The sequence below is a fragment of the Pseudomonas nabeulensis genome, assembly GCF_004682045.1.
In the GTDB taxonomy this organism is placed as follows: Bacteria; Pseudomonadota; Gammaproteobacteria; order Pseudomonadales; family Pseudomonadaceae; genus Aquipseudomonas; species Aquipseudomonas nabeulensis.
Window position 1 is genome coordinate 1 of sequence record NZ_QUZT01000045.1, and the last position, 57,289, is coordinate 57,289.

Genomic DNA, 57,289 nt, shown 5'->3' on the forward strand with positions numbered 1-57,289 from the left:
AGCGCACCACCGTGGAAATGGGCAATGCCGCGCTCGATAAGTACGAAAGCAGCGGCGGGCTGAGTTGGGAAGAACGGCTGATTGTTCGAGGGTTCCTGGATAGCAATCAGGACGACACACGCCTGGCGGTGCAGAAGACGGTACAGGGGAACCATGCTGAGATGTTGAGCGTGCTGCCGGGGGTGGGGTTGGTTGGGGGGAAGGGAGGGGGTGGCGGAGCGAGTACCATTTCTCCAGTGAGAGTTAAGGGAGACAATGGATCAGGAAAACTGGCAGAAGGGCAAGTTTCTGGCCTGCTTCCTAAGCCAGGTGCGACATCAGTTCCTGCGAGTGGTGTTGGTGCTGGCGCTGAGTTTAAAGTCGACTCGAATCAGCTAGGGAAGAAGCTTGGTAAACATGTACAGGATTTCGGCGGAAACGCAGCGAATGCAATGGACCGCAAAGTCGTGATGGATAAGATCCATGATATTGGCCAAAGGGCTGAGAAAGTGATACCCGGGACGTTTGCCGGGCAAGGAGCGGGCGGTATACGCGGAGATGTCTTTTTTAGAATTAAGGGTAGTGATGTGGTTGTTACAAAGCCAGATGGGACATTTATAACCATCCTTAAAGATGGGGTTACCCTAAATCCATCCGTGCGGGCAGCATTGAGAGGAGAGATAAAGTGATTGGTGTCACAGAATCAATGTGCTCTTGGCTAGTTGGAAGATATGGAGAACGCCTTGTGTCAGTGAAAGCGCTTTTTCATGTTTTTGATTTGGCAGTCAATGGTCGCCCACAAGAGATAGAGCTTTCATTTGAACACACTGGATTGGTCAGAGTTTTCGGAGGTCCAGATGGAGCGTCAATTTGTTTCTCTCCGGTGCCGATGTCGAGTTGTGATTTAGGTGAATATGGTAGGCAGGGGATTTTTGATGTGTCGCATGAATCATCATTCAATGATGTCGTAGGCAGTGAGTTGAAAAGCGTTGCAGTCGTGAAATCATTTGCGATGGATGCTCCTGTTGGTATTGTTTTTAGTTTCTTGAACGGCTCGAGTGTTTCTGTGATTAATTTAGGGGATGAGTTGTTCATTTTTGATCAGCTCTCTGCGGATTTAATTTTCACTGAGGGCTTGAGATTTGTAAGCCTGGATGTAAAAGGGGGGTGAGGGTCTTCAGTAAAAGTGCAGAAGTTAAGTGAGAGCTTAGTGTGAACTTGCTTTCTTGGGGTTCTGGTCGGGAAGTTGGCTGATACTTGTTCTGAGTCGAAATTTTCTTCAAATGGCCACGCGGCAAGGTCGTCCTTTGTAAGGAGTGTCGATCCAAAAAAGTCACTGGGACTACTATTGCTGACATCGGAGTTATACAGCAAGCATTATAATGCTGGGAAAACCTTAGGGGCGGCTATGACTCTCAAAGTTGAGGAGCAGGCTGTTTGCGGTTGTTGCCGAGGGGATATTGCAGCAACGGCGGAAAAAGCTGGCTTAAAGTCTCTGGAGATCAGTGGAGTTGCAACGAGAAAAACTCTGTATTGGAAGCCCGGCATGCGTTCTATTAAAGAGATGGACTGATGAAAAATTATTCTTTGTCGTGGGTGGTTGGCGTCGGTGATCAGGCTAATGGTGGGAATAAAAAATCCCCGATTTGGCAAGATGTTGACTGCTATCTCAATAAAGTTAAGAGTGGGAAGGGTTCTCTGATCTTAAGTGTTGTAGGTGGCCCAGATACAGGTCCACAGTTCCTGCAAGTTTTTTCGGATGAAGGTAAGTGTGTTTTATCTTTGGGAGAAGATGATGGGGCGGATTATGTTGTGCGTTCCTATTTAAACCCAGAACTAAAAAATAGTGAATATGAAATTTTAGGTGATATTTGGAGTGGTGAGCTGGTCTGCTTAGATTTCTCCATTGTAAAAGAGGCGTTTGAGGAGTTTTTCCTGGTAGGTGATGTTAGATTAGAACTGTTGAGTTGAGCTATCTAGGTTTTTTGCCCCCCCCTCCATATGATTTTGCAATGCTTGATGGTGCAAAGGGGCAGGAGATTTAACAGAGCCCGTTACTGTTTTTACGCGACAATCAAAATCAATGTCCCCGGATGGTGGAATTCAGACTGCACTCCCGTATTAGTTAGGGCTGGTTATACAAATGGAATAATTCACTACTCTAAGGATGGTATCCACATTGTGCCAGCGAGGCCGTGAATGATGTGCTCTCTTGATAATGCGATCGTGATGTCCCGTCTAAGTATTCAGAGGGCATTGCTAGGGGAAGTTTCAGGAAAGCTTCGTGCTGTTGTTTTTTCAGTATCGGAATTTTTTTTGAGTGTTAGATTCTATTTCGACGGGGAAATTGATGACGATGATTTTGAATCTGCCTCCTGTGTTGAAACTGAGGTACTTGCTGATTACGAGGAAAACTGGACGGTTACAGTGAAATGTTTTCGGCTAGATGCCACGGAGCCGATATTTGATGATGGGGTTTGGGTATTCAGGCGACGTGAAGTTCAAGAGTGATTGAGTTGGTGCAAAAGCGACAGGCGAAGCTGCTACTCAGATCCCAGGCCGAGTACAGTCGCGTGTAAACATTGCCAATGGTCGCACGGAAACGACTCCTCTTCGTGATAACGGCAATCCCGTATCTGCGGGTTTCGATCACGTTATAGATGGGTATTTCAATAGAGAAATCTCCAACTCGCGCTCCGTGTTGCTCCGGATGAGCTGAAAGGCATCCTACAGAGCAGACATCCCCAAAACAGCCACAGGTACCACGTATAATCCAGAAATAAAATTCCTAATGGAGAAATTATAATGGTTGTAAAGTTCTTTGATGAAGTAGTGCGTGACTCATTTGGTCTAGGGTTGTCGACCCTTTTTAGTGCGATTGGCTCATGGAACCCTGAGTTTACATTTGAACAGCGAAAATATGCTTTTTTCTACATGATTGAATATCTGCTGGTGAACGGTAGAATCAAATTTATTAAGCCGGGGGCAGATTGCTATATTTCCCCGGATAACCCCCATCCTAAGCTCTCTATTTTTAATGATGAGGCCCATTGGGATCTAGGAATGAAGGATATTGTGTTTTACCTAAAGGAACGCTGGCCAGAAAGTGTAAGGTCCGAAAGTGACGAAGAATTAATAGTTTATTTTTATGAAGTTCCGGGGATGATTTGGGTCGATGAACGTGGGTGTTTTTTTGCGTCGTAGTACTTTGGTAATTATATAGGTTGCTTTTATAGATTTTTGAAGGGTTCCGGTGGCGACGAAACAGTCGCTACGCTATAGGTGGAGAGTTTGGAATAATGTACTCAAAAGTTGATCTTGCTATGGATCTCGAAAGAACATTGGCTAGAGGCTTCGATGTCTTCAGGATTTCTAAAGTGGTATTTGATATCTATCAAGATCATGGTTTAGAAATTACTGCTTCCATGGATCAAGTACTCCTCACATTGATGGCAATGGAGGAGGGTAAGGAATTTGAGTTAACTGAATCAGAGTTTTTGGCTCTGATTTCAAAGGTTAAGGCGATGTAGGAGGTCCAAAAGGTGGAGAGCAGTGGCGGATGTTTTTTGAGTTAGATAAAGGTGCGAATCCAGTTGGGCGCGCTGTTATCGCTGCACTTGAGTTTTTGTCTATGTAGTGAATTTCTTCCTCGATTTTGAGAGGGGCGAGCTACGCAGTTAATTAGTTTGTTTGTTTAATGCTGGTCATTAATAAAGTTTGGTCCGTGTCAGAAGAGTATTTATTGGTTGTCTGGAGGCATGGGGGCAAGTGTCTCGGCTTTATGGAGCTATTTGTTTGGGGTAAGGAGTTGTTAAGTTGATTAAAAGGACGGGTATGCCTATGTGAAGAACGTATCGAAGAAGTCGAGCGAGAATCTCGAATTCTCTCGTTAACCCCTAACTCCAGTAAAAATAATAATGACCAAGGAAACACCATGCTAAAAACACTAATAAAAATAACCACCCTAATCGCCACCCTGTCCTTGACCGCCTGCGTCTCCTACACCGTGACCGGTCCAATAGGCACGCCGCTTCATCCCGCCACTGCCAGTAACCCCCGAACCGCACAAATCGCCGATGTCGTCGTGGCCATCCCCAGCGCTGACGATGCCACCCGCACCGCCATCAGCCGTTCACTCACCACTCAGCTGAACCAGTACGTCAAGGCCGGCGGCTATTTCAAGGATGTGACCGAATACCCGGTACGCCTGGGTGAGAATGATGTGGTGCTCAAGTTCAGCATGACTTCCCTGCAAGCGCGTCGTGCGCCGCATCCTGCGTATATCCCCGGTGCCTTGTTGACCCTGACGTTGTGGATCTGGGTCAACGGCCCGATTTATGTGGACAGCTTTGATGTCGCGGGAGATCTGGTGATCGTCGATCGCGAGGGCAAGGCGTTGGCGGCGGCGCAAGAGCAGATCAAGTTCGAGCACAACGTGGGTTTGTATGGGCGCGAATATTGGTCGCCTGTAATGGGGGCCAAGCAGTTGAATGAACTGGTGTCGAACCTGCTGCAAACCGCTACGGCGGGTTTGGCCGCACCGCAGTCCAAGGAGGAGTGAACATGAAAGGTTTGATTCTGGTTGCCGTACTGCTGACGGGCTGCGTGTCCTATTCACATCATGAGCTACCTCCGGTGCAGGTCTGGCCGCCGACCGCCGACGCGCCGGTGCAAAAACCAACGGTGTATGTGCGCACCACCGTCATGAGTCAGGTCAACGGCGGTCCGGCCAAGCCGGCAATGGGGGCGGCGGCAACGGTTGCACAAGGGGTTGTAGTGGACGGCTTTCGCGAGTCCGGGCGCTTTGCGCAGGTCAGTACGGACAAGGGCGAATCGGATATCTATGCCGAGGCCACCCTGTATAACGATGAACAGTTCAGCATGGCCTCAGCCATCATCACCGGTGCGACGTTTTTTGTTATCCCCACGACGGCGAAAAACACCTACACGCTGGAGACGGTGTTCAAGGACGATGCGGGCAAGGAATTGGGCCGTATCCGCAAGAGCGAGTCGGTGCGCACCTGGATGCAGCTGTTGTTGATCGTCGCCGTTCCCTTCCGTCAGGACATTCAGGAAGTGGTGCAGGCCTTGACTCGCAGCACGTTGGAGGAAGGGGTGCAACGCGGCTTGTTGTAGTGGTTGCGCCTGAACGGCGTGGGGCCGGGCCAAAGTGGGCTTGCTTGCGAAGGCGGCGTGTCAGTCGACACCAGTGCAAGCAGGCCCACCGCTATCGGGGGCAAGCCCCCTCCCACACCGACAGTGTTCACAAATCTAAATGTGTAAACACGGCAAATGTGGGAGGGGCGGTGCGACGATTCGACTTGCCCCCGATTGGGTCGCCACGGTCTTTCATTTAAAACTCAATAGCCATACCGCTTACTGGCCTCAATCGCCAAGCCACTGCCAATACTGCCAAAGATATTCCCTTCCACATGCCGCGCATTCGGCAGCATCGCCGCCACGCTCTGGCGCAGTGCCGGGATGCCGCTGGAACCGCCGGTAAAGAACACCGTGTCCACCTGGCCAACCCCCACCGACGCATCGCTGAGCAACTGGGTGACACTGCCGCGCACACGCTCCAGCAAGGCGTCGATGGAGGATTCGAACAACGCCCGGCTCAGGTCCACGCTCAGGCCTTTTTCGATGCGGTCCAGCGCCACGTGGCGGTTGTCTGCATGGGTCAGGTGGATCTTGGTTTCTTCCACTTCCATCGCCAACCAGTGGCCGGCGCGCTGTTCGATCAGTTTGAACAAGCGGTCGATGCCGCCGGTGTCTTCGATGTCGTAGCGCATGCTGCCCAGCGCCAACTGGGACTTTTGCGAATACACCGAGTTGATGGTGTGCCAGGTCGCCAGGTTCATGTGGTGGCTGGTGGGCATGTAGGCGCCGCTTTTCATGCGGCTGCCGTAGCCGAACAGCGGCATCAGGCCTTGCAGGCTCAGTTGTTTGTCGAAGTCGGTGCCGCCGATGTGCACGCCGCCGGTGGCGAGGATGTCGTCGTGGCGGTTGTCGACCGTGCGCCGCTCAGGGCTCAGGCGCACCAGTGAGAAGTCTGACGTACCACCGCCGATGTCGACGATCAGTACCAGCTCTTCTTTCTCGATGGTGGACTCGTAGTCGAACGCGGCGGCAATCGGTTCGTACTGGAACGACACTTCCTTGAAGCCCAGCTTGCGCGCCACGTCCACCAAGGTGTCTTCGGCTTCTTTGTCGGCCAGCGGGTCGTCATCGACAAAGAACACCGGACGGCCCAGTACAACTTCTTCGAACTCGCGGCCGGCAGTGGCTTCGGCGCGGCTCTTGAGTTGGCCGATAAACAGCCCCAGCAAGTCCTTGAACGGCATTGCCGTGCCGAGCACGCTGGTGTCGTGCTTGATCAGCTTGGAACCCAACAGGCTCTTGAGCGAGCGCATCAAGCGGCCTTCGTAGCCCTCGAGGTACTCGTGCAGGGCCAGGCGGCCGTACACCGGGCGGCGTTCTTCGATGTTGAAGAACACTACCGACGGCAGGGTGATCTTGTCGTCCTCCAGCGCAATAAGCGTCTCCTCGCCGGGGCGGATCCAGCCGACGGTGGAGTTGGACGTGCCAAAGTCGATGCCGCAGGCACGGGCTGGGGATGAGTTGTTCATGTCTATCGGGTTCCGGTCGAAAAACGGCCGCGCAGTGTACGCGGGTCGAAGGCGGATGCGTAGGCCGGCTATCTGTAAATACGCCTTGAAAGTATGAGATTCGCCCCCACATCTGCTGCATACGGCAAGCGCCGATAACACTTTGACGCACCCCCAGGCCACATCACTCAACAGGTGCAAAGCAGCGCACGTTGTGCCCCGGGCTGTGCGATCTCGATTAAGGATGGTGAACCGCCGATGGATTTCAAAGACTACTACAAGATATTGGGTGTCGAGCCGACGGCCGATGACAAGGAAATCAAGGCCGCGTACCGCAAGCTCGCGCGCAAATATCACCCTGATGTGAGCAAGGAAAAAGACGCCGAAGCCAAGTTCAAGGACGCGTCCGAAGCCTATGAAGCACTCAAAAGCGCCGACAAGCGCGCCGAATACGACGAGCTGCGCAAATACGGCCAGCATGGCCAACCGTTCCAGGGCCCGCCGGGCTGGCAGAGCCGTGGCGGTTTTGGTGGCGGCGGCGGCGAGGACTTCTCGGACTTCTTCAGCTCGATCTTCGGTTCCCGTGGCGATGCCTTCGGTGGCGGCCAACGCCGTCCCGCCGGGCGCAAAGGCCAGGACGTGGAGATGCAGTTGACGGTGTCTCTTGAAGAGACGCTGTCCACCGAGTCCAAGCAGATCAGCTTCCAGGTGCCGCAATATGACGGCTCGGGCCGGCATGTGAGCAACACCACCAAGAGCCTGAACGTGAAGATTCCCGCCGGCGTGGCCGACGGTGAGCGCATCCGTCTCAAAGCGCAGGGCGCACCGGGGATTGGCGGTGGGGCCAATGGCGACCTGTACCTGATCATCAAGTTTGCACCGCATCCTAAATTCGAGGTGGAAGGTCAGGACCTGGTAATCACTGTGCCCCTGGCACCGTGGGAGTTGGCGTTGGGTACGGAAGTAGCGGTGCCGACGCTGACCGGCAAGATCAACCTCAAGGTGCCCGCCGGCAGCCAGAACGGTCAACGCATGCGCGCCAAGGGCCATGGTTTGTTGAACAAGAGTGGAGAGCGGGGTTATCTGTTCATCCAGCTCAAGGTCGTGATGCCGAAAACGGCCGACGACGACACCAGGGCGTTGTGGGCGAAGTTGGCAGAACGCTGCGATTTCAACGCGCGGGAAGGCTGGAGCAATTGACTGCATAGTTAGGCCCAGGCCGCAGTGGGCCATGAATAAGCTCCTCATCTCTCGATGAGGTAATGATTCATGGCCCAACACACCGGATCGCTCGATAGGCTGAGGTCTCTACCTCACCTCAAGGACGACCCTTCATGTCACAACCCGACTCAACTGCCACGCTCGTCGGCGTGTTCAACGCCGACGCTCGCGGTGTTCATTACGACTTCCTGAAAGACCGCGTGCCCGACTGGTTCAAACAGGCGAGTACACAGCGGCAGGAAGAGCTTGCCAACCATGAAATGCATCAGTTGCCCAGTTGGTACCGGGCAGCCTCAACTGAAGCGAAAGGTGTCGTGGGAGACAGTCACACCCGCTATCGCGAGACGTTGAACATCATTGAGAAACGCCTCGGCAGCCTCACCGACATTGCGCAGTTTTCCGAAAAATTGCTGAAGGAGGCAATCAAACAAGCATTCAACCTGGACATCGATGTTCGCAACACCTACTTCGCACGTAAATACCGCGGGGTACGTGGGCGCTCGGACATGTTTGGTGCTTTCGCACTGGAGCAGCAGGACAACTCGACGCTCAACGACCAGTATCAGGGTATTTCCCTACTGGAAGCCGCACTGGCCAACTTCGAACCCGACGATGAGCAGCCTCTGAAGTGTGCCGATTGCCGCGTCATCACCACCTTCAGCGCATACGACGGCGAAATCATTCCAACGGTCTACGCGGTCACGTCCCAGGCCGTGGCTATCTCTGCACATGCATTTGCCAAGCTTTGCCGCACCTTGGACCTGGGCGCGCGTTATCAAGCACACCTCAAAGAAGTGCTGTATCCCGCTACGCAGGCCGAACGCAACGCCCTGGACCAACAACTGCAAGAACATCACCGTCAACAACTGGCGCTCAGTGTTGAGGTCGCCCGTCTACAGTACGCCGCAGACCATCGCAGTGGCCGTGTCTTGGCCGGTATCAGCGACACTGCCTACGAGATGCTCAAGCAAGTGCTGGCCGATACGCCGAACGTGAGTCTGGACGGCCAGCGGGTCACGTTTGCGGTATTAAAAGTCTTCGGGATCGAATTGGTCGGGCCCTTGCTGATAGGTCCGGATCGTGCTGGCAGTGCCCGGGTCGAACGGCTGCTGGTGTACATCCCGAATGACCCACAGCAACCGCTCAGGGAATATGCCTCAAGCGCCGATTTCATGGCTGATCTCAGGACCCGCCTGCACAGCGTCTCTTACCGGCGCTTTTTCAGTCGGTTTATCCCGAAGCGGAGCCAGGGCGAGTTCTTCAAACAATTCAACCGGTTGTATCAGCCTGCAGGTAATGACAATGCAATGGTGGATTACCCACTGCGGCCCAATCCAGGGCGCTTGATCCTGGATGAAAGAGACCTGCGGGGCAATCTGTGGGGCGGGCTGGCCAATGCGCATATCCATAAGATTTATGGCGATGCACGAGCGGTCGCCGTGCCGACAGGAGACGAGGATGCCAGGGCTCGAACCGAACGGTTGGAAAGCTACCTCGATGCGGTACTCAGTGTTCTGAACGTGGCTGCTTTTGTGGTGCCGGGCCTGGGGCCGATCATGCTGGTCGTCGGGGCCGCGCAGATGTGTTACGAGGTTTACGAAGGGATCGCAACGGCTGAGCAGGGTGATACGAAAGAGGCGTGGGCACACTTTTCCTCCGTGGCGCTCAATGCGGCGTTCTTTGCCGCCGGTGCCAAAGTATTACCCAACGTCAAATACGTGAACTCGCTGGATAATCTCAAGCCGGTCACGATGCCGTCGGGCAAACAGATGTTGTGGAAGGCGGACCTGGGTCCCTATGCGTCCAGGGTCGAACTGGCACCGCAGTCCAAGTCCGACACTTTGGGGCTGCACCAGGTCAACGACCAGAAGGTGTTGCTGCTGGAGGGCAAGCAATATCAGGTCAAACAGGACGCGGGCACCGGCCAATACCGCATCCAGCATCCGACACGGCCCGACGCCTATGCACCAAAACTGGAGCACAACCATCAGGGTGTCTGGAGCCATGAACTTGAAGAACCATTGACCTGGGACGACCCGACACTGCTCAAGCGCCTGGGGTTGGCCGCACACCCGGATCAAGTCCGTATCAGCGGTGTAGAGCTTGATACGTTGCGCGATACATTCGTCAATCATGAATCCTTACCGCTGGTGCTTGAGGAGACCATTAATCGTTTCCAGATCCATCAAGAACTCACCACGTTCGTCGAACAGATGAACAGTACCGATCCGCTGGTTTACGCGAAAGCCGAGCCAGCGTTGCAACTTGACCTCATGCAGCGCCGAGGCCTGCTGCCTGACACGCCATTGCTTCGGGTCATCGACAATAACGCCAAGATCCTTTGGGAAAGCGCCGGCCCGGCATCGACCCCAAGAAAAGTAGTGGCGCTGAGCCAAGGTAATATGGACCGAGGCGAGTTGCTCAACGAGGTGTTGTACACCTTGCAAGGGGATGACCCGGCGCTCACGGAAATGCCCGGCCGCCCCCAAGACTCATTACCTTCCCGGGCCTACCAACTGCGGCAGTTCATCGCCAGCACGGCGGCGTCCCTCAAAGGCGCGTTGGTGGAAGCGCGTTTCAAGGCGTCGACCCACCGCGATGATCCCGATGTGCAACGGGTCCTGGATGCTTATCCGAAACTGTCGCCAGCGGTGGCGGCGCGCGTGCTTGAAATCCTGGAGCCGGACGATTTGCAAGGTTTTCGCCGCACCGGTCGCCTGCCTGAAACCCAGGCCGCGCAAGCTCGATGGTTTGAGCAGGAAACCCGCGTATCCCGTGCCTATGAAGGACTGCACCTGGACGCCCTGACGGACATCGACAGCCAGCGCCTGGCGTTACGCACCCTTGAAACCCTGCCGGGGTGGCGGCGTGGAACGCGGGTCGAATTACGCCAGTATTCGTCGCAAGGGGCGACATTGGATGCCATCGGCTCCCCGGACATCACGACGGCCAGGACGCTGGTTCTCCAGGCGAACGGTGAGTTTTTGACCCAAGGCCCGGGGGATTTTTACACGGCGGCCTGGGAAGCGATGACGCCCCTGGAGCGACAGGCCATGAACCTGAGCGACAGTTCGCAGCTCAAGCAAGCCATCAGGCAATCGCCTTTGCCACGGCCTCAATTACGCACGGTTCTGCTGGAACATCCGATCCGCAAGCCACCCTATGATCCTACGATGCGCTTGTTGGGCGGCGGGCCCGGCTGCAGCCGATTGCACCGTGTGAGTGATCGTGCACTGCATTCTCCCGAGGCACGGGTGCGCAAGCTCTACCCTGCTTTAAGTGAAGCTCGGGCAATCGAGTTGATTCGCTCAAAGGGCGTCAACATTTCCCGAGTGCTCACGCGGTTGGAAGCTGAGTTCGAGACCTTGGACACCACGTTGAAAGCGTGGGTGACAGAGCATGCACCGCAACACATGTTTACCGAGTTTGATCGCCGCGGTGGTTATGCGGCCGTTCGGGCCAATGAAATCAGGCGTTGCTGGCGTCGGGAAACGGGGAATACGTTGCAGTTGTCGTTCGGGCACGGGGACGCCACGTTGCCAGCGTTGAACGCAGATTTCAGTCATGTCGAGACGCTTGAACTCCGAAACTTCAAGTGGTCGGAGAGCGGCGAAAGGTTTCTCAAGAACTTTACTCACGTCAAACACCTGGAGATCTCCAACGCAGGGCTTACGGAACTGCCTGCGGCCTGCACTGACATGGTTGGGCTGACCTCTTTGCGTCTACGTAATAATCAAGTCCGGTTAACCGCACGCAGTGCTGCAACGCTAAGCGGAATGATTGATCTGGAGGTACTTGAGTTGGCAGGCAACCCGCTGGGGGTGCCCCTGGACTTCAGCACCATGCCCCGGCTGAAAAGGCTGGACTTGGCTCTGACGCAAATGGACCAATGGCCCTCCGGTTTGCAGAACCTGACCTCCGTGGAGTACGTAAGCCTGAGGTTTAATAAACTTCGCCAGGTGCCAGAGGCCCACCTGAACCCACCACCTGAACAGCTCGAAGCGATGGCCAAGGTCAATCGCGTCACGATGGTGCAGGGCAACCCGTTTCCTGAGGATTATTGGCAAACATTTGATCGTTACTGGAGGCGCCTGGGCGAGAGCCGACCCGATTTGGTCTCGGAGGGGGAGCGTGACGCGTTTGACAGCGGTAATCCCAGGGTAAGGACAGTTCAGAAAATGTACCCGACCTACAACACGCAAAAGGCCAGGGAGTTTGTCTGGAACCTGGGCGACGCTGCCGAGGTGGAGTTGGCCCGTCTGGAACAGGCGTTTGATCGACTCCAGGCCCAGCTCGATGCCTGGGCATTCACGGGCGGTGGCGCGCATCAACGGTATGTCCGTCCGGGCCAGTTGAACATCGAGAGAACTGTTCATGCGGATCGACTCGAGGCTCAGCAACGCATTATGAGCTGCTGGAGACGGGAAACGCCGCAGATGCTGGCCGCCGACGGCAGCCCAATCGGCCTTGAACTGAACCTCAGTGGCTTGAACCTGCCGAGCCTGCCGGACCTGGATACCGACTTCAGCCATGTCGGCTCGCTCAAATTGAGCCGCATGAACCTGGCCACGTCCCCCGAGGGGTTTCTCGCAAGGTTCCAAGGTGTGCGTTGGTTGGATTTGTCTGCCAACCAGTTGCGCGAACTACCACCTGCGGTGGGTGAAATGCGAGGTTTGACGCGTTTGTTTCTACAGAACAACCGGATTCGCTTGAGCCCGGAAACGGCCAGGATATTGTCGGAACGTGTGACGCTCAGGGCGTTGCTCGTCAATGATAACGACCTGCGTATCTCTCCCGATTTCAGCCAGATAACCGATATGCGCACGCTCAACATGGCGCACGCAGGTCTGACTGCCTGGCCGACCGGTTTGGCCGAGCAACCGCTGCTGGATCGCATAGACCTCATCGGCAACCAGATGACCGCAATCCCGGCGTCAGTCATCTCACCGCCGCAGGCGCTACTGGCCCAGAGCGCACGGGTCAATAACGTCACTGATGCGAGCGGCAATCCCTGGTCAGAGGCCACATTGCAGCAGGTGCGAGAGTATGGTGAGCGCCTTGAGCAGGCCGGATTGGCCTCGCCCAATCAACCGAATCGGCTGGTCGCTTCTGTGCCTTTGAACGCAAGCCGTGTCGCCGCTCGTGCGGTGACTTACGATGCACCGTTCCAACGCTGGTCCGCAGGCTTGTCCACCGAGCAGGCGGCCACCAGAAAAGCCCAGTGGGATGATCTGCGTGAGAAGGCGGGCGCAGACGGCTTTTTCAATGTACTGCGAGACCTGCACGCGGCGGACGCAGGCCATGAAGACCTTCAACGGCGAGTGTGGGAGGTCATCGACAGCATCACCGAAAACTCCGCCGAGTCCGAGAGCCTGCGTGAGCAAATGTTCGAGTGGGCGGGACGGCCGGCGTGCTGTGATCGAGCTGCGCTGTCTTTCAGTAACCTGGAGATCATGACGATGGTTTACAGGGCCAGGCTCCAGGCTATGGATTCAACTCAGGGTGTCGCGCTGTCAACCTTGTCCAGAGGCCTGTTCCGACTGGACGAAGTCGAGAAGGTCGCCTTGAACGATATCGATCAGCGCAGAACCGCAATTAATAACGACCTGGACCTGACCGCTGCACAAAAAGCACAGCGGTTGAATGTGCTTGAAGAGGTTGAAATACGGTTGGCCTATCGATATGGGCTTAAAGACCGGCTCCAGTTACCTGGGCAGCCTTCACAGGTGAGATTTACCGCATTGGGGGATGTGACCCAGGCCATGCTGGACGCAGCTTATGACAAGATCGTCGCGCTGGATAACTCGCCCGAAGAGTTTCAGGCGCTGCTGTCCCGCGAGTTCTGGCAAGACCATATAACCCAGAAATACCGGCCGCGATTCGAGGCGCAGGGCAGGCCATACCAAGAGGCACTGGCCGCGTTGCATGAGCGCTTTTCCGAGGGCAGTCTTACGGCCACCGCGTATGACGCGCAGGCCAAGGATTTGCAAGCTCGCCTTGTGATTGAAGATGCCGCGTTGATCGATACGCTGACTCGCCAGGAGATCGCTGAGCGCCTGCTGCCTCGGGAGCCCCTTCAAACCCTGACTGATCCCGCTGAGCGACCGGCGTTTGCGGTGGCACTGTCAGAGGCACAAGCCATTGAGTTCAACGGCAAACAGTATTTTATAACGAGCATGCCAGATGCCGGTGATGGGCAGCATTACTTGCTACGGGTGCAGAGCCCGAGTAATCCGTTCGAACTGGTCAGCAGCGGGATTGTGGCCAAGCCGGATGTGAAAGGTGTTTGGCAGCGCAGAGGCCAGGTCGGGGGGATGCGCGCAGGTTCGTCCGACGATGAATTTGAACCTGCCTCGGAGTCCATGCCGGTGTCGCCCTATACCACGGCAGAGCTTAGGTTCATGCGTCAGGACGCTCACTTTGTGACGCTCCAAAACCAACTGGGCACTTACAACCGTGCCAATAACGGCAAGTACCCACTCAGGGATTACCAGGGCAGGCCAATTCGAATCAGACGCCTGCAGACACAGTTTAAAAAAGACTCGGGTGAGACCTATTCCTCGGCGCAAGTAAAGCCCTATATAAAGTTTGAAGGGTATGAACACGTCGCGGCGCTCTACGAAGAGAAACTACAGTGGCGAACCTTTACGGCTGACGATGTGAAAGTGCCGGGAGAGAAGGCTTTGATAGGGCAGTCCATGGTCGTGGCCAATCGACGCATTGTTAAAGGCGAAATTGTGGGGGTGTACGGAGGGGTCGTTATGCCTCACGGTTTTTCCGCGGGCGCGGTGAGTACGTTTGGCATGAAGGTCGGCTCCAGGGTCGTGTCGGACGCGGGTTCTTTGCGCAACGAGTCGATTAATCTCGTGGGCGACAACATTCTGTCCAGAATCAATACCCACTTTGAATATGACGCCAGCGGCAAACCCTTACGACAGGCGTCGGCGGGGTACAACGTTGAAGGTATTCCTTTCGACGTTGAAGCCGAACATGCGACCAGCCGCCCAGGGGTGAGGAGCGAGTATTTCTTGACTGCTGTGTACGCGACTGAAGATATCCCAGCGGGCGTCGAACTGCGGATGGACTACGGGTATGACGAGGAGATGATCAAAGCCAGGTTTCCTTGAACCGGGTATTCGAGCGTCCCCCTTGAGGACGAACATCGCCTTCAAGGGGGCGGGACGTCGTTAAAACAAAAAGTAGCGCTGTGCCATCGGCAGTACATCCGCCGGCTCACACCACAGCAGCACGCCGTCGGCCTTGACCTGATAGGTCTGCGGGTCCACCTCGATATCCGGCAGGTAATCGTTGTGGATCAGGTCGGTTTTCTGTACGTCGCGGCATCCCTTGACCACCGCGATCTGCTTCTTCAACCCCAGGGCTTCGGGCACGCCGGCGTCCTGGGCGGCCTGGCTGATAAAGGTCAGGCTGGTGGCGTGCAGCGAGCTGCCGAAGCTGGCGAACATCGGACGGTAATGCACCGGCTGCGGTGTGGGGATCGATGCGTTGGCGTCGCCCATGAGGCTTGAGGCAATCGCGCCGCCCTTGAGAATCAGGGTCGGCTTGATGCCGAAAAACGCCGGGCGCCACAGCACCAGGTCGGCCCATTTGCCCACCTCGATGGAGCCGACGACATGGCTCACACCGTGGGTGATCGCCGGGTTGATGGTGTATTTGGCGATGTAGCGTTTGGCGCGGAAGTTGTCGTTGCCGGGGCCGTCGCCAGGCAACGGTCCTCGCTGTTTCTTCATCTTGTCGGCGGTTTGCCAGGTGCGCGTGATCACCTCGCCCACACGGCCCATGGCCTGGCTGTCGGAACTGATCATCGAGAACGCGCCGAGGTCGTGCAGGATGTCTTCGGCGGCGATGGTCTCGCGGCGGATACGGCTTTCGGCGAAGGCCACGTCTTCGGCAATGCTCGGATCGAGGTGGTGGCAGACCATCAACATATCGAGGTGCTCGTCGATGGTATTGCGTGTGAACGGCCGCGTCGGGTTGGTCGAACTCGGTAATACGTTGGGGAAACCGCAGGCCTTGATGATATCCGGCGCGTGACCGCCACCGGCACCTTCGGTGTGATAGGTGTGGATGGTGCGGCCCTTGAGCGCGGCGAGGGTGGTTTCGACGAAACCGGATTCGTTCAGGGTGTCGCTGTGGATCGCCACCTGCACGTCGTATTCGTCGGCGACGCTCAGGCAGTTGTCGATGCTCGCCGGCGTGGTGCCCCAGTCTTCATGCAGCTTCAAACCGATGGCACCGGCCTTGACCTGTTCAATCAGCGGCCCCGGCAAACTGGCGTTGCCCTTACCGGTGAAACCGATGTTCATCGGGAACGAATCGCTGGCCTGGAGCATGCGCGCCAGGTGCCATGGGCCGGAGGTGCAGGTGGTCGCATTGGTGCCGGTGGCCGGGCCGGTGCCGCCGCCGATCATGGTGGTAACGCCGCTGGTCAGCGCTTCTTCGATCTGCTGCGGGCAGATGAAATGCACGTGGCTGTCGATGCCGCCGGCGGTGAGGATCATGCCTTCGCCGGCGATCACTTCGGTGCTGGCGCCGATGGCCATGGTCACGCCAGGCTGGATATCCGGGTTGCCGGCCTTGCCGATGGCGTGGATGCGGCCGTTCTTCAGGCCGACGTCGGCCTTGACGATGCCCCAGTGGTCGATGATCAGCGCGTTGGTGATCAGCGTGTCGACCACTTCATGGGCGAGCAATTGGCTCTGGCCCTGGCCGTCGCGGATGACTTTTCCGCCGCCGAATTTGACTTCTTCACCGTAGACGGTGAAGTCCTGTTCGACTTCGACGAACAGCTCGGTGTCAGCCAGGCGGACCTTGTCACCGACGGTGGGGCCGTACATGTCGGCGTAGGCTTGGCGGGTGATTTTCATGTGTGTGCCTCAAAATTTTGTGTTGAATGTGAGTCCGCCATCGGGGGCAAGCCCCCTCCCACAGGGGAATGTATTTCAAGTGTGGGAGGGGGCTTGCCCCCGATGAGGCCCTAAAGGTCACCCATGATTCTTCCGGCAAACCCAAACACCCGGCGACCGCCACTCAGATCCACCAACTCCACCTCCCGACTCTGCCCCGGCTCAAACCGCACTGCCGTCCCCGCCGGAATGTTCAAGCGCATGCCACGGCTCGCCACCCGATCAAAGGTCAGCGCGTCATTGGTCTCGAAAAAATGATAATGCGAACCCACCTGGATCGGCCGGTCGCCGCTGTTGGCCACGCTCAGGGTGACCGTGCGGCGACCCACGTTGAGTTCGATGTCGCCAGGCTGGATCTGATATTCACCAGGAATCATGCAGGTTGCCCCAGGGTCTTGAAGTAGATGGCGGTCGGGGTGTAACGCCCGTCCGGGCTTTGGCAGTAGTCGGGCAGTTCACCGATCCTGGTGTAGTGCAGCGACTGGTAGAAGGCTTCGGCCGGCGAACCGGCTTCGGTGTCCAGGTACAGCAGGCCGCGCTTGTGCTGGCGGGCGGCGAGTTCCAGGGCATTCATCAATTGTTGGCCCAGGCCATGGCGGCGCGCACTGGTATGCACCAACAGCTTTTGCACCTCGGCGCGGTTCAGGCCGTTGGCTTTCTGGCACAGCGCCAACTGCACGCTGGCGATCACGTGTTCATCGCGCACCACCACCCACAGCAACAGGCTGGCGTCTTCGATACTGGCCTGCACGCCACGCAAATATTCGCGGGCCTGGGCTTCGTCGAAGTCGGCCATAAAGCCGACAGAAGCACCGTGCTCGACCGCATCCAGCAATAGCTCAACCAACCCCAAACGGTAATGGGCAAAACTTTCCGCATTGACTCGACGCAGTTGCGCGGTGTTCATCAACGTCACTCCTTGGGCGGTTCGGCGCCCGGGTTCAAGGCCAACTGCATAAACGTCAGGTCCAGCCAGCGGCCGAACTTGATACCCACTTGGGGCATTTGCCCGGTGGTGATGAAGCCCTGGCGTTCATGCAGGCGGATCGAGGCCTGGTTGCCGCTTTCGATGGCGGCGACCATCACGTGTTTGCCACAGGCGCGGGCGCGTTCGATCAAGGCTTCCATCAAGCGCGGTCCTACGCCTTTGCCGCGCTGGTCGCTGCGCACGTACACCGAGTGTTCCACGCTGTAGCGAAAACCCTCGAACGGGCGCCAGTCGCCGAACGAGGCGTAGCCGGTAACCTCATCGTTCTCCACCGACACCAGGATCGGATAACCCTGGGCATGCCGTGCACTGAACCAGGCCTGGCGATTGCCCAGGTCCACCGGTTGTTCATTCCAGATGGCGGTGGTGTTGAGTACGGCGTCGTTGTAAATCCCACGGATCGCCGGCAGATCGTTCTGGGTTGCGTCACGAATCATCATGGGAACTCACGCAATCGGCTGGTGGACGGTGACGAGCTTGGTGCCGTCGGGAAAGGTGGCTTCCACCTGGATGTCCGGGATCATTTCCGGGATGCCCTCCATCACTTGTTCGCGACTGAGCAGGGTGGTGCCGAAGTGCATCAGGTCAGCCACGGTGCGGCCATCACGGGCACCTTCCATCAGCGCGGCGGAGATGTAGGCGATGGTTTCCGGGTAGTTGAGCTTCACACCGCGCGCCAGGCGACGCTCGGCCACCAGGCCTGCGGTGAAGATCAGCAGTTTGTCTTTTTCCCGTGGGGTCAGGTCCATGGTTCAAGGTCCTTCATAAATACATTCTCAAATACACCAGAGATCCAATGTGGGAGGGGGCTTGCCCCCGATTGCAGTGTGTCAGGCAACACAGATGGTGGCTGATCCACTGTCATCGGGGGGCAAGCCCCCTCCCACATTTTGATCTTCATGTGCTCCAGATTCGTGGTGAAACGGCTTCCCGGCCCAGCACGGCTGGGCGTAGCAATTTCCATAAGTCGATCAACCATGCCCTTGCCAACAACGCTTCGCTGGCCAGGCAACGGGCCACCAGCAAGCCCGGCAATTGGGTCAGATCACCGCGCACCGCATGGGGCAGGGCGCGGCATTGTTCGAGTAATTCGGGATCGATCTCGCCCGTGAGCAACAACGTGGCAAACACCGGTTGCCGGTCCAGGCCAATCGGCGAGTCGAGCAGACCGTCGCCGCCGTTGACGCGCTGGCGTTCGTGCCAGAGCGACTGGCCGTCGCGGCGAATATCCAGGTGCGATTGAAAGTGGCCCAGCTCAAAACGCTCACCACTGGCCGGGCGGCCCAGGGCAACCACATCCCAGTAAAACAAGCGTGCATCACCCTGCAATTCGATACGCGTGGTGAGTTCGGCTTGGGCGGCGCTGAAGACGATGGTTTCCTGAGGCAGCCATTCCAGCGTGGCGCCGGCTTCTACGGTGAGGTCCAGTTGCTGAAACGCAGGGCTCCCGGCGCGGTACCACTTGGCCGCGCCGGGGCTGGTCAACTGTGCCCAGGCACCGGCACTGACGTGGGCGCTGATATCCAGGCGATCACCACCGGCAATGCCGCCAGGCGGGTGCACGATGATGTGCTGACACACTTCGGGGCCTTCGGCGTACAGGTGTTTTTGCACCCGCAACGGGCCGAGGTGGCGGCGCATGACTGGCCGCGTGGTGTCACCGAAGCGCGCATAGCCGAGCTCCAGCTCGGCGTGCCAGCTGGGGGTGAACAGAGCAGGAGTAACGGGCAGGTTCATGAGCAGTGCTTATCAAAAGGAATGCCACAGATTAGTGCGCGGCGACAGCGCATGCGTTCTCGCCTTGCAGGTTCCATCTTGTACTGGCTTGGTTGCAAAGGCTGTGCCTGCTTTGAATGAAGGCATATCAGGCATGCGGGGCGAGCCATGTTCGTTTTGATTGCGCCATTCAGGTGCGAAGTGGTGTTGCGGCACCATTGTAGTGCGCGAAAAACAAGGGGGGGAGGAAGATATCCACATTGACCCGTTGGATTTAATGGAGTGAGTAATGGCACAGGACAAGCATCCCCCCCCGAATAAAGGGACACCCAAGGCACAAGAAGCGATGGCGCTGGAAGGGCCGTTCATAAACGCGGACGACGCGGCCTTTTGGGCTCATCAACACATTGGCAATAAGCGCGACGTTGAATATGGCGGCGTGATTCTTCGTAGACACGGGCGTTTTTTTGCTTCTGTGCCTAGACGAGGCGCAGCACGCGATTTCAAGATAAGCAATGCGGTTGACGTCGACGACGAGGGCAAGTTAGTGCTCCCTGACGGCTACGCGGCGTATGCGTTTTACCATTCCCACCCGACGCCCGACATGACGGCTCAGAGCGACTCTGTACCCGCCGAGGCTTACTCCGCATACATTGGCATGTTCTCGTATGCCGACATGCATCTAATCATCGAGTACGGCTCCGTCGTACCTGCCCATTATCTGTCTGGAACGCAGGACGCGCTGCTCAAGTATGTGACGAGCGGCTCGCTCAAGGAGCGTGAGCTGGTTGTTCGTATATCGCCTGAGCAGCGCGCGGCGCTCAACTTTTTCCTGGATTACATCCCCCTTGTTGCTGACGCCGGAGAGTTGCGCGTCGTGGTTGCCAACGCTGCATGGGGAGGAGCCCCCGGGCGTATTGGCAACAGGTGGAGGCTGGGTGTACCGCTGAGCAGGGGGACGCCGCCGCCAATTTTCAAACAGATCACCACCCATCCAGGTTTGAGCGACGTGTTAGCGTTGGGCACAGCCCCTTCATTCGGCTACCAGCTAAAAGCCATCGGCAAAGAGCACTATGTAGTGCCGGTTGAGGCTTGGGAGCGCAGGGTGCTGACGCCGCCGGAGCAACTATTCCCCCTGCGCCCGGACGGTGGTGTAAGGCTGCCGTCCAACTTCCGTATCAGTACCTTGTATTGTCGACAAGCCCCGCCCGAGGCCTGGCAGCACCCGCACTTCTTTACCCCCGCGCTCCTTGCTGCTGCGGCCGTGCAGTTGCGTAAAAGCCCCAAGCTGTATGACAGTGAGCGCGGACTCCAGTTAGTGACGCGTACCTCTGACGGAGCACTGCTGTCCTATCGCTTTTCCAAGACGGACGAGGAAGCCGGCTTCCTGGGGGCGGACGGCCTCGCTGTCGAGGCGCAATTGAAGGATAAAAGCCGGACCGGTCGCCAATTCGTCGAGAGTATGGCCGCCATCGGTGAAGTGAGGGTTCTGCAGGCTGGCCGTGCTTGGCGCATCACCGGGAACACATTGCCGTTGGAGCCTCTACTCGATGTGCTGAGCGCCTCCATGAGTCCTGCGTTTATCACTGCGGACGATGCCGCTCGTTATCTGCATGACCGAATCCGTGATCGACTTGATGACGTGCTTGGCTATGTTTTGCAGCGCAGCGACGGCACTTTCGTGTCGACGCCTCCTATCCGCGAGTCTGATTTTAGCGTGCAGTTGGGGTTGAGGTATGACGGTACTGTCGGGCCTGAGCCGCTCTTGCCGCCCGATTACCGGGTTGCTGGGTTTTTCATCGCGCTTACAGATCAATTCGACGTCGTGCGGCGCAATTTGCCAGCTGGCGCTGGACCGAATCGGCTTGCTCCGGACGATGAAGCCGCACTGTACATCTCGATTCCTGTTTATGCCCAAACAGCGAGCATGACGGCTCGCAATCAAAAAATTCCTGCACTGTATTACTCAGGTGCCTCCGGCTCCCTGGTCAAATATGTGCGCAGTGGATCGGAGCGTGAAGACGCCTTCAGTACCCTTGTAAACGAAATAATGCGTACCGGAATGTTGAAGCTACAGATGGATGGCTATGATGGCACCCCTGTTGAAACGGTGAGGAAGCTGGCGCGTATTGGTGAATTCTCTGTCTTGGTTTCAAGTGAGGTGTGGCGCGGTAGTCAAGGCAAGGTGCCTGAGGATTGGGTTCCTTTGCAGCCCTTCGTTGCCCCGTCGCCGGCCTCACCTGCCTTCAGCTGGGTATTTCAAGACGCGCTGACGGCAGCCCGATATGGGCAGGACCAGCTCGAAGCCCTCTCAGGTGATCCACGCCTGTGTTTCATGCTCAAAAACAAAGACGCTGAGCGATACGTAGTGGCCTGCGTCGACGCAAACTCAGCAGGTACTGCGTTACCGAAGTTTTCACCCCAGCGCGTGTTTTCCAGCGATGCCAATGGGCAGTTGATGCTGCCGGCCGGGTACGAGATACATGCGCTGCTGTACGTATCACGTCCACCCTTGGGCTCGAAACAGAAGCAGCATTGGTTGTACGAGAGTTTTGTGTCGCCGGCTGACTTGGCACTGGCGGTTGCCGCGTCCCGCGAGCCGGCCGCGACGATTAGACGGTTTTTCCTGAGCACCCGCGATGGTGCGCAACTCGAATATGAGTTTTCTGCGACCGGCCTGGAAGGCCAGTTGTATGGTGTCACGCCTACCGGGGCCGTCACCGATAACGGCCTTGAGGCAGCCTTGGTCGCCGGTAGATTGACCGCCATTGAATTTGTCCGGCGTGTCGCGGCAGCTGGCACGCTCTCGGTTCGACGGGCAGGCACGTTGTGGGACGTCGAGGGGCCGGTCGATGAGCGTTGGCAACCTTTTGCGCGTTATCCCGTACCGGTCTTCAGTGCGCCGTTTCTCTCTGCGGATGACGCCGCACGCTTTGCTCATGAGCAGATCGGTTCCGAGCGTGAAGCTGAGTACTGCGGGTTCATTCTCAAGACCCTCGATCAGCGCTTTGTCGCTACCCTGCCGATGCCTTGTCGAATGGGTGATAGGTTTGCAATAGAGGGCGTTTTTGCGACCGACCACACTGGCACGCTCATCTTGCCGCAGCCTTATGTGCTGTATGGGCAATATGCCTCTTGCCGAGCGGTGTCGCTGAGGGACTCGACGCGAATGGACCATTACCGCTGGTCAAGGACCGAGGCGGCGGTGCAATGGCAGCTGTTTACCGACCCTGAGTTGCATCGTCTGATCAGCAACCGCCACTTGATCGGTGTGGCTTACCTGTCGAGTACTGAAGACGCGCTGCTTGCCTATGACCTCAGTGGCTCTGCTGCTGAGTTGGCACTGCTCGCCAAATTGGCGCCTGGGCCGCAGGGCAGCCAGCTGGACAAGCAACGAACCCGCGGAGAGCTACGCCCCGAGGCCTGGGTTCGTGAACTGGCGCGTACGGGGTTGCGTATTGTGCTGGGCAGTCGACTGTGGGGCGTTGCCGGACAATTACCTGATCGTTGGCAAGCGATGCCGAGCGCAAAAGCGTTCGAGCGCCCCGAGCAAGTGAGCTTCGGTGCGGTTTGTTCCAGTGCTAATGAAGCGGTGATGGACGCCCATGCGCGCCGGGCGCGTGGTTATGAGTCGACGCAAATACATTTCAGCTTTGTGCTCAAACATGAGCATAAGGACGAATATGTCGTGTCCCAAGCTGTTCCGTGTGATAACCAGCAACCACTATTCAATACAACAAGCCTGTTTGCGACCGGTGATGACGGAGGGGCTCTTTACCCCCCAGGCTTCCAACTGCATGGCCTGTTCTATGCTCGCCAATGGATGCCTGAATCGTTATCCAAAGAGCAACGTTGGCTGGCCTCGCACTTCATCTCGTCTGCTGATTTGTACAGCGCATTCCGCACCGCTACGCGTTGGCGTGATGAGGGTTCGGTCGTCACCTTGCCGGTGTTTATTTCAACGTTGGACAACGCTCTGCTCAGATTCCAAACACCGATCTCGACCCGATTGTTCGATGCAGAACGCCATCCCTCCGGTAGCTTTCAAGATGTTCATGCGCTGTTAGCCAGTGGAGAGTTGACGCCCCAGGCATTTGTGCGACGGGTTGCTTCGTTGTGCTGGCTGAGTGTCGTTGTACCTAATGAATGTTGGGATGAAACGGGCAAGTTGAGCGTGGATTGGATCGCTTATGCGAACTTCAGTCGCCGGGCCCTTAGCCCTGCCTTCTTCAGTCAGGACGATGCGGTGCGTTATGTGCGCACGTTGATTGTCGACCTGCCGAATCAGCTGTATGGCGGGTTGGTATTGAGGCGAGCTGACGGCCTGTATGTCGCGACCGAGCCGCTGCCTGTGACCAGCGAGAATTTTGATCCGAAAAACATCCTGCCGGATGAGGACGTACGCCAGGACTGGCTTGCGCCGGGCCTGAAACTGACGGCGCGTTACCGTACCCGCATGGACCGGCTGCCGGATTTCCAGCTGACCAAAGAGGCGTTGGATGTCTACCGCAACATGTTCACCACTGAGGTCTTGGGCAAGGCGCTCGATTGCAATCATTTGTGGAGCCATGAGTACCTTTTCGCCTTGGATGGTTCGGTGATCAGCTTCACGTGCGATGACTTGAACCGCGATCTGCTCAGTACTGCGCAACAGCTTCAGCAGGCACTGGACCTTCAGCAGCTTAAGGTGGCCTTGGCCCCTTCCGCTCAAACGCCCCATGATCCGAAGAGCAACCTCCTCCAACAACAACTGCGCGACGGGCTTATGAGCCCAACGGCGTTTATCAACCAAGTGCTCAAGGTCGCGTCGATGACGGTGGTAGAAGGCAGCCAACTGTGGGGGACTGCGCAGCTGTTGCCCCGAGGCTGGCTACCGAGTCACGGTTTCAGTGCGCCTGAACGCAGCCTCCACGTGCAAGCGGACCGGGCGTGCAGCCCGGTATTCAGTCATATCGATGATGTGGCGCGATATGTTCATGGGCAGGCTGGCGAGCGCCTGGAGTTGACGTTTGGTTTTCTGCTCAAGTCATCTAACAAGAAATGGATGGCCAGCCTGCCCGTCAGCGGGGAAGACCTGAAGTTTTCGCTGAGCAAAACGTTTTCACGCGGCCAGTTACCATTGGGCTGGACCGTTCAGGGAATGTACCTGTGCGCACCGGCACACCAACCCGAAGAACTGGGAGCATCCGAGGTCTACCGCAGTTTTATCCCGCCTGGCGTACTTCGTGCGGCGCTGTGGGCGTTGGTGCGGGATGACCAGTACTTGCCACTCTACGTATCGTGTGCGGACAGCGGACTGCTCAGCTATCGTGCAACGGCCATCGACAGCGACTGGAGTGATGAACACCGGCTGCAGGCTTTCGTGAGGAAGCTCAATGGACCGTATAACCCTGACGAATACATACGCCAGGTCGCCCGCTCGGGCAAGTTGGAGGTATTGATCACCGGAGAAATCTGGGCGACTCAAGGCGTGGTGTCATCAACCTGGGTGTCACGAAGGGCCTCGGTTTATGTGCCGGGTGCTGAAGAGCGTCTGCCTCTGGGTCCATTTTTTTCACACGCCGATGACGCTGCCCGCTACCCGTGGCGCCGCTACCATAGTGATCCGAACAAAGCATGGTTAGGTGCAGTGTTGTCCAATGCGGCGGCCGATACGTTTTTGGTCACTGAGCCCGTGCCAGACAATGGCCCGATCGTGCCCGTGGGTAGCCGGATGTTCACGCTAGCCTATCAGCGGCTCTTCTTCGGGGTCATGAACACATCGGTTCCGATGAGTCCCGGTAGGTACCCTGAGGGCTTCAACGTGATCGGGGTGCAGCAAATCAATAAACGGGATGCTGCACGCGAACGTTTTGACGACCGCTATCAGGAGGCGCTCGCCGATAATTTCATCGCTCAGCAGGACTTTCGCGCGTTTGTCGGCATGCTCCGGCAGGATGCCGTGGCGGGTGCTCGCTATTACTTCACCCCCCGTAACGGCGCCTTGCTGGTTTACCTGCCCAGTTATGAGCGCAGCGAGCAGGAGATGTTGCTCTTTGGATGGCTGGATCCGCAAACCGACAAGCCCAGGGCAACGCCCAGCGAAGTCATCAGCACGCTGGCGACCACCGGGCATTTGTCCATACTGGAGCCCGATCGGTTCTGGCAGCCTCGCAGCCATGTAGGGACACAATTGCTGCAGACGCTGCGCAAGTTACCGGCATAGTTGCGCGGTTGCCTGGTGCTGGGATCAAGTGGTTGGCCGTTCAGATTGTTACGAGGCCGCGTACACCTTCGCTTTCCATATTTTCACCACGGCCCTGCTGCACGATTTCACCGCGTGACATCACCAAATACTGGTCGGCCAGTTCGGCGGCAAAGTCGTAGAACTGCTCCACCAGCAGAATCGCCATATCGCCACGGGCGGCGAGCTTCTTGATGACGGCGCCGATCTCCTTGATCACCGAGGGTTGGATGCCTTCGGTGGGCTCATCAAGGATCAGCAGGCGTGGTCGACTGGCCAGCGCGCGCCCAATGGCCAACTGTTGCTGCTGGCCGCCGGACAGGTCGCCGCCACGGCGATGTTTCATTTGCAGCAACACCGGGAACAATTCGTAGATGAATGCCGGCACTTCCTTGGCTTCGGAACCGGGAAAGCGTGCCAGGCCCATCAGCAGGTTTTCTTCCACGGTGAGCCGCCCGAATATCTCCCGGCCCTGAGGTACATAGGCGATCCCGGCATGCACGCGTTGGTGCGGCTTGAAGCCGGTGATGGCCTTGCCCTCCCAATTCACCGCGCCTTCCTTGGACGGCAGCAAGCCCATCAGGCATTTGAGCAAAGTGGTCTTGCCCACGCCGTTACGACCGAGCAGGCAGGTGACTTCGCCGACTTTCACATCAAAAGACAGCCCGCGCAGGATGTGGCTGCCGCCGTAGTACTGGTGCAATTTCTCGACTTGCAACATTCTAAACCCCTCCTCAATTCCCCTGTGGGAGCGGGCTTGCTCGCGAATGCGGTGGATCAGTGACAGATGCATTGACTGACACACTGCATTCGCGAGCAAGCCCGCTCCCACATAAAGCAAGCCCTTGTCTGGCTCAGCGACCGAGATAGACCTCGATCACCCGCTCATTGTCCTGCACCTGCTCCAGCGATCCTTCGGCCAGCACGCTGCCCTGGTGCAATACCGTCACATGGTCGGCAATCGAACCGACAAAACCCATGTCGTGCTCCACCACCATCAGCGAGTGCTTGCCCGCCAGGCGCTTGAACAGTTCGGCCGTGAATTCGGTTTCGGCATCGGTCATGCCCGCCACCGGTTCGTCCAGCAGCAACAGTTGTGGGTCTTGCATCAGCAACATGCCGATTTCCAGGAACTGCTTCTGGCCGTGGGACAGCAGCCCGGCCGGGCGCTGCAACGAAGCGGTCAGGCGGATGGTGTCGAGCACTTCATCGATACGGTCTTTCTGCTCGCCGCTCAGGCGTGCGCGCAGGCTGGCCCAGACGGATTTGTCAGTCTTCTGCGCCAGTTCCAGGTTCTCGAACACGCTCAGCGCTTCGAACACCGTGGGTTTCTGGAACTTGCGGCCAATGCCGGCCTGGGCGATCTGCACTTCGCTCATGCCGGTCAAATCAAGGTTTTCTCCAAACCAGGCGGTGCCGTGGCTGGGTCGGGTCTTGCCGGTGATCACGTCCATCAGCGTGGTCTTGCCTGCGCCGTTGGGGCCGATGATGCAGCGCAGTTCGCCGACGCCGATGTACAGGTTCAAGTCGTTCAGCGCCTTGAAACCGTCGAAGCTCACGCTGATGTCTTCCAGGCTCAGGATGGTGCCGTGGCGGGTATTCAGGCCCTTGCCTGCGGCCTGGCCAAGACCGATAGCATCACGGCCGCTACCGCCATCGAGGATCGGTTCAAGCATGAATTCGGCGGCGGCACCGGCAGCGCGCATCTCGAGATACCTCATGATTCACCTCGTTTTTTCAGCAGGCCGATCACACCCTTGGGCAGGTACAAGGTGACGATGATGAACAGCGCCCCCAGGCAGAACAGCCAGTATTCGGGGAAGGCCACGGTGAACCAGCTCTTCATGCCGTTGACCACGCCAGCGCCGAGCAGCGGGCCGATCAAGGTTCCACGCCCGCCGAGGGCGACCCACACAGCCGCTTCGATGGAGTTGGTCGGCGACATTTCGCTGGGGTTGATGATGCCCACCTGCGGCACATACAGCGCCCCGGCCAGGCCGCACAGCACGGCGCTCAACACCCATACGAACAGCTTGAAACCGCGTGGGTCATAGCCGCAGAACATCAGGCGGTTTTCCGCGTCACGCAAGGCGGTCAACACCCGGCCAAACTTGCTCTGGGCCAGGCGCCAACCGATAAACAAGCTGACCACCAGCAACAGCACCGTTGCGATAAACAGCACCGCCCGCGTGCCCGGTTCGGTAATGCCGAAGCCCAGGATGCTGCGGAAGTTAGTGAAGCCGTTATTACCGCCAAAACCGGTCTCGTTACGAAAGAACAACAACATCCCGGCAAAGGTCAGCGCCTGGGTCATGATCGAGAAGTACACACCCTTGATCCGCGAGCGGAAGGCGAAGAAGCCAAACACCAGCGCCAGCAAACCCGGCGCCAACACCACCAGGCACATGGCCCAGAGGAAGTGCTCGGTGCCGACCCAATACCAGGGCAATTCGGTCCACGACAAAAACGTCATGAACGCCGGCAACTCATCCCCGGACGCCTGGCGCATCAGGTACATGCCCATTGCGTAACCGCCGAGGGCAAAGAACAGGCCGTGGCCGAGGGACAGCATCCCCGCGTAACCCCACACCAGGTCCAGCGCCAGGGCGACGATGGCGTAGCAGAGGATCTTGCCCACCAGCGTCAGCGTATAGGCCGACACATGCAGCGGGTTCTCCGGCGACAACAGTGAAAGCAGTGGCAGCGTGAGCAGCAGGATCAGGATCACCGCGCCGACCGCAATCGTCACCTTGGGGCCGGCCTTTTGTGTGGCCGTGAGCATCAATGGCTGGTTCATCAGTCGATCACCCGTCCTTTCAGTGCGAAGAGTCCTTGCGGGCGTTTCTGGATAAACAGAATGATCAGCGCAAGGATCAGGATCTTGCCGAGCACGGCGCCGATCTGCGGTTCCAGGATCTTGTTGGCGATGCCCAGGCCAAACGCGGCCATGACGCTACCGGCCAACTGGCCGACGCCGCCGAGTACCACCACCAGGAACGAATCGATGATGTAGCTCTGGCCCAGGTCAGGGCCGACGTTGCCGATCTGGCTCAAGGCGACACCGCCCAAACCGGCGATACCGGAGCCGAGGCCAAACGCGAGCATGTCCACCCGCCCGGTGGGCACGCCGCAGCAGGCCGCCATGTTGCGGTTCTGGGTGACGGCGCGCACGTTGAGGCCAAGGCGCGTCTTGTTCAGCAGCAGCCAGGTCAGCACCACCACACACAGCGCGAAGGCGATGATCACGATGCGGTTGTACGGCAGCACCAGGTTGGGCAGCACTTGAATGCCGCCTGACAACCAGGCGGGGTTGGACACTTCGACGTTCTGCGCACCGAACACCAGGCGCACCAGCTGGATCAGCATCAGGCTGATGCCCCAGGTGGCCAGCAGGGTTTCCAGTGGACGGCCATAGAGGTGGCGAATCACCGTACGTTCCAGCGCCATGCCGATGGCGGCGGTGACGAAAAACGCCACCGGCAACGCGATCAACGGGTAGAACTCAATGGCCTGCGGCACGTAGCGCTGCATCATCAATTGCACCACGTAGGTCGAGTACGCGCCGAGCATCAGCATCTCGCCGTGGGCCATGTTGATCACGCCGAGCAGGCCGAACGTGATCGCCAAACCCAGGGCCGCCAGCAGCAGGATCGAGCCGAGGGACATACCGCTGAAGGCTTGGCCAAGGACTTCGCCGAGCATCAGTTTGCGTTTGACCTGTGCCAGGCTGGTCTCCGCGGCGGTGTGCACCGCGGCATCGGTTTCCACGCCGGGGGCGAGCAAGGCTTCCAGGCGCGTGCGGGCCAGCGGGTCGCCGGTGCCGCCGAGCAAGCGCACGGCGGCGAGGCGCACTGACGGGTCGGGGTCGACCAGTTGCAGGTTGGCCAGCGCAAGGCTCAACGCTGTATGCACGTCTTCGTTGGTCTCACTGGCGACTTGCTGGTCGAGGAATTTGAGCTGCGCCGGTTGTGCGCTTTTTTGCAGGGTCACCGCTGCGGCCAAACGCACCTTGGGGTCGGCGGCGAGCAGTTGCTGGCTGGCTTGTGCATTGTCGATCAGGCTGCGCAGGCGGTTGTTCAGGCGAACCGTCTTGGTTTCACCGTTTAGCGTGAGCTGGCCTTGTTGCAGGGCGTCCACCAACTCGATGCGTGCCGGGTCGGGCTGGGCGGCCCAGTCTTGCAGGAGTTTGGCTTGCTGGCTGGGGTTGGCGGACAGGAAGTCTTCGGCGTCGCTGGCGTGTGCTGCAAAAGGCAGCAACAACAGGGCGGCGAGGATGAAGCGATGGAGGGCAGTAGGCATAACAAAATGTCCTGATCATGCGCGGACTGGCTTTCTGTGGGAGGGGGCTTGCCCCCGATGGCGGTGGATCAGTGACAGGTGTTTTGCCTGACACACTGCTATCGGGGGCAAGCCCCCTCCCACAGGGGTCTTAGTTGCTCTTGACGGCGTGGTCAGGCTTTTTGTCATTACCCGGAATGTACGGGCTCCACGGCTGGGCACGGATCGGCTCTTCGGTCTGCCACACCACCGAGAACTGCCCATCGGCCTGGATCTCGCCGATCATTACCGGTTTGTGCAGGTGGTGGTTGGTCTTGTCCATGGTCAGGGTGAAGCCCGACGGCGCGGCAAACGTCTGCCCGGCCAGCGCTTCACGCACTTTGTCGACGTCGGTGGACTTGGCTTTCTCGGCCGCTTGCGCCCACATATGGATGCCCACGTAGGTGGCTTCCATCGGGTCGTTGGTCACGGCTTTGTCGGCGCCTGGCAGGTTGTGTTTCTGGGCGTAGGCTTTCCAGTCGGCGACGAACTTCTTGTTCACCGGGTTCTCCACCGACTGGAAGTAGTTCCACGCGGCGAGGTTGCCCACCAACGGCTTGGTGTCGATGCCGCGCAGTTCTTCTTCGCCCACGGAGAACGCCACCACCGGTACGTCGGTCGCTTTCAAGCCCTGGTTGGCCAGCTCCTTGTAGAACGGCACGTTGGAGTCGCCGTTCACGGTGGAGATCACTGCCGTCTTGCCGCCGGCGGAAAACTTCTTGATGTTGGCGACGATGGTCTGGTAATCGGCGTGGCCGAACGGGGTGTAGACCTCTTCGATATCCTTATCGGCTACGCCCTTGGAATGCAGGAACGAACGCAGGATCTTGTTGGTGGTGCGCGGATACACGTAGTCGGTGCCCAGCAGGAAGAAGCGCTTGGCCGCGCCACCTTCTTCGCTCATCAGGTATTCCACGGCAGGGATGGCCTGCTGGTTCGGCGCCGCACCGGTGTAGAACACGTTGGGCGACATTTCTTCACCTTCGTATTGCACCGGGTAGAACAGCAGGCCGTTGAGTTCTTCGAATACCGGCAAAACGGATTTGCGCGACACCGACGTCCAGCAGCCAAACACCACGGCCACCTTGTCCTGGGTCAGCAGCTGGCGGCCTTTCTCGGCGAACAGCGGCCAGTTGGACGCGGGGTCGACAACCACCGGTTCGAGCATCTTGCCGTTCACGCCGCCCTTGGCGTTGATCTCGTCGATGGTCATCAGCGCCATGTCTTTCAGCGATGTTTCAGAGATGGCCATGGTGCCGGACAGCGAGTGCAGGATGCCGACCTTGATGGTCTCGGCGGCCTGGATCGTCCAGGTCATGCCCATGGCGGCAATGGATGCCGAAAGAGTGAAAGCCTTGATCAAGCTGCGACGCTTCATGGTGCGATCTCCGAGAACCCGAGTGGTGTTGTTGGACAGATACCAGGGCGATTGCAAGGGCTGTGCCTGCTTTGCGCAGGCCCTGTTTCAGGGCGTTCGGCGGTGTTTGGTGCAGTCTTGCCGCACCGAATCGGCGCCCGGTTCGGGGCGTGGTGCAGGCGGGGCACTGTCTTGGTGCGCAGGCTAATTATCTAACGCCAGCGGCACTGTGACGTGTTCAGGATGGGGTACTTTTGAATCCTGCCTCCAAGGTGTTCCCATGAGTGTCTCCCAAGGCCATGCGCGGCTCGGCCCGCTGAGCCCGCCCTTTATCAGCGCCGATGATGCGGCGCGCTACGTTCACGAACGCATCGACAATCGGCGTGACAAGGAGTACGGCAGCGTGATTCTGCAGCGTCTCGCCGATCAGTTGTACGTGGCAACCGAACCGGTCGCGGGCCGCAGTGCGACGTTTGACTACACTCTGTTGCTCGACCGCGAAAGTGCCAATGGCGAATTTCTCCAGCCACCGGGCTACATCCTTGTCGCCAGCCTGCATTCCCATCCCGATACGCTGGTCAGCACGCAACAGCTCAACCCGAAATGGTCTGTGCAGCAAGTCAAAACGTTCATGAGTTTCTATTCCGAGCCAGACATCCTGTTCAACCACCGCGAGCGGTTGACGTTGCCTTATGCCTATTTGTCAGGACCGGACGGCGCACTGCTGCGCTACAAGAGCAGCGCGTCGGAGGCTGCGCAGCAGTATGTTCGCTGGTTGGCAGAGGCTGGAGCATGGACCTCACCTCATGCGCATGATGGGACCCTGGAAGGCGCCTACAAAAAACTGGCGTCGGTGGGGACGTTGCGTTTCGTGGAGTCCAGCCCGTCGTGGGGGGGCTCTGTGGGCGATGTGCCTACGGATTGGCAACCGTATAAACCGTTTACTGCGCCAGCCCTTCCATTGGCCTGCGGTCCGGTATTCACGACTCGCGAGCAGGCGCTGACCCACGCCTGGGCGAAAATCCAGCGGCGCCCGACGCTGCGCCAACAGGTTTTGATCCTGCAAGATGCAAGGGCGGCGGGTTACATTCCCTCTGAACCGTTGTTGATCACGCCTGGGAATGAGCGCCTTCGTCTTTTGCCGGATGGCTTCCATGTCCACGGTATCTACATCCATTCCCGCCCGCTGCCCGGCCAATACCCCGACCTTGAGGCCTGGCTGTACAAGAACTTCATCAGCCCGCGGGAGCTGGCGCAACACATTGCGCGGTTCCGCGGCTACGCCAACGATTCGCCATCGACCCTGGGTGCTTCACTGTTTATCCGCATGCGTGACGAAGCCATCCTGCGCTACCGTTTTTCCGGTTCGCCCGAGGAGTCACGGCTGCTGGCTCAAGAGTCGGACTTGCAGGCGCAGTTGCACAACGGTGGTCTGCTGACCCGTGCATTTGTCTTGCAAGTGGCGAACGCGGCCGAGTTGAGCGTCGAGAAAACCAGCCGCCTGTGGGACCGCCCTGGTGTAGTGGATGCCCTGTGGCGACCCTATGCAAATCTCGCTCTGCCGCCCTTGAGTCGGGCCTTCCTGACGGCCGACGATGCCGCGCGGCATGCCCACGCCAGCATCGGTGGGCGGCGCGATCAACGCTTCGCCGGCTTGGTCCTGCAACGTACAGACGGCCGCTATGTGATCACCGAGCCAGCGCCTGTCAGTCAGAATCCGTTCGCCTTTGAGGGTGGCTACCCGAAAGACCGCCAGGGCGTGCCGATCATTGTGTCGCAGGGGCATCGCCTCATCGCGCGTTATGCCTCGTGCGTGGCGTTGTCGATGCAGGCTGACGCAGGCTCGTGGGCACATCAGGAGCAGGAGCTGAATGGCCAGATGTTTACGCCCGGGGACGTCGGCGCCATTCATCAATCCGGCCTGCCGGCCTATCTGTCCGGCACCCCGGAGAGCCTGATTGTCTATCAGTCGGGCAGCACCGCCAGTGATCCAAAGGGAACACCCTCTGAGCGGGTCAGGACGTTGGCTGAAACCGGCACCCTGCGCGTGTTGACCGTCACCGCGTTGTGGGGGCCGGCAGAAAAGCTTGAGAACGACTGGGCGCCTTTTGTTCGGGTATTCGAGTTTCAACGGCCAGACGAACTGAGCTACGGCGCACTCTTCGAAAGCGCCGATGCTGCTGCCCTGGACCTGCATCGCAGGCAACCGCTGCGCGCGCACCTGCGTTATGCCTATCTGTACTTCGCGTTCATTTTCAAGCACCAGACCACAGAGACCTATGTCGCCAGCGAGTTGATCCCCGCGACGCAGAAAACCCCATTGCTTTCCCTGCCCGGTGTCTCCAGCAATGCGGTGCCCGAAGGGTTCGCGTGTTGTGGGGTTTTTTATGCGCGGCAGTGGGCGGGCAGCGGTTCGCTGAATTGGCTCGAACGCTTTTTTATCGTGCCCGATGACTTGAGCATTGCCATCACCCAGAGCCGCGATGACACGCCCGTTTCGACCAACGGTGCAATGATCTACATCGCTCCGCCCGAGGGTGCCTTGTTGAGGTACAGGTCACCGTCCACTCAAGCGTTGTTTGAGGCGCAAAGCACGGGCGAAACCTACGAGGACATCCTGGCCAAGCTGAGTTACGGTACGTTGACGCCCTTAAAGTTCGTGCGACAGGTCGCCGAAGGAGGCGACCTGCGGGTGCTGCGCGAAAGCCCCTGTTGGGACCGCATCGGCAAGGTGTCAGGGCAGTGGGAGCCTTACGCCCACCTCCAGCGGCGGCGCCTGGGCCCGGCCTTTCTAACGATGGATGATGCCGCCCGCTATGTGCGCGGCCGCGTGCCGGTGGATCGGGCGGCCCATTATGGGGGCGTCATTCTGCGCCGCGATGATGGTTGGTTTACCGCTACCGAACCGGTGCTGGTGCCCGATGAAGTGTTCGATACCCCCTGGGTGTTTCCCGATGAGCTGGTGAGCCGGGGGCTCTATCCTGTAAGGATGTCGGTGGTCGCCAGCTATCACTCAAGGCTCGCGCTGCCCGCGCCGTTTTTGCTGACGCCGACGCAAGCGACGGTGTACGCCAACATGGTTTCCACCAGGGTGCTGGCCCAAGCCATCGGTGCAACCGACGAGCGCCTGACGTACTACGTCCTGGGGCCGGACGGTTCGCTGATCAGTTTGTTGGCGACGCCTCGGGTGAAGTATCCACCGGTCACTTCGCAAGACCTGGTGACCCGTCCGCGTAACCGGCATGACTGGCGTTTCGGTAACCTCCAACAACGCTTGAGCGGGGGAACGCTTACCCCGGCGGAATACGTCAACCGCGTGGCCACAAGTTTCACCTTGCGGGTGGTGGAAGGCAGTGCGATGTGGGGCGCGCGGGGCCCGGTTTCCAACTGGCGCCCGTTTGCACCGACGACGGCGACCCAGGCTGAATACGACCCGGCGTGCAGCCCGCTCTGCACGCGGCCGGACGACGCTGCGCGTTACGTTCATCAGCAGGTGACGCTGCGTTCCGAGCTCAGCTTCGGGTACCTGCTCAAATCCCTGCAAAACGGTCACTGTGTGGCGACATTGCCTGTGGCCGCGGCGGGCCTGGGGTTTGGTCATCGCCGAGTGTTCAGCGATGCCGGTTATCCTCATCGCTATGACATGGCCGGGCTGTATATGTGCATCCCCCTGGGTGGAGAGTTCTACCCTGCAGGGCGAATGCAGGCCGGTGACGAGATTTTCAACGGGTTGTTTTCCCCGCGTGACCTCAAGGCGGCACTGGCCGTGGTTCATGCTACTCAGGCGCGTGCAAGCCTGCCGTTGTACCTGTCGTGTGCCGACGGTGCACTGCTCAAGTTTGAAGTGCGGGATGCACGTTTTGCTCAGTACAGCGACCTTCTCAACCTGCGTAATCGGTTGTTGAGTCCACGTGATTTCATTCGGCGCATGGCTGCGGCGGGCGACCTTGACATCCTTCAGTCCAGCACGAATTGGCCAGGGTTGGGGCGGGTAGGCAGCCAATGGCAACCCGGGCGCTCAATGGCCACGTTGGCTGCCCCTCAATGGGCGTTGGGACCGATCCACGCCCATTGCGACGATGCGGCGCATTACGCCCACCACCTGATCGGCGCCTTTTCCGGCAAGCAGTACCTGGGCGCGCTATTGGAAAACCCGACCGCCAGCACCTGTCTTCCCGTGCTGCCGGTGGAAGACCAGGGGTTCCCTTCTGCAATCGCCGAGCCCCTGCAGCAAGGCGCCTGGCCGAAGGGCTATCGCTTGATCGCTGCGCATACGGTGTTCCATGCCGGGCTCGACCAGCCGCCAAGTGCTGCCGAGCTTTCATTCCGGCAGTACTTTGTGTCCTGGCGGGAGCTGGGGTATTACGTGCACAACCTGAAGGCCAAGGGGCTGTTGATCAGCGGTTTTTACCTTTCTACCCGTGACGGTGCGTTGCTCAGCTACGTGCCGCAGTTCAGCAACGAGGAATACAACCTGTTGGACAGTGCCCTCAAATGGTCGCCCTCCACCGGCTATACACACCTTGCACCCGTGCCTTCCCGGGTGATCACCGAACTGGCGCGCATCGGCGAACTGCGGGTGATTCACGCCGGGGTTTTTTGGCGACTGCGTGATCGGCTGGGGGCGAGCCTGCAGCAGTGGTTGAGCCCTTCATTTCCGCTTCCCGCGAAAGACGAGTTGTGACGTCGGCCTAACCATGTAACGCCAAAAGCAATCGCAGGTGGTCGAGCATGCGTTGAGTATTTTCCAAAGGAACACAGGGTCATGGATAACCACTTGGCGACACGCTCGGTCGAACAGCTTCTACGCAATCTTAGCCCACCGTTTCTTGGCGCCGATGACGCGGCACGTTATGCGTTGGCGCAATTGGACCTGCGAAATAACCAGCCTCAAGGCGGTTACCTATTCACAGGTCCAGACGGTTATTGTCATGCGTCGCGGCCCTTCGAAGTGGCCTTGAGCGATTTGTTGCTTAACGATGCGCTCAGTATGGAAACCGCGGGTAACCGGCTATTGCCCAGCGGCTACCTGTATGTGGCGTACTACTTCCGTGACGCAGACCGCCAGGCAGAGATCCACCGCCGACGGCCAAGCTGGAGCACGCAACGTATTACCCTCACACAGAGCCTGCCGCCGATGCAGGCAGTATTGGTCACCCACTCACTTTTCCAGGCTTTCTACACTGTTGGGCCACAGGGGGGCCTGGTGCGTTTTACGCCTGGCGAACAGGCGTCGTTGATTTATATGACGTTGCGTCAGCAGGTACGGGAGCAAGTCGAACCGGCACTGCCTGCCGAGCACGAGCCGGTGGAAGGCTACATCCACACGTTGAGGACTGCCGGCGAAGTATCGGTGGTTGAAACCAGTGCAATCTGGGCGGGATGGAAGGGGCCTCTGAATGAGCGGTGGAAGGTTTATGCGCCCGATCCTGTCCAGGCAGTGCCCGAGCCGCGGCAAAGCCCCATTTTTGCCGATGCGCCTGCGGCCATGGCATTTGCTCACCGGTTGATGCTCCTCAAACCGACCGAGCGTCAATCGGGCTTTTTGCTCAAGCACCTTAACCGTCAGGCCTTCATGGTGACCGAGCCCTTGCCGATGCAGGGTGATGCGTTCGACACGACGAAGGTGTTTGTCTCGGACACGGACGGCGCGATCTTTGTGCCAAGGGAGTTCGTTTTCTGGGGGGTTTATTGCCTGGCGATTGATCAGCCCGCGCCATCGGCGGTCAAGGAGCCCTGGCTGTACGAGCGCTTTGTCACGCCCGTGACGCTGGCCCGCGCGATGGCGTTTTCGCGTGGTATCGGCAATCCGGGATTTGCCTTGTACCTGAGTGTTTTCGACGGTGCGCAGTTGCGCTATGTGTTTTCCCACTCGCATGCCGAGGACGCGTTCTATTCGCCGATATCCGACACGGCCCACCCTATCGACAGAGGGCTGCAGGCCTCTTTGGAAGCGGGCACGCTGAGCCCTCACACCTTTATTTCCAGGCTCGCTGCGGCCGGCGAATTATCGGTGATTAAAACCAGTGTGCTGTGGGATGTCGCCGGCAAGGTCGGCCAGGGTTGGAAACCGTTTTCCCGCTATCAAAACCCACCCCTTGGCCCGGCCTTCTTGCTGGCCGACGATGCCGCGCGTCATGCCCACGAACACATCGGCAGCCATCGTGAACGAGGCTATATCGGCTTGATTTTGCAGCGCAACGATCAACGGTTTGTTGCCACTGAACCGCTGGGCAATCCGGCCGCCCGTTTTGATTTCAGCCAGGTATTTATCGTTGAGCGCTCGGGCAGGCCCGTCGTGCTGTACCCGGGGCATACGCTCCATGGCGTTTACTGCTCGCGCTGGCGAGGGGATGAGGTCTCGAATGCCAGGGCCGGCTACGAGGCACAGGTGCAGACCCAGATGTTCACGGACGTCGATATTCACCGGATTCTCTCGCTTCGACCTGGTGGACTCGTGGTCTACCTGTCGGGCGCGGCGGACTGCCTGCTTCGCTACCAAACCTATCTGGCAGGAGAGGGCAGCTCACTTTTTGAGCGTTCAATGCCTGCGCCGGGCGGCAGTCGGATTCAGCATGACTTGCAAGCAGGCACGATGGTACCGAGTGATGTGGTTGTAGAACTCGCCCTGTCAGGTGAACTGCACGTAGTGGAGGGCAACCCGCTATGGGGGCCGCCTGGGAAAATCGAGAGTGACTGGTCACCGCCCTATGAGTTGGACGTGCGCAATGATCCCGTTCTGCCTCAATTGGGCCCTGTTCACGCCGACAGTCAGGCGGCCGTTTTCGAGGCCTGCACTCACTGGCGCCATCGCTATGGCCTGGAATATTGCGGGTTGGGTCTGGTGCTCAAGCACCGTGTTCTCAATGAATTCGTGGCCTCACAAACAGTGCCGGGCCCGATGTTTGATCGCCTCGTACAGGCCTGTCGGTTTGGTGCAGCGGTATTGACGCAGACGTTCCAGGTGCACGCGGTGTATCACTCGGTGCGCGGCCTGGCCGCTGGGCTGAGTGGACACGACGCCTGGATCGCCCGGCATTTCATTGCCGCTGACGATTTCTACTGTGCGCTGTACGACCAGCAAGGCGTGCGACGCACCAAAGGTCTTGAGACATTGCCCCTTTACCTCTCGCCGCTTGACGGGGCGTTGTTGGAATACCGTAGTGACGAAGATCCCTTCCGGTTGTTCACGGACGAAAAAGGCCGCGTCGACGCGCATGTGCTGCCGGCCAAACTGGGGTTGACCCTGACTCAGCGCAGCTACGTGCAGAACGTCGCCCGCGCCGGTCAACTCACGGTGTTGACCACCAGTGAATGTTGGGATGTGCCAGGTGCGGTCGGTGAGGATTGGACGCCCTTCGACCAGATCAGCCGACGCCAATTGGGGCCGGTGTTTTTTTCCCGCGACGATGCGGCTCGCTATGCGTTGATGCGCCTGGGCAGCAAGCGCGACAGGGTCTATGGCGGGCTGATCCTGCGGCGCACCGACGGTTTGTTCACGGTCACCGAACCGCTGCCGGTGGATGTCGAAGATTTTTCGCCGCCCTGGATCCGTCTGAACGCACTGGTCAGCCACGCGCAGTTTCTGGCGGGTAGCACGGCGGTGGCTCGATACCACTCGCGATTGAACATTGATCCACCGTTTGCGCTGACAGATACCGAGCGGGCGGTGTACCAGACTATGTTTTCCACCGATTTCCTCGGCGCCGTGCTTGAGAAAGTCCCCTTTCCACCCAGGCATGCCATAGACCACGAATACCTGCTGTGTGCCGACGGGGCCTTGCTGTGTTTCACCGCCACGGGCAGCGCGCTTGAAGACTCACTCGCGAAATTGCTGGTCGCGCCTTCCCGTGCCCACCTGCATCCCAAGAACAACGCGTTGGAGCGTGCAATGCGCGATGGCCAGGTCACGCCCAGTGAGTATGTCAACCGGGTTGCCCGTGCCGCAGAGCTGCGCGTGGTGCAGGGCAGTGAACTGTGGGGGCCAGCCGGCAAGCTCACACAGTGGCAGGCGAACGCCAAGCCCGACGCAACGCGCCTGGCGCCGATGGACCAGGCGTTCAGTCCGGTGTTTGTGCAGTTGCCGGACGTGTTGCGTTTTATCCACCGACGCAAAGCCGTGGAGGATCAGCCGGGGTTCGGTGTGATCCTCAAGAGCAGGAAATCGGGCTATTACATGGCCAGTCATGCACTGATTGTGCAGCATGGCCCGTTGACGCTGGAGCGTGTGCTCGCCGGTGGGGTGGCGCCTGCGGGCCATGAACTGTTTGGCCTCTATGTCTGCCCCCCTGAGTCCGGCATCAGTGCTCAAGACCTGGAACGCGCGCTCAGGCTCAAGGCACCCGGAAAAACGGGATACCTGCCGGTCTATCAGGCTCGTGCTGATGGCCGCTGGTTCAATCTTGATACCCGGCAACACGTCGCTCCTGCGTACGGCGCGTTGAGTTTCGGCCCGCTGTTTTGTCACCCCGACGATGCCGCCCGGCACCAGGTTCGCCCCTTCAAGGGCGATGAGTACATTGGCGTGATTGTGAGTGATGCGGCCAACACCGGCTTTGTCGCCGCCGAGCCGCTGCTGGACGAAGGTATCGAATCGCCGGTGCCGCGGCGCCTGTTCTTGTACGAAAGCACCTTGTTGGACCCGTCGCCACCGCCACCGGCGTACCCCCCTGGCTATCGTCTGCTGGCTGCACAATTGTTCTTCAAGACCATGGGCCACGACGAAGACGACAGCCAGTCGGACAAGCAGCTGCGCCAGCATTTTGTGGCCAGGGATGAGTTGGGCTTTTACCGAAACCTGTTGGGCGTGAGCCGGGTTAAAGGGGGCATGTGTTACGTGTTGACGCGCCAAGGTGCCCTGCTGGCTTTTACGCCACGGTTTACCACGCGGGAAGAATCGCTGTTTTCCGGATTGGTGTTTGGCCCCCCGAGCTTCCCTCCCGGTGAGTGGCTGTCACGGCTAACGTTTGATGGCGGTTTACGCGTACTCGACCCGGATAGTTACTGGACACGCCGTGGCAGGGTCAAGGGCACCTGGAAAAGCGTCAACGGTGAGGAAGTACCGGATTGGCAAATCCAGCCTGTGGTCTCGGGCAAGGACGAGCTTTGAGGGGGGATTCGTTGAAGTCGTTTGAATACTTTCAGGTTGAACGCTGATCCAAATGTGGGAGGGGGGCTTGCCCCCTCCCACATTGGATCGGTATTTTGATCTGCTAAAAGGTGTAGTCCGCCGTGACGAAGAACGAGCGCGGCTCGCCCAGGATCCACTGCTGTCCATCGTTGTACTGGCTGACGGCATAGGTGCGGTCAAACAGGTTATTCAGTTGCAAACCCAGGGTGGTATTGCGCATGGCCTTCCACGACACCGTGGCATCCACCACGGTATAGCTCGGCAATTCACTCTGGTTGGCCATGTCGGCATACCGCGCATCCACATAGCGCACGCCGGCACCGGCGCGAATGTCATCGGTCACGGCCTTGCTCAACCACAGGTTGGCCGTACGGCGTGGTACGTCCACCGGGCGATTGCCATCGCGGGAAACCTGCACGCCGTCGACGTCCTGGCTGAAGTCGTCGTATTGCGCATGAACGATGGCGGCGTTGGCTTGCACTGCCCAGGCGTGGGGCAGTTGCAGGTCAAGGCTGGCTTCCAGGCCACGGGAGGATTGCTGGCCAACTTGCTGCTGATGGTCCGGGTCGCCGGGGATGTCGGTGAGCAGTTTCTTTTTGACGATGTGATAGGCCGCCAACGTCCATTCGCCGCGTTGGTCCCAGAACGCCTGCTTGATACCGATCTCGGTCTGCCTGGCGGTGGACAGGTCGAATTGTTGCTGGCTCGGGCTCAAGGAAATCAGGCCGCCGACGCCGTCGGTGCTGGTGGAGTATTGGCCGTAGAGCGAGGTATCCGGGGTGACCGCATACACCAGGCCGGCCTTCCAGTTATTGCCGGTGAGGGTCTTGTCGGTCTGGCCGCCGGTGCGCAAATCATCGCGGGCAACCTGCGCATAGTCGCGGCGGATGCCAGTGATCAACGACAACTGATCGGTGAGTTGCAGGCGGTTTTCGGCGAAGCCGGCGACGGTTTTGGTGGTGGTGGCGAAGACCGGGCTGAAGGGGGAGATACTCGCAAACTGCCCCGCGGCGGGGTGGTTGATGTCGATGGGTTGGCCGCTGGTGACGCTGTCGGTGAACGGCGAGTTGCTGGCCAGGCGGAAGCGGATGCGGTTGTATTCCACACCGGCCACGGTCTGGCTGTCGAGGCCGAACAGGCGGTGCTTGAAGGTGAAGGTCTGGCGGTCGCCGACCTGTTCCTGGTTGTGCTTGATAGCGAAGTTGCCGCTGCGGGTGAGCTGGCCGTTGGTGAAATTGTAGTTCTCGGCGTTCTGCCAGCGGCGCTGGTTTTTCAGGTAGAACAACTCGTTGGTGGCGCTGACGCTGTCGTTGATCTGCCACTCACTGGTCAGGCGTGTCCACTGGTCGTTGTAGTGCTGGGTGTCGTTGCTGACGTTGTAGTTTTTATCACGCAGGCTCTTGTGCAACTGGCCGTTGATCAGCGGTGTACCGAAGTCGTTTTGCGGACGCTGGTCGCCATAGTCGCTGGCCAGGGTGAAGCTCAGGTTGTCCGCTGCTTGCCAGCGCAGTGCGGCGCTGACGAAGTCGCTGCTGGAGTCGCCACGGTCGATGAAACCGTTGCTGCGCAGGCGGTTGAGGTTGAGGCGATAGCTCAGGGTGTCGGTCAGCGAGCCGCCGCTGTCGAGGGCCTGCTGCTGACGATCATAGGAACCGTAGCCCAGGCGGATATGGTTTTCGATCTCGCCTTCGAACGGCTTTTTCGGCACGGTATTGATCACCGCGCCGGTGGCGCCTTCGCCGTACAGAACGGAGGCCGGGCCGCGCAGCACGTCCACGCGTTCCACCGACCAGGTGTCCACCGGGAAGGTCGAGGTGCCCATGCCCATGTACATGCGGTTGCCGTCATACAACTGCATCACCGAGCCCTGACCGGTGAAACCACGGGCCGACAACGAGGTGCCGCCGTCGCCCGGCGTGCCGGTGCGGCTGATACCCGTGGCGCGGGAAATCGCGTCCTGCACGCTGGCATCGCCGCGCTCGCGGATCTGCGTGCCAGTCTGGCTTTCGACGCTGCCCGGGGTTTGCAGGGCCGTAAGGTTCAGGCGCGAGCCGGCGGTGGTTGGGGTCGTGGGGTCGATGTGTTCGTCATCCACCGCCGGTGCGTTTACGGCGCTGGCGGGCAGGGTCAGGGCTTGGGCATTGCTGTGCAGGGCGAGCAGGCACAGCCCGCACGCTAGGTACTTGTTCATGGGTCAATCAGTCTTCTTGAGGGGATGCTCGCCGCAGTGTGCGGCGAGCAACGATAACGCAGGGAGTGTTATAAGTTAACGCTTATTCGCTGCGCGACGAAAGTCGCGCAAGGCTACAGAAGTGCTCTGGAACGGGCATCTCACAGGGTTCATAGCGAACCTGAGGCGGATTCATGTTGTTTGAAAAAACGTGACAGCACCAGGCGATCCGCGGCCCACACCGCGATCAATGACGCGCCCACCAGCGGGAAAACAATCGCCAGCGCGAGCATGATCACCATTGCGGTTTTCCACTTCGGCAAGTCATGGCGCAGCGGCGGCACACCGAGCCCACCTTGAGGCCGACGCTTCCACCAGATCACCACGCCACTGACGGCGCTGAGCAGAATCATCAGGCAGATCAGCAGCACGATCAGCTGGTTGACCCAGCCGAACATCTTGCCTTCGTGCAGCATCACGCCGGTCTCGGTGGCGCGGGCGACGAGGTTGTAGTGCTCCCAGCGCACGTCGGCGAGGACTTTGCCGGTGTACTGATCCACATGCAGGGTTGCGTCGTTGCGTGGGTCGTCGGCGAACACCGCGAGGGTGAATACACCGGTGGCGGTGGTGGGGAAGGTGATGCTGTAGCCGGGCTCGACCTTGCGTGCAGTGGCCAGGTCCACCACCTGTTGCAGGCTCACTGTGGGGGCGGCGGGGCCCGCGTGCATGGCGCCGTGGTTCATATGTTCGGCATGGGCGCCGGACATGGGCATCGGCGTGTTTTCCATGGCCCACGGTACGGTCTGTTGCGTGGCCGTGTTGAGTACTCGCGCCTGTTGATCGGACTGCGGCACGTTGTTCCACATTGCCGCCGGGAATTTATTCCACAGCTCGGCGTATTGCTTGCCCCAGAAGCCGGTCCAGGTCATGCCGCTGAGCAGCATCACCAGCAGCAGCGACGCGCCCCAGAAACCGGTGACCGCGTGCAGGTCGCGCCAGAACACCCGGCCACGGGTGTTGAAGCGTGGCCATAAAACACCCGAAGCAGACTTGCCACGCGGCCACCACAGGTACAGGCCCGACACCACCAGCATCACGCCCCACCCGGCGGCGAGTTCGATCAGGCGGTCGCCCACGGTGCCGATCATCAGCTCGCCGTGAAGGGCACGGGCGATGGCTTGCAGGTTGTATTGGGCGTCCTGTTCGCCTAGCACTGTGCCGCGATAGGGGTCGACAAATACCGTCACGTCGCGGCCCGCGTTGTGCATCACGAATTGCGCACTGCGGGTGGCGTTGATCGGCGGCAGGTATTGGCTGATCGCGCCTTGGGGGTAAGCCGCCTTGGCGCGTTGCAACAGCTCGTCGGCCGTCAGCGCGTGCTCGGCGGCGGGGACGGTAATCAGATCGCCGTACAGCAGCGGATCGAGTTGGGGTTTGAACAGGTAGATGATGCCGGTCAGGGCCAACAGGACCATGAAGGGCGCGACGAAGAGACCGGCGTAGAAGTGCCAGCGCCAGGCGAGGTTGTAGAAAGAGATTTTGGGAGTGTTCATCAGGCTTCTTCCGCAAGGCTTGTGATTTATGGGTTGTGAACGCCAAACCTGTAGGAACCGGCTGTTGTGGCGAGGGAGCTTGCTCCCGCTGGAGTGCGAAGCGCTCCCAAGATTTTTGGGGCCGCTACGCAGCCCAGCGGGAGCAAGCTCCCTCGCCACAACAAGCTCGCTCCTACAATGCGTTAAAAGCTCATATCGATTTTAGTCCACAGGGTGCGCCCCGGCTCCGTGATGGCCTGCGGGTCATTGGCCGGGTAACCAAACCCCGCGTTCCCGGCCAGGTTCAAGTGCTCGGCATAGGCCTTGCCAAACAGGTTGTCGACGCCGGTGCTGACCTTGAAGTTTTTATTGATGCGGTACGCCGCGTTCAGCGAGAACACACCAAAGCCTGCGCTCTTGTCGAAGTCTTTGCCGACCACGTTGCCCTTGTTCTGGTCGATGCGATTTTGCGCCGCGACCACCCGCCACAAGGCACCGGCGCTCCAGTCGTCCTCGCTGTAGGTGAGGCCCAGGCGGGCGTCCAGCGGTGGGATTTGCGGCAGCGCTTTACCGTCGCTGCTGTTCTTGCCCCAGGCGTAGGCCAGGGTGGCGTCGGCTTTCCAGTGACGCGTGAGTTTGTACGCCGCACCCAGTTCACCGCCCATGATGCGTGCGTCGACATTGCGGGCCTGGGAGGTGGTGCCCATCATCCCGGGCTTGTAGTCGAAGAGGATGAAGTCCTGCACACGACCGATATAGCCCGAGGCCCAGGCTTCCAGATCGCTGGTTTTGTATTGCGCACCGAAGTCGAGTTGGGTGGTCTTCTCCGGTTTCACGCCGTCGAAGGCATTTACCGAACCGACCGCACCGGTATTGGGCGAGAACAGCTCCCAATAATCCGGGAAACGTTCGGAATGGCCGAGGCCGGCATAGAACGTGGTGTCGTTGATGTCGTGCTCATAGCGCACAAAGCCTGACGGCAAGGTATCGGCGCGGGTCTTGTCGGCGGTGGCGCTGGTTTGCCGGAAGTCCTTGGCCGAGGCGCGGTCCAGGCGGGCGCCGGTGATCAGGCGATCACGCTCGGCGGCGTACCAGGTGAGTTCGCCGAACACGCCGTAGTTGTGGAAGTTGGCGTCTTTAGTGCGCGGCAGTGCTTTGTAGGTGTCGATGCCCATGCTGCTGCGCTGGCGGTGTTCGTTGGTCTGCGCGTCCAGGCCGCCGATCAGTTGCACATCTTCCCAGCGCCAAGTGGCCTTGATGCGCGCGCCGAGGGTACGGCGGTCGACGTTGGAGGCCATGGGCCCGGCCATCATCCCGGTGCCCGACGGCGTACGCAGGCTGTAGTTGTCCATCACATGGTCGGCGTAGTTGTAGTAGACCTGGGCTTCGACCTTATCCAGCACGTCGCCAATGTTGGATTTTTCAAAGCGCAGCCCGAGGCTTTCGCGCAGGAACTGCGAGCCATCCATGCCACGTCCGGCGTAGCGCGCTTCGCCATCGCCACGGCCGGCGGTGAGTTCCAGCAGGGTGTCGGCGTCGGGGGTGAAACCGACGGCGACGTCACCGTTCCACTTGTCGTAGCGCGAGGCCACGGTGTCGTTATTGCCGTCCTTGTAGTCGTCGGCATGGGCCTGGTTGCCGATCACGCGCACATAGCCCAATGGGCCACCGGCAGCGGCGTCGATCACCTTGTCGAAACGCCCGTTGGAGCCGGCCAGAATGCTGGCATTGAGACGTGTGCCCAACTCGCCGAACTGTTCCGGTTCTCGTTCGAACAGGATGGTGCCGGCAGAAGCGCCAGGGCCCCACAGTACGGTTTGCGGGCCTTTGATCACGGTGAGCTTGTCGTAGGTTTCCGGGGAAATATACGAAGTGGGCGCATCCATCCGGCCAGGGCATGCACCGAGCATCATGCTGCCGTTGGTGAGGATATTCAGCCGTGAGCCGAACATGCCGCGCAGCACCGGGTCGCCATTGGTGCCGCCGTTGCGCACCAGGGCGAAGCCGGGGATGGTCTTGAGGTAGTCGCCGCCATCGCTGGCGGGCACCGGTTGGCGCGGGTCTTTCGGGTTGGTGATGACCGTCAGCGGTGAACTGGGGGCAATCGCCGTGATCACGGTGGGGCTCAGTTCATGTTCGGCGTGTTCGTCGGCGTGGGCCAACGGGATCAGCAGTGCGCCGCAAAGAACGGCAAAACGGGAGTCAACAGGAAACCTGGACATGACACATTCCATCCATCAATCGTAAACAACACGGCCAGCAGCCTGCGGCTGTCTATCTAGAGTCGGCCGGTGTGAAGTAACGCTGTGAAGTGCTTACGCGAGGATGGGCGGCGCGCGGCTGCGGGCGCCGGGGAAGATGTTCTGCCGGGCATGGCCCAGGCGAGTGGCGGGGGTGAGTGCGTTGGCGGGTGGCGGGCTGCTCAGGGTGAACGTTGAAACACCGCCGGGCAGGGCGGGGCAACTGTAGAGCAGGTCGCAGTAACCGCACTTGGACCACAGGGCGTGGTGTTCGCTTGGGGCTTTTGGCGCGTGGGGTTCGCAGTGCTCCATCGGCATGTTCATCGACATACCGGCGTGATGGTCCATCGGCATCGCTTGGGAAATCAGCGGACCGATAAAGATCATCAGCATGGCGAACAGGCTGATCCAACTGCCGCGCATCAGGCGCGGGCGTGGAGACAACCTGGCGCGAGGGGCGCCCATCGAGTGTCAGTCTATTGCGGGTGCTTGTGCTCGTGGCTGGCCATTGGCGGTACTTTTTGCACCGACACTTCCACCTCGACCTTGCCGGCCTTTTCGAAGGTGAGGGTCAGCGGGAACTGCTTGCCGTCGGCCAACAGGCTGCGGTCTTTGAGCCCCAACAGCATCACGTGATAGGCCATGGGGGCAAAGGTCAGCTCGCCCTTGGCCGGTACGGTCACGCTGGGCACTTGCTGCATCTTCATCAGGTCGCCCTGCATGACGTGTTCATGCAGCTCGGCCTTATCTGCTACGGGCGTCTCGACGCTGAGCAGGCGGTCCGGCGTTTCGCCCGTGTTATGAATCACGAAATACGCCGCGACGGTGGGGGCATTCGGCGGCAACTCCTGGGACCAGGGTTCGCTGACCAGCAGGTCGCCGGCCTTGTAGTCATCGGCATTGGCAGCACTGAATACCGGCAGCAACAACGCGGCCAGAAGCAGGGAAGATTTGAGCATGGCAGTTCTCCAGAACGGGTCTAAACGCAGTTCACTTGCGAGCAGATCAGACCGTTGGATAGGCGCGGGGGTTAAGGCTCGGCCATTGCTGGCGGGGGGTGGGGCTTTGCAGCCGGGGCGGCTTTAGGTTTTGCGAGGTATTGAATTGCGTGAGATACAACTGCGGCACATGGCCCGGCAGCGCCACTAACGGCGCGGAGCCCGAGCAACACCAGCAATGCTGCATGGTGGAATGGTCGTCTTGCTGGGGCGCCGGAATGGCCAGCTTGCCCAGGGCAATGGTCTTGAGGCTAGCGCCGTTGGAGGAGCAGAAACTGCCCCACAGCAATTGCTGCACCGGGTCCTGGGACTGCTGCATCGCACTCGCCATCGGCATGGCAAACGTGTTGAACAGCACTGCAAAGCAGGCGATCCAGACGATTGCAAAGCGTTGACGGGCCATGGCGGAGAATCCGTAGGGTTAAACGATCAGGGGGTATTTAGCCTGATCGCGGGGGATAAGTAAAAAGGGCGGATGTGGTTTGGTGTCGCAGCGGCTGATTTGAGGATAGACGGGGAATCTATTGAGCGTCGATCTTCAACGCTGCACGGTTCAAATGTGGGAGGGGGCTTGCTCCCGATGGCGGTGTGTCAGCTAAAAATGTGCTGACTGATCCACAGCTATCGGGGGCAAGCCCCCTCCCACATTTGACCTGTGTTTGCCTATTGCTTGGTATTGAGCCTGCGGGTTGCGCGGGCAATGTCGTCTTGGGCTCTTTTGATCAATGAGCCGTCACCAGAGTCTTCCTCTAAGCAGGCTTCGAGGTAGGCATCTATATCTTCCTGTGTGCAGAGATAGTCGGCAGCGTCGAACTTCGTGAACGTTGTCTTTCTATCAGGGTGGAATTGGGCTTTTTCCAGCCAATGGTTCAATCGTGCTGCGACTTCGGGTTCATCGGATTTCAGAGCCTCGGCTTCAAGGCTTAGCGCGTGCGCAAACTCGGGATTAGCGATTATGTGTTCGACGATCGTCTGTTCGACAGAGTGGGTTGAATGCAGGGGATGGGGCTTTTCAGTCATGTGATGAACCTCATGTTTACGTCGGTGGACGAAATGTTGAGGATCATCGCCAAGGGCATATGTATCTTGGAAGTCAGCGGGCTCTGGTGCATGTGTAGGCCGATTCCCATTGGTATCTGCGTTCAGGGAATTTGGAAGGCCTTCACAGAAATTTCCGACAAGTCTTTGAGGTTGTCCCTAGGACACTCAATCTCTAGTCTCCGTACACCGCTGCAAACTCAGTGGTCGGGCGTCGCGGCCCGGGTTCCTATGGACGCCAAGCGTCATCGTCTGCTTTCAGTTGGCGCTTTTTTATCGTCTACTGTGCGGCGCTATGGCGGCTGTGCGCGGGATACCTTCGGGTATGCCGGGTTTCCTAAGGACCGGTCCGCGAACCTGCGTACAGCTGCCACCCCCATTGCGTCGCGGCGATCAATGGCAGCTCCACTTTCCTTAGGAGCTTCACAATGATAAAACCCACCCCCAATCCCCCCATCCGGCTATTCACCGTGGCCGACGGCATCAGCACCGAAGACCTGCTGGTCAACCTCAGCGAAACCCTCGCCTCGGCCAATGCATTGAGCTGTGATCTTGCGTTTAACCTGGAAGGCGCGAAACGAGAGGAGTTGCTGGGTGTTGCGCAGTTGATTGAGCTGGCGCAGTTGCTCGCCGATCGTGTGCAAGCTGGCGTACAGCTGGCGACAACCGCAGCCTGATAATGCAGCGCTAAATGTGGGAGGGGGCTTGCCCCCGATGGCGGTGTGTCAGCTGAAAATGTGCTGACTGATCCACAGCTATCGGGGGCAAGCCCCCTCCCACATTGGATCTGTGGTGTCTAGATATGGGTGATTGCCTGTAGTAATGCAGGCGCGGTAGTGAATTCTCGGTCCACCGCCGCCAACACCGGCCGCTTCAACACCAGCACCGGCACCCCACGCTCACGCGCCACTTCCAGCTTTGGCTCGGTTGCGGTGCTGCCACTGTTCTTACTGATCAACACATCAATCCCGCGCCGCTCGAACAACGCTCGCTCATCCTCGATCAAAAACGGCCCCCGTGCGCCAATCACTTCGCACCGCTCATTCCCCGGATACACATCCAGTGCGCGCAGTGTCCAGAATTGCTCCGGCGGGATCTCTTCAAGGTGCTGCAACGGCTCTCGCCCCAACGTGAACAGCGGACGCTTGAACGGTTTCAGCGCCTCAATCAACTCAGCCCAATCGCCAACCTCACGCCAGTCATCCCCGACCTGCGGTTGCCACGCCGGTCGGCGCAGCGCCCAACAAGGCACGCCGCTCAACCGTGCAGCCTCGGCCCCATTACGACTGATCTGCGCCGCATACGGATGGGTCGCGTCGAGAATCAGGCTGATCCCTTCATCCCGAACAAACTGCGCCAAGCCCTCTGCACCGCCATAACCCCCCACCCGCACTTGGCACACCAAATCAGTCGGCACCCGCCCAACCCCAGCCAGGCTGTAGATATGTTCCGGGCCCAAGGTACGGGCGATGGCCATTGCTTCGGTCACGCCGCCCAGCAGCAAGATGCGTTTCATAGCGGCTTGACCACTTCCAGCAACGTGATAGGCAACGCCTGCCTCCACGTATCAAACTCCCCCAGCGGTTGCGCCTGAGCCACGTGGATGCGCGTCAGTTCGCCGCCATGGCGTGCGCGCCAGTCCATCAAGGTCATTTCGCTTTGCAGGGTCACGGCATTGGCAACCAGGCGCCCGCCGGGTTTCAGCTGTTGCCAGCAGGTGTCGAGCACACCTTCGCGGGTCACGCCGCCGCCGATGAAGATAGCGTCCGGGGTTTCCAGGCCGTTCAGCGCGTGTGGCGCCTTGCCACGAATCAGTTGCAGGCCGGGCACGCCCAGGGCATCACGGTTGTGTTCGATCAGGCCTTGGCGACCGGCATCGGCTTCAATCGCCAGGGCTCGGCAACTTGGGTGCGCGCGCATCCATTCAATCCCGATAGAGCCGCTGCCCGCGCCCACGTCCCATAGCAGTTCGCCGGGCATCGGGGCGAGGCGGGCGAGGGTCATGGCACGCACATCGCGTTTGGTCAGTTGGCCGTCGTGTCTGAACGCTGAGTCAGGCAAACCGGCCAGGCGTGACAAGCGCAGCGTATGCGCATCCGCCACGCATTCGATGGCGACCAGATTAAGATCGGCTACGGCCATATCTCCCCACGCCTGCGCCGACCCGTCGATACGCCGCTCGTCCGCGCCGCCCAAATGTTCAAACACGCTCAACCGGCTCGGCCCAAACCCGCACGAAGCCAACAACGCGGCAATCATCGCCGGACTACGCCCGTCATTGCTCAACACCAACAACCGCACCCCACTGGCCAGATGCGCATTCAACGCCGCCAACGGCCGGGCCACCACCGAAAGTGTCACCACCTCCTGCAACGGCCAGCCCAACCGCGCCGCCGCCAGCGACACCGATGAAGGCGCCGGCAGAATCAGCAGCTCATCCGCCGGAACCTGCCGGGCCAAACTGGCGCCCACGCCGTAGAACATTGGATCACCGCTGGCCAGCACGCACACTGGTTCGCCGCGTTGCGCCAACACCGGCTCCAGCGAGAACGGACTCGGCCACAACGCCCGCTCACCCCGAATACACACCGGCAACAGGTCCAACTGGCGCTGTGCACCTATAATCCGCGTGGCGCGCAGCAAGGCATGCCGGGCATTTCTGCCCAACCCCTTGAAGCCGTCTTCACCGATGCCTACAACCGTCAGCCAGGGCGACATATCAATTCCTTGAACGACATCCGACGGGCAGGCTTTTCATGCCGCCGGACAAAGCAGGCATAATACCGCGCCTTTACCCGTCAACCGGTAGCCCCGTGAACCCAACGCCCGCTGTGAATACCTTGCGCCCCTCGGCTTGTCCGGGGTTGCTGCGTATTGTCCAGGCGTTGGACGGGGGCATTTGCCGGATCAAATTGGCCGGCGGTTCCATCCGCGCCTCCCAGGCCCATGCGGTGGCGGACGCGGCCCAAGCCTATGCGGGCGGGGTGATCGAGGCCACCAACCGCGCCAACTTGCAGATTCGCGGGATCGGCACCGAAGAAAACCCATTGATCGCCATGCTGCTGGCCGCCGGCCTCGGTCCCAATAACGCTGCCGGCGATGATGTGCGCAACCTGATGCTCAGCCCCAGCGCCGGGATCGACCCGCAGATGCTGTTCGATACTCGCCCGCTGGCCGAGCAGATCCTGAATACCCTGCAAAGCCATCCACGTTTCCATGAGCTGTCGGCTAAATTCGCCGTGCAGTTGGACGGCGGCGAAGCCCTGGCGATGCTCGAACATCACCATGACCTGTGGCTGTCGGCGTTCGTGCGCCAGGGCCAGACGCTGTTGGCATTTGGCCTGGCGGGTTGCCCGGGGCTGGATGCGCCAGTGGCAGCGGTGCCATTGGACCAGGGCCATGCACTGGTGGTGGCGGTGCTGGAGGCGTTTCTCGACCTCGCCACGCCGGAACAGACCCGCATGCGCCATTTGCCTGTGGATAACTTGCTGAGTCATCTGAGCCTGCCGCTGCTGCCGTCTGACGGCGTCAAGCGGCCGCCCAGCGGCGCGTTGCTGCACCTCGGCACTTATCCACAGGTGCAGAAAAATCAGTTCTATGTTGCTGCCATTGCACCCTTGGGCCGCCTGGATTCGACAATGCTCAAAGGCGCCGCACAACTGGCCAGCGACTACGGCGACGGCACGTTGCGCTTTACCCCATGGCAAGGCGTGCTGCTGCCCAACATCGAAAAACCCTACGCCGTGACCGAGCGCCTGGCCCAGCTGGGCTTCCTTTGCTCAGTCGACCAGCCGCTGGCGCACATGACCGCCTGCACCGGCTCCAGCGGTTGCGGCAAAGCCCTGGCCGACACCAAGGCCGATGCGGTGCAACTGGCCGCGCTGCAACCCGACGCTGATGTGCACCTGTCCGGCTGCCCGCGTTCCTGCGCGGCTGCGCACACTGCACCGGTCACGCTGTTGGCCGTCAGCCCCGGCCACTACGACCTCTATTTTCGCGATGCAGCCCTGCCCGGTTTCGGTCGGCTGCACGCGCGTACCCTTTCTATTGAAGCGACGGGCGCCTTGCTGCGCGCCCGCCCACGGAGCAACACCGATGATTGATTACATCCGCGACGGTCAGGAGATCTATCGCAACTCCTTCGCCATTATTCGCGCGGAAGCCAAGTTGGACCGTATCCCGGCTGACCTGGAAAAACTCGCGGTGCGGGTGATTCACGCCTGCGGCATGGTCGAGGCCATTGACGGCCTGCAATTCTCCGAAGGCGCCGGCAAGGCCGGGCGCGATGCGTTGGCCGCTGGCGCGCCGATTCTGTGCGATGCGCGGATGGTCTCCGAAGGCGTGACCCGTGCGCGCTTGCCGGCGAACAACGAAGTGATCTGCACCCTGCGCGATGACAGCGTGCCGGAGCTGGCCCGTGAATTAGGTAACACCCGTTCCGCCGCCGCCCTGGAGCTGTGGCGCCCGCACCTTGAAGGCAGTGTGGTGGTGATTGGCAATGCGCCGACCGCCTTGTTCTACCTGCTGGAGATGATTGATGCCGGCGCACCGAAACCGGCGTTGATCCTCGGTTTCCCGGTGGGCTTCGTTGGCGCTGCCGAATCCAAGGCCATGCTCGCCGCCGACAGCCGTGGCGTACCGTTCGTGATCATGCAGGGCCGCCTGGGCGGCAGTGCCATGGCCGCCGCTGCGGTGAACGCCCTGGCCACGGAGGTCGAATAATGCAGGCGCGCGGACGTTTGATCGGCCTGGGCGTCGGCCCCGGCGACCCGGAACTGATCACCCTCAAGGCCTTGCGCCTGCTGCGCGAATCGCCCGTAGTGGCGTACTTCGTGGCCAAGGGCAAGAAGGGCAACGCCTTCGGCATCATCGAAGACCACTTGGTGCCCCAGCAAACCCTGATGCCACTGGTGTACCCGGTGACCACCGAAGTGTTGCCGGCGCCGATGTCGTACGAGCAAGTGATCAGTGATTTCTATGACGCCGCCAGCGTCGACGTGGCCGCGCATCTGGACGCCGGTCGTGATGTGGCGGTGATCTGTGAAGGCGACCCGTTCTTCTACGGCTCCTACATGTACCTGCACGACCGCCTCGCCGAGCGTTACGAAGCCCAAGTCATCCCAGGCGTGTGCTCGATGCTCGGCGGCGCCTCGGTGCTGGGCGCGCCGTTGGTGTATCGCAACCAGAGTCTGTCGGTGCTGTCGGGCGTGTTGCCTCACACGGATCTCAAGCGGCGCCTGGCGGATGCCGACGCGGCGGTGATCATGAAGCTGGGCCGCAACTTCCCCAAGGTGCGCCAGGTGCTGGAAGAACTCGGCCTGGCCGAGCGCGCGCTGTATGTAGAGCGTGCCACCATGGCCAACCAGAAAATCGTGCCGCTGGATCAGGTCGATCCGTCGTCATCGCCGTATTTCTCGCTGATCATCGTGCCCGGTGAACGGTGGCAAGGTTGATGAGCCCGGCGATTGTCATTTTGGGCCAGGGTAGCCTGGCCACGGCGCGCAAGATCCAGCAGGTTTACCCTGGCGCGGTGGTCCATGGTCTGACGGGCCGCGTTGACGGTGCGGACCAGACGTACAGCGAATTCGGCGCGACCCTGCGTCAGCTATATCAGCAAGGCACGCCGTTGATTGCGTTGTGTGCTGCCGGGATCGTGATCCGTACCCTGGCGCCGCTGCTGCTGGAAAAAGGCGAGGAGCCGGCCGTGCTGGCCGTGGCCGAAGACGGCAGCGCCGTGGTGCCGCTGCTGGGCGGCCTGGGTGGCGTAAACGTGATGGCACGGCAAATCGCCGCTGCCCTGGACGTCGCCGCTGCGATCACCACCAGTGGCGAGCTGCGTTTCGGCACCTGCCTGCTCAACCCGCCGAGCGGTTATGCACTGGCCGACCTGGAGCTGGGCAAGCGTTTCGTCTCCGACCTGCTGGCCGGCGAGAGCGTGCGCATCGAAGGCGCAGCGCCGTGGCTGGACCAGGCCAACTTGCCCCAGGATCAACAGGCGCGCCTGGCGATTCATGTGGGCAATGCCGAGCGCGTGCCTGCGGCCAATGAGTTATTGATCTATCCGAAAAACGTGAGCGTGACCTGCAAGCCTGGCGCGCAGTTGGCCGAGCGTGTGCGCACGGCGCTGCATGAGGCGGGGATCGCCGTGCAGTCCCTGGCGTGTGTGCTGGCCAGCGACACGCAAATGGCCGAGGCATCGTTGCATGAAGCTGCGCTGGAACTGGGTGTGCCGTTGCGGTTTAACCGTGTCAGCCAGAGCGCCGACATTGTGATCAACGTCGCCGAGCAACCGTTGGAGCTGTCGCAAGTCGGCCGCGTGCGTGGCCGGCTCGCCGTGATCGGCCTGGGCCCTGGCGCTGCCGAGTTGATGGTGCCGGCGGTCAAGGCCGAGTTGGCGCGCTGCACCGATGTGCTGGGTTATGAAACCTACGTGCGCATGGCCGGGCCGTTCCGCGATGATCAAGTGCAGCACTGCACCGACAACCGCGAGGAAATGCAGCGGGCCCGCCACGCGTTTGAGCTTGCGGCCCAAGGACGTTCGGTGGTGGTGGTGTCGTCTGGTGACCCGGGTGTGTTCGCGATGGCTGCTGCGGTGATCGAGGCGTTGCATGAGTCCAGCGACCCGGCCTGGCATCAGGTCGATCTGGAAATTTTGCCGGGTGTGTCGGCCTCCCTGGCTACCGCTGCCCAGGCCGGTGCGCCGCTGGGGCATGACTTCTGCGTGATGTCGCTGTCGGACAACCTCAAGCCGTGGTCGATTATCGAAAAGCGCCTGGACCTCGCGTCCCAGGCAGACCTGGCCCTGGCGTTCTACAACCCGATCTCCCGCTCGCGGCCGTGGCAACTGGGGCGTGCGCTGGAGATCGTTGCGCTGCACCGCACGCCGCAAACGCCGGTGGTGCTGGGCCGTGATATCGGTCGCCCCGGCCAGACCCTGCGCGTGACCACCTTGGGCTTGCTCACCCCGGACCAGGTGGACATGCGCACCATGGTGCTGATCGGCTCGTCCACCACCTGCGTATTCCCGCGTGCCGGAGGGGGGGAGTGGGTGTATACGCCACGCTGGTACGGTGAAAAACCGCTTTCCTGAAAACGCCCACGGCGAACGTCAGAAAGCTCCGAATGACCCAAGGAATTCCCTGCGGTTATTCGGGGCTTTTTCTTTTTTGCGCGATGAAAAACGGAAGGCCCTCGGGCATGCCCCGTTGTTGCTGGAGGTCGGGTTCTGGGGGCTCGGAACGAGGGATGTTTGTCGTCTGGCAAGCCCGTCGATCGCTGGACTAGTGTGCAAGTAAGCCCCATGTGGGGTGCTTGTGGAGAACCGAAAATGGAGCGACATCACAAAAGGATCAACAGTGCAAAGCGGCGCAAGCTGATTGCCGCCTACAAGCTGCCGGGGGCACCGGGGACGGGCCCGTCTCTGCCGGTGGACATCGAGGATGATTGCAATGCGGCGGTGGTGAACAACGGTGTGTTCTCCTTTGTGGAGGGCATGTCTGCGTTGAACCGCGAATACATCCGCAAAAGCTACCTGTTGGCCAGCAGCTACGTGAGCGATGTATTGAAGGTCCAGCGCGGTACTGAACGTTGGTATGACGAATTTATCCAGGTGATGATCAGCCTGGGCTGGTTGCCGGTGCGCAGTAGCTTTGAACGGGTCTCAAGTGCTGGCAAGGGGCTGACGGTTCAACTGGCGGTGTTGAACATGATTGCGGGGATGTTGGCCTCGACCTCGCTGGGCGGACCTCTGCTGGGCGTGCTGCCGAAGCTGGCGGCCGATGCACTGGAGGCGCTCAAGCAACAACCGGCTTCGTTCGAGTTGTTCAAGCGCAATAGCACGGTGCACCAGGGCGGTGATTTTGGCCTGGCGTCGTGTGCGCAAAGCGCTGGCGAAGTGACCATGGTGCTGGTGACCTACAGCTCGCACGGCGTGAGCAAGCAAGTGGGCCTGCCCTTCCTGGAGTGGGACAGCTCCTCGTTCGAGGCCTTCAGCGGGCAGACCTGCCTGGTGCTGAATACCTCGGTGGTCAACGAGAAAACCATCCAACTGATGCGCGAGAGTGCGGGTGACAAAGTGCAATTGGCAATCGCCAAATACCGGATCTAGGGCACCAGGTAGCCACGCACGCCGGTGAAGATGATCTGCGCGGCAAGGGCACACACGAACAAGCCCATCAGTCGACTGACAATCTGCAAGCCCTGGTCACCGAGGATCCGCTCGATACGGTTGGACAAGTACAGCACCACACCCACCGTGAAGCTGGCCAGGGCGATGCTGAGGATGGCGGTGAGCTTGTCATCCCAATGGGGCTGGCTCACCCCCATCACCAGCAGCGCACCGATGGTGCCGGGGCCGACGGTGAGGGGGATGGTCAGCGGCACGATGGTCACGTCCTGCTGCACGTTATCGCTTTGTACCGCCGACTTGCCCTGGGCCATGCCCAGGGCGGAAATAAACAGCACACTGCCAGCGCCGATGCGGAACGCATCCACGGTGATGCCGAACACACCGAAAATCACCCGCCCAAACAGGTAGAGCAACACGCTGGATACCAGCGTCGCCAACGCCACTTTCCACGCCAGCCGCCTGCGCTCTTTGTTGGAGTAGCCACGGGTAAGGCTGATAAAGCAGGACAGCACGAAGAACGGGCTGTAGAGCACCAGCATTTTCAGGTAGACGCTGAATAACACGTGGAGCATGGGGACGGCTCGCAATGGCAGAAGTGCAGAGAGTCTATCAGGCGAAAGCGATCAAATGTGGGAGGTGGCTTGCCCCCGATTGCGGTCTGTCTGCCACATATGTATTGGCTGACACACTGCTATCGGGGGCAAGCCCTAATGCCAG

The 57,289-nt window shown here is 59.6% G+C and carries 42 protein-coding genes; 20 read left to right on the forward strand and 22 right to left on the reverse strand.

What is annotated here, in order from left to right:
* The 9 genes from DYL61_RS31340 to DYL61_RS21330 form a co-directional block, all read left to right on the forward strand.
* Positions 1 to 668, forward strand: a 668-nt coding sequence (locus DYL61_RS31340) for a hypothetical protein (protein WP_202978042.1), incomplete at its 5' end; no start/stop codon positions are given.
* Positions 669 to 724: 56 nt separating this feature from the next.
* Positions 725 to 1,150 carry a hypothetical protein gene (locus tag DYL61_RS21295; protein WP_135309964.1) on the forward strand — a complete coding sequence of 142 codons (426 nt, stop codon included), beginning with the start codon at positions 725 to 727 and terminating at the stop codon, positions 1,148 to 1,150.
* A 177-nt stretch (positions 1,151 to 1,327) separates the two neighbouring features.
* Entirely contained in the window at positions 1,328 to 1,552 is a 225-nt protein-coding gene (locus DYL61_RS31345) for a cytidine deaminase-like fold-containing protein (protein WP_420825085.1), read from the forward strand.
* Positions 1,552 to 1,950 carry a DUF6911 family protein gene (locus tag DYL61_RS21300; protein WP_135309965.1) on the forward strand — a complete coding sequence of 133 codons (399 nt, stop codon included), beginning with the start codon at positions 1,552 to 1,554 and terminating at the stop codon, positions 1,948 to 1,950. Before DYL61_RS31345 ends, DYL61_RS21300 begins: the two co-directional genes overlap by 1 nt.
* A gap of 258 nt (positions 1,951 to 2,208) precedes the next feature.
* Positions 2,209 to 2,490 (forward strand): MafI2 family immunity protein, encoded by a 282-nt coding sequence (locus DYL61_RS21305; RefSeq protein WP_135309966.1) that lies wholly within the window; start codon positions 2,209 to 2,211, stop codon positions 2,488 to 2,490.
* A 294-nt stretch (positions 2,491 to 2,784) separates the two neighbouring features.
* Positions 2,785 to 3,183, forward strand: a complete 399-nt coding sequence (locus DYL61_RS21315; RefSeq protein WP_135309967.1) for a hypothetical protein — start codon at positions 2,785 to 2,787, stop codon at positions 3,181 to 3,183.
* A 95-nt stretch (positions 3,184 to 3,278) separates the two neighbouring features.
* Positions 3,279 to 3,509: a hypothetical protein gene (locus DYL61_RS21320; RefSeq protein ID WP_135309968.1), complete on the forward strand. Its 231-nt coding sequence runs from the start codon at positions 3,279 to 3,281 to the stop codon at positions 3,507 to 3,509.
* Between the two features lie 404 nt (positions 3,510 to 3,913).
* Entirely contained in the window at positions 3,914 to 4,540 is a 627-nt protein-coding gene (locus DYL61_RS21325; RefSeq protein WP_135309969.1) for a hypothetical protein, read from the forward strand.
* A gap of 2 nt (positions 4,541 to 4,542) precedes the next feature.
* Positions 4,543 to 5,115, forward strand: coding sequence for a hypothetical protein (locus tag DYL61_RS21330; RefSeq protein ID WP_135309970.1), 573 nt, complete (start codon positions 4,543 to 4,545; stop codon positions 5,113 to 5,115).
* A 224-nt stretch (positions 5,116 to 5,339) separates the two neighbouring features.
* Here the strand turns inward: DYL61_RS21330 and DYL61_RS21335 are convergent, their stop codons facing one another.
* A complete protein-coding gene (locus tag DYL61_RS21335) occupies positions 5,340 to 6,608 on the reverse strand; it encodes an Hsp70 family protein (protein WP_135309971.1) in 1,269 nt (422 codons plus the stop codon).
* A gap of 237 nt (positions 6,609 to 6,845) precedes the next feature.
* On the opposite strand from DYL61_RS21335, the gene DYL61_RS21340 reads away from it, so the two are divergent.
* On the forward strand, positions 6,846 to 7,787 hold the full coding sequence (locus DYL61_RS21340; protein WP_135309972.1) for a DnaJ C-terminal domain-containing protein: 942 nt from the start codon (positions 6,846 to 6,848) through the stop codon (positions 7,785 to 7,787).
* 134 nt (positions 7,788 to 7,921) lie between these two features.
* Complete coding sequence (locus DYL61_RS21345) at positions 7,922 to 14,935, forward strand: NEL-type E3 ubiquitin ligase domain-containing protein (RefSeq protein WP_135309973.1); 7,014 nt, start codon at positions 7,922 to 7,924, stop codon at positions 14,933 to 14,935.
* Between the two features lie 60 nt (positions 14,936 to 14,995).
* On the opposite strand, the gene ureC is transcribed toward DYL61_RS21345, so the two are convergent.
* From ureC to DYL61_RS21375, 6 genes are all read right to left on the reverse strand, one after another.
* Positions 14,996 to 16,696, reverse strand: coding sequence for an urease subunit alpha (ureC, locus tag DYL61_RS21350; RefSeq protein WP_135309974.1), 1,701 nt, complete (start codon positions 16,694 to 16,696; stop codon positions 14,996 to 14,998).
* Positions 16,697 to 16,806: 110 nt separating this feature from the next.
* Positions 16,807 to 17,112, reverse strand: a complete 306-nt coding sequence (locus tag DYL61_RS21355) for an urease subunit beta (protein WP_135309975.1) — start codon at positions 17,110 to 17,112, stop codon at positions 16,807 to 16,809.
* A complete protein-coding gene (locus DYL61_RS21360; RefSeq protein ID WP_135309976.1) occupies positions 17,109 to 17,642 on the reverse strand; it encodes a GNAT family N-acetyltransferase in 534 nt (177 codons plus the stop codon). The genes DYL61_RS21355 and DYL61_RS21360 overlap by 4 nt, the downstream gene beginning before the upstream one ends.
* 5 nt (positions 17,643 to 17,647) lie before the next feature.
* Positions 17,648 to 18,160 carry a GNAT family N-acetyltransferase gene (locus tag DYL61_RS21365; protein WP_135309999.1) on the reverse strand — a complete coding sequence of 171 codons (513 nt, stop codon included), beginning with the start codon at positions 18,158 to 18,160 and terminating at the stop codon, positions 17,648 to 17,650.
* Between the two features lie 9 nt (positions 18,161 to 18,169).
* The gene (locus tag DYL61_RS21370; RefSeq protein WP_010213535.1) at positions 18,170 to 18,472 is read right to left on the reverse strand and encodes an urease subunit gamma; all 303 of its coding nucleotides are present in this window, start codon (positions 18,470 to 18,472) and stop codon (positions 18,170 to 18,172) included.
* A gap of 148 nt (positions 18,473 to 18,620) precedes the next feature.
* The gene (locus DYL61_RS21375) at positions 18,621 to 19,460 is read right to left on the reverse strand and encodes an urease accessory protein UreD (protein WP_135309977.1); all 840 of its coding nucleotides are present in this window, start codon (positions 19,458 to 19,460) and stop codon (positions 18,621 to 18,623) included.
* A gap of 268 nt (positions 19,461 to 19,728) precedes the next feature.
* Between DYL61_RS21375 and DYL61_RS21380 the strand changes: the two genes are divergently transcribed.
* Positions 19,729 to 25,644 (forward strand): DUF4329 domain-containing protein, encoded by a 5,916-nt coding sequence (locus DYL61_RS21380; protein ID WP_135309978.1) that lies wholly within the window; start codon positions 19,729 to 19,731, stop codon positions 25,642 to 25,644.
* 40 nt (positions 25,645 to 25,684) lie between these two features.
* Here DYL61_RS21380 and urtE read toward each other — a convergent pair whose 3' ends face one another.
* The 5 genes from urtE to urtA all read right to left on the reverse strand — a co-directional run bounded on the left by urtE (position 25,685) and on the right by urtA (position 31,357).
* Positions 25,685 to 26,383 (reverse strand): urea ABC transporter ATP-binding subunit UrtE, encoded by a 699-nt coding sequence (gene urtE, locus DYL61_RS21385; RefSeq protein WP_135309979.1) that lies wholly within the window; start codon positions 26,381 to 26,383, stop codon positions 25,685 to 25,687.
* A gap of 133 nt (positions 26,384 to 26,516) precedes the next feature.
* Entirely contained in the window at positions 26,517 to 27,368 is an 852-nt protein-coding gene (gene urtD, locus DYL61_RS21390) for an urea ABC transporter ATP-binding protein UrtD (RefSeq protein ID WP_135310000.1), read from the reverse strand.
* An 11-nt stretch (positions 27,369 to 27,379) separates the two neighbouring features.
* The gene (urtC, locus tag DYL61_RS21395; RefSeq protein WP_135309980.1) at positions 27,380 to 28,459 is read right to left on the reverse strand and encodes an urea ABC transporter permease subunit UrtC; all 1,080 of its coding nucleotides are present in this window, start codon (positions 28,457 to 28,459) and stop codon (positions 27,380 to 27,382) included.
* Positions 28,459 to 29,961, reverse strand: a complete 1,503-nt coding sequence (gene urtB / locus DYL61_RS21400; protein ID WP_135309981.1) for an urea ABC transporter permease subunit UrtB — start codon at positions 29,959 to 29,961, stop codon at positions 28,459 to 28,461. Before urtB ends, urtC begins: the two co-directional genes overlap by 1 nt.
* A 130-nt stretch (positions 29,962 to 30,091) precedes the next feature.
* On the reverse strand, positions 30,092 to 31,357 hold the full coding sequence (gene urtA / locus DYL61_RS21405; protein WP_105695220.1) for an urea ABC transporter substrate-binding protein: 1,266 nt from the start codon (positions 31,355 to 31,357) through the stop codon (positions 30,092 to 30,094).
* A 259-nt stretch (positions 31,358 to 31,616) separates the two neighbouring features.
* On the opposite strand from urtA, the gene DYL61_RS21410 reads away from it, so the two are divergent.
* Both DYL61_RS21410 and DYL61_RS21415 read left to right on the forward strand, forming a co-directional pair.
* Complete coding sequence (locus tag DYL61_RS21410) at positions 31,617 to 36,020, forward strand: DUF4329 domain-containing protein (RefSeq protein ID WP_135309982.1); 4,404 nt, start codon at positions 31,617 to 31,619, stop codon at positions 36,018 to 36,020.
* An 81-nt stretch (positions 36,021 to 36,101) separates the two neighbouring features.
* Positions 36,102 to 40,445 carry a hypothetical protein gene (locus tag DYL61_RS21415; protein ID WP_135309983.1) on the forward strand — a complete coding sequence of 1,448 codons (4,344 nt, stop codon included), beginning with the start codon at positions 36,102 to 36,104 and terminating at the stop codon, positions 40,443 to 40,445.
* A 103-nt stretch (positions 40,446 to 40,548) separates the two neighbouring features.
* Here DYL61_RS21415 and DYL61_RS21420 read toward each other — a convergent pair whose 3' ends face one another.
* From DYL61_RS21420 to DYL61_RS21450, 7 genes are all read right to left on the reverse strand, one after another.
* A complete protein-coding gene (locus tag DYL61_RS21420; protein ID WP_135309984.1) occupies positions 40,549 to 42,657 on the reverse strand; it encodes a TonB-dependent receptor in 2,109 nt (702 codons plus the stop codon).
* Positions 42,658 to 42,806: 149 nt separating this feature from the next.
* The gene (locus DYL61_RS21425) at positions 42,807 to 44,189 is read right to left on the reverse strand and encodes a PepSY-associated TM helix domain-containing protein (RefSeq protein WP_135309985.1); all 1,383 of its coding nucleotides are present in this window, start codon (positions 44,187 to 44,189) and stop codon (positions 42,807 to 42,809) included.
* A 182-nt stretch (positions 44,190 to 44,371) separates the two neighbouring features.
* A complete protein-coding gene (locus tag DYL61_RS21430; protein WP_420825086.1) occupies positions 44,372 to 46,390 on the reverse strand; it encodes a TonB-dependent copper receptor in 2,019 nt (672 codons plus the stop codon).
* A 93-nt stretch (positions 46,391 to 46,483) separates the two neighbouring features.
* Positions 46,484 to 46,873, reverse strand: coding sequence for a DUF2946 domain-containing protein (locus tag DYL61_RS21435; protein WP_135309987.1), 390 nt, complete (start codon positions 46,871 to 46,873; stop codon positions 46,484 to 46,486).
* Positions 46,874 to 46,884: 11 nt separating this feature from the next.
* Positions 46,885 to 47,367, reverse strand: a complete 483-nt coding sequence (locus DYL61_RS21440) for a copper chaperone PCu(A)C (RefSeq protein ID WP_135309988.1) — start codon at positions 47,365 to 47,367, stop codon at positions 46,885 to 46,887.
* A gap of 46 nt (positions 47,368 to 47,413) precedes the next feature.
* Positions 47,414 to 47,809, reverse strand: coding sequence for a DUF2946 domain-containing protein (locus tag DYL61_RS21445; RefSeq protein WP_135309989.1), 396 nt, complete (start codon positions 47,807 to 47,809; stop codon positions 47,414 to 47,416).
* Positions 47,810 to 48,069: 260 nt separating this feature from the next.
* Positions 48,070 to 48,426: a helix-turn-helix domain-containing transcriptional regulator gene (locus tag DYL61_RS21450; protein ID WP_135309990.1), complete on the reverse strand. Its 357-nt coding sequence runs from the start codon at positions 48,424 to 48,426 to the stop codon at positions 48,070 to 48,072.
* Between the two features lie 446 nt (positions 48,427 to 48,872).
* Between DYL61_RS21450 and DYL61_RS21460 the strand changes: the two genes are divergently transcribed.
* On the forward strand, positions 48,873 to 49,121 hold the full coding sequence (locus tag DYL61_RS21460; RefSeq protein WP_135309991.1) for a DUF6124 family protein: 249 nt from the start codon (positions 48,873 to 48,875) through the stop codon (positions 49,119 to 49,121).
* Between the two features lie 119 nt (positions 49,122 to 49,240).
* Here DYL61_RS21460 and DYL61_RS21465 read toward each other — a convergent pair whose 3' ends face one another.
* Both DYL61_RS21465 and cbiE read right to left on the reverse strand, forming a co-directional pair.
* A complete protein-coding gene (locus DYL61_RS21465) occupies positions 49,241 to 49,960 on the reverse strand; it encodes a cobalt-precorrin-6A reductase (RefSeq protein WP_135309992.1) in 720 nt (239 codons plus the stop codon).
* Positions 49,957 to 51,162 (reverse strand): precorrin-6y C5,15-methyltransferase (decarboxylating) subunit CbiE, encoded by a 1,206-nt coding sequence (gene cbiE, locus DYL61_RS21470; protein ID WP_135309993.1) that lies wholly within the window; start codon positions 51,160 to 51,162, stop codon positions 49,957 to 49,959. The genes DYL61_RS21465 and cbiE overlap by 4 nt, the downstream gene beginning before the upstream one ends.
* A gap of 38 nt (positions 51,163 to 51,200) precedes the next feature.
* On the opposite strand from cbiE, the gene cobG reads away from it, so the two are divergent.
* From cobG to DYL61_RS21495, 5 genes are all read left to right on the forward strand, one after another.
* Positions 51,201 to 52,547 (forward strand): precorrin-3B synthase, encoded by a 1,347-nt coding sequence (gene cobG / locus DYL61_RS21475; RefSeq protein ID WP_135309994.1) that lies wholly within the window; start codon positions 51,201 to 51,203, stop codon positions 52,545 to 52,547.
* A complete protein-coding gene (locus tag DYL61_RS21480; RefSeq protein ID WP_105521936.1) occupies positions 52,540 to 53,166 on the forward strand; it encodes a precorrin-8X methylmutase in 627 nt (208 codons plus the stop codon). Before cobG ends, DYL61_RS21480 begins: the two co-directional genes overlap by 8 nt.
* Positions 53,166 to 53,897: a precorrin-2 C(20)-methyltransferase gene (locus tag DYL61_RS21485; RefSeq protein ID WP_135309995.1), complete on the forward strand. Its 732-nt coding sequence runs from the start codon at positions 53,166 to 53,168 to the stop codon at positions 53,895 to 53,897. The genes DYL61_RS21480 and DYL61_RS21485 overlap by 1 nt, the downstream gene beginning before the upstream one ends.
* Complete coding sequence (gene cobJ / locus DYL61_RS21490; RefSeq protein ID WP_135309996.1) at positions 53,897 to 55,534, forward strand: precorrin-3B C(17)-methyltransferase; 1,638 nt, start codon at positions 53,897 to 53,899, stop codon at positions 55,532 to 55,534. The genes DYL61_RS21485 and cobJ overlap by 1 nt, the downstream gene beginning before the upstream one ends.
* Positions 55,535 to 55,771: 237 nt before the next feature.
* Entirely contained in the window at positions 55,772 to 56,551 is a 780-nt protein-coding gene (locus DYL61_RS21495; RefSeq protein ID WP_135309997.1) for a hypothetical protein, read from the forward strand.
* Here the strand turns inward: DYL61_RS21495 and DYL61_RS21500 are convergent.
* A complete protein-coding gene (locus tag DYL61_RS21500) occupies positions 56,548 to 57,144 on the reverse strand; it encodes a MarC family protein (protein ID WP_135309998.1) in 597 nt (198 codons plus the stop codon). The two genes, DYL61_RS21495 and DYL61_RS21500, sit on opposite strands and share 4 nt — an antisense overlap.
* Positions 57,145 to 57,289: the final 145 nt, after the last annotated feature.

Excerpts from the sequence above, each read along its gene's own strand:
- DYL61_RS21300 (WP_135309965.1), top strand. The coding sequence starts at position 1,552 with ATGAAAAATTATTCTTTGTCGTGGGTGGTTGGCGTCGGTGATCAGGCT.
- DYL61_RS21305 (WP_135309966.1), top strand. The coding sequence starts at position 2,209 with ATGTCCCGTCTAAGTATTCAGAGGGCATTGCTAGGGGAAGTTTCAGGA.
- DYL61_RS21315 (WP_135309967.1), top strand. The coding sequence starts at position 2,785 with ATGGTTGTAAAGTTCTTTGATGAAGTAGTGCGTGACTCATTTGGTCTA.
- DYL61_RS21320 (WP_135309968.1), top strand. The coding sequence starts at position 3,279 with ATGTACTCAAAAGTTGATCTTGCTATGGATCTCGAAAGAACATTGGCT.
- DYL61_RS21325 (WP_135309969.1), top strand. The coding sequence starts at position 3,914 with ATGCTAAAAACACTAATAAAAATAACCACCCTAATCGCCACCCTGTCC.
- DYL61_RS21330 (WP_135309970.1), top strand. The coding sequence starts at position 4,543 with ATGAAAGGTTTGATTCTGGTTGCCGTACTGCTGACGGGCTGCGTGTCC.
- DYL61_RS21335 (WP_135309971.1), bottom strand. The coding sequence starts at position 6,608 with ATGAACAACTCATCCCCAGCCCGTGCCTGCGGCATCGACTTTGGCACG.
- DYL61_RS21340 (WP_135309972.1), top strand. The coding sequence starts at position 6,846 with ATGGATTTCAAAGACTACTACAAGATATTGGGTGTCGAGCCGACGGCC.
- DYL61_RS21345 (WP_135309973.1), top strand. The coding sequence starts at position 7,922 with ATGTCACAACCCGACTCAACTGCCACGCTCGTCGGCGTGTTCAACGCC.
- ureC (WP_135309974.1), bottom strand. The coding sequence starts at position 16,696 with ATGAAAATCACCCGCCAAGCCTACGCCGACATGTACGGCCCCACCGTC.
- DYL61_RS21355 (WP_135309975.1), bottom strand. The coding sequence starts at position 17,112 with ATGATTCCTGGTGAATATCAGATCCAGCCTGGCGACATCGAACTCAAC.
- DYL61_RS21360 (WP_135309976.1), bottom strand. The coding sequence starts at position 17,642 with ATGAACACCGCGCAACTGCGTCGAGTCAATGCGGAAAGTTTTGCCCAT.
- DYL61_RS21365 (WP_135309999.1), bottom strand. The coding sequence starts at position 18,160 with ATGATTCGTGACGCAACCCAGAACGATCTGCCGGCGATCCGTGGGATT.
- DYL61_RS21370 (WP_010213535.1), bottom strand. The coding sequence starts at position 18,472 with ATGGACCTGACCCCACGGGAAAAAGACAAACTGCTGATCTTCACCGCA.
- DYL61_RS21375 (WP_135309977.1), bottom strand. The coding sequence starts at position 19,460 with ATGAACCTGCCCGTTACTCCTGCTCTGTTCACCCCCAGCTGGCACGCC.
- DYL61_RS21380 (WP_135309978.1), top strand. The coding sequence starts at position 19,729 with ATGGCACAGGACAAGCATCCCCCCCCGAATAAAGGGACACCCAAGGCA.
- urtE (WP_135309979.1), bottom strand. The coding sequence starts at position 26,383 with ATGTTGCAAGTCGAGAAATTGCACCAGTACTACGGCGGCAGCCACATC.
- urtD (WP_135310000.1), bottom strand. The coding sequence starts at position 27,368 with ATGCGCGCTGCCGGTGCCGCCGCCGAATTCATGCTTGAACCGATCCTC.
- urtC (WP_135309980.1), bottom strand. The coding sequence starts at position 28,459 with ATGAACCAGCCATTGATGCTCACGGCCACACAAAAGGCCGGCCCCAAG.
- urtB (WP_135309981.1), bottom strand. The coding sequence starts at position 29,961 with ATGCCTACTGCCCTCCATCGCTTCATCCTCGCCGCCCTGTTGTTGCTG.
- urtA (WP_105695220.1), bottom strand. The coding sequence starts at position 31,357 with ATGAAGCGTCGCAGCTTGATCAAGGCTTTCACTCTTTCGGCATCCATT.
- DYL61_RS21410 (WP_135309982.1), top strand. The coding sequence starts at position 31,617 with ATGAGTGTCTCCCAAGGCCATGCGCGGCTCGGCCCGCTGAGCCCGCCC.
- DYL61_RS21415 (WP_135309983.1), top strand. The coding sequence starts at position 36,102 with ATGGATAACCACTTGGCGACACGCTCGGTCGAACAGCTTCTACGCAAT.
- DYL61_RS21420 (WP_135309984.1), bottom strand. The coding sequence starts at position 42,657 with ATGAACAAGTACCTAGCGTGCGGGCTGTGCCTGCTCGCCCTGCACAGC.
- DYL61_RS21425 (WP_135309985.1), bottom strand. The coding sequence starts at position 44,189 with ATGAACACTCCCAAAATCTCTTTCTACAACCTCGCCTGGCGCTGGCAC.
- DYL61_RS21430 (WP_420825086.1), bottom strand. The coding sequence starts at position 46,390 with ATGTCCAGGTTTCCTGTTGACTCCCGTTTTGCCGTTCTTTGCGGCGCA.
- DYL61_RS21435 (WP_135309987.1), bottom strand. The coding sequence starts at position 46,873 with ATGGGCGCCCCTCGCGCCAGGTTGTCTCCACGCCCGCGCCTGATGCGC.
- DYL61_RS21440 (WP_135309988.1), bottom strand. The coding sequence starts at position 47,367 with ATGCTCAAATCTTCCCTGCTTCTGGCCGCGTTGTTGCTGCCGGTATTC.
- DYL61_RS21445 (WP_135309989.1), bottom strand. The coding sequence starts at position 47,809 with ATGGCCCGTCAACGCTTTGCAATCGTCTGGATCGCCTGCTTTGCAGTG.
- DYL61_RS21450 (WP_135309990.1), bottom strand. The coding sequence starts at position 48,426 with ATGACTGAAAAGCCCCATCCCCTGCATTCAACCCACTCTGTCGAACAG.
- DYL61_RS21460 (WP_135309991.1), top strand. The coding sequence starts at position 48,873 with ATGATAAAACCCACCCCCAATCCCCCCATCCGGCTATTCACCGTGGCC.
- DYL61_RS21465 (WP_135309992.1), bottom strand. The coding sequence starts at position 49,960 with ATGAAACGCATCTTGCTGCTGGGCGGCGTGACCGAAGCAATGGCCATC.
- cbiE (WP_135309993.1), bottom strand. The coding sequence starts at position 51,162 with ATGTCGCCCTGGCTGACGGTTGTAGGCATCGGTGAAGACGGCTTCAAG.
- cobG (WP_135309994.1), top strand. The coding sequence starts at position 51,201 with ATGCCGCCGGACAAAGCAGGCATAATACCGCGCCTTTACCCGTCAACC.
- DYL61_RS21480 (WP_105521936.1), top strand. The coding sequence starts at position 52,540 with ATGATTGATTACATCCGCGACGGTCAGGAGATCTATCGCAACTCCTTC.
- DYL61_RS21485 (WP_135309995.1), top strand. The coding sequence starts at position 53,166 with ATGCAGGCGCGCGGACGTTTGATCGGCCTGGGCGTCGGCCCCGGCGAC.
- cobJ (WP_135309996.1), top strand. The coding sequence starts at position 53,897 with ATGAGCCCGGCGATTGTCATTTTGGGCCAGGGTAGCCTGGCCACGGCG.
- DYL61_RS21495 (WP_135309997.1), top strand. The coding sequence starts at position 55,772 with ATGGAGCGACATCACAAAAGGATCAACAGTGCAAAGCGGCGCAAGCTG.
- DYL61_RS21500 (WP_135309998.1), bottom strand. The coding sequence starts at position 57,144 with ATGCTCCACGTGTTATTCAGCGTCTACCTGAAAATGCTGGTGCTCTAC.